Raw genomic sequence first — 57671 nt, forward strand, 5'->3', positions numbered from 1 at the left:
GTGCCCTAGGCCAGGGCCACGCGCAGCGCAGCCAGCAATGCATCGGGCGCCTCGGCCATCAACGAGTGGCCGCAGGGCAGGCGGCTCACCTTGGCCTTGAGGGCTTCGGCCAAAACCTGGCTTTGCTTGGGCGCCGTCATCTGGTCGCGCTCACCGAGGATGAAGCTGACGGGGCATTGCACCTTGGCCGCGGCCTCCAGGCCACCCGCGTAGGCGTCGCACAAGCGGAAGTCGTGTTCGAACAGATTCACACCGGTCTGCTTGCCCTGGATGCGGCGCTTGAGCGCGATCTCACCGCCTTGTAACCAGCTGCCCGGGCCGGGATAGGACGGCTTGGCGGCCCAGCTGGCAAATGAAAAGGCGTTGACCATTTGAATGGCGCGATCGGGCGTGTCGCGGGCGGTGTTCAGCAGGGCTTCCGACACCTTCATCGGGTAGGCCGTGCCCAACATGGACAGCTGGCTGCAGCGCTCGGGCGCTTGGGCGGCGGCTTCGAGTGCGATCAGCGAGCCCATGCTGTGCCCCACCAGGGCTGCTTGGCTCAGTCCTGCTGCGTCCAGCAACTGCCAGACCCACGCGCCCAGGGCGGGGATATCGTTCAGCACCGCGCCCTCGCTGCGCCCATGGCCGGGCAGGTCCACCGCCAGCACGCTGTAGCCGTGATGGGCGAACCAGCGCGCCAGCAGCGTCCACACGCTGTGGTCGTTCAAAGCGCCGTGGATGAAGACGACGCAGGGCAGGCTGGGGTCCAAGGGCTTACCGCCCGTGTAGGCATAGGCTTGATTGCCGTTAACGCTCAATTTCATCGTGCTGTTCTCGATTCACTGGCTTTGTTACTTCGAGGCGAGCTTGAGGGCTCGCTTCAAATCGTCAATCAAGTCGTCGGCATCTTCCAGGCCGATCGACAGGCGAATGGTGCCGGGCGTGATGCCGGCTTGCGCTAGCGCCACATCGTCCATGCGGAAATGCGTGGTGGACGCCGGGTGGATGACCAGCGAGCGGCAGTCGCCCACATTGGCCAGGTGGGAAAAAATCTTCAGCGCTTCGATGAAGGTTTTGCCCTGCGCCCGGGTGCCTTTCAAATCAAAGCTGAACACCGAGCCGCAGCCGCGCGGCAGCAACTGCTGGGCCAGCGCGTAGTCGGGGTGGCTGCTCAGGCCGGGGTAGCCCACACGGGCGACGCCAAGTTGGCCGGCCAAAAACTCGGCCACCTTCTGCGCGTTCTGCACATGGCGCTGCATGCGCAGGGACAGGGTCTCTATGCCTTGCAGAATCAGCCAAGCGGTATGCGGGCTCATGCAAGCGCCGAAGTCGCGCAAGCCCTCGCGGCGGGCGCGCAGCAAGAAGGCGCCCACCGTGCTTTCCTCGGTGAACACCATGCCGTGGAATCCAGCATAGGGCTCGCACAGTTCGGGGAAGAGGCCGTGGCGGGCATGCGCCGCCTCCCAATCAAAGTTGCCGCTGTCCACCAGCACGCCGCCCACCACGGTGCCATGGCCGCTGAGGAATTTGGTGGCCGAGTGGTAGACCAGGTCGGCGCCATGCTCGAAGGGGCGCTGCAGATAAGGCGTGGTCAAGGTGGCATCCACCAGCAAGGGCAGGCCGGCGGCGTGGGCGATGTCGGCAATGCGCGGGATGTCCAGCACGTCCAGGCCAGGGTTGCCCAAGGTCTCACCGAACAGCAGCTTGGTGTTGGGTCGAATCGCGGCCTTCCAGCCATCGATATCGCCGGGGCGCACAAAGCTGGTGGCGATGCCGAAGCGGCTCAGGGTGTAGTGCAGCAAATTGTGCGAGCCACCGTAAAGCGCGCTGCTGGCGACGATGTGGGAGCCGGCCCCCGCCAGCGTGGCGATGGCCAGGTGCAAGGCCGCCTGGCCGCTGCTGGTGGCAATGGCGCCAACGCCGCCTTCCAGGGCCGCAACGCGTTCTTCGAACACTGCGGTGGTGGGGTTGGAGATGCGGCTGTAGACGTGACCGGCGCGCTCCAAGTTGAATAGCGAGGCGGCGTGCTCGGCGCTGTCGAAGACGAAAGAGGTCGTCAGGTGCAAGGGCGTGGCGCGTGCGCCCGTTGTCGGATCGGGGGCAGCCCCGGCGTGTAGCGCCAAGGTGTCAAAAGCGGGGTCCGCATAGCCGGCCATGGTGTCTCCATCCTGTTTGATGCGCAGATTGTGTGCTATGTTTCTCACCAGTATTTGACTTGCAGGGCTGAGGCCCGATTCAGAGGAGTAAACAAGCCATGAAAGTCGTCGACATCCTGCGCGTCAAAGGCGGCACGCTGTTCACCGTGACCCCCGATGAGAGCCTGGCCCAGGCCGTGGCCACCATGTCCGAACGTGACATCGGCTCGCTGGTGGTGATGGAGCATGGCGATCTGGTCGGCATGCTGACCTTCCGCGAAGTGATTGCCGCGATCGCCCGCAGCGGTGGCTCGGTCGGAACCAGCCTGGTGCGCAGCGTGATGGACGACCACCCGCTGACCTGCACGCCCGAAACCGAAATCGACGAAGTGCGCCGCATGATGCTGGGCCGCCACGCCCGCTATATGCCGGTGCTGAACGGCCGCACCTTGATGGGCGTCATTTCTTTCTACGACGTGGCCAAGGCCGTGGTGGACGGCCAAGATTTTGAGAACCGCATGCTCAAGGCCTATATCCGCGACTGGCCGGTGGAAGATGCCCCCGAAACGGCGGGCGAATCCAAGCTGTGAGGTTCGGTAATTGACCTGAAACAGCCTGAATTGGCCTGAATTGGATAGACGCAAAAGCGGCCCGCGAGGGCCGTTTTTTTATGCCCCGATAGAATGAATCCTTGAGTCTCAGCAGGCAAATAGGTTCCCCATGTCAGGCAGCACTTTCGGCGAGTTGTTTCGTGTCACCAATTTCGGCGAAAGCCATGGCCCGGCCATCGGCTGTGTGATCGACGGTTGCCCTCCCGGCTTGGCCTTGAGCGAGGCCGATATCCAGCCCGAACTTGACCGCCGCCGCCCCGGCACCTCGCGCCACGTCACCCAGCGCAACGAGCCCGATGCGGTGGAAATTCTGTCCGGCGTCTATGAAGGCATGACCACCGGCACGCCGATCTGCTTGCTGATCAAGAACACCGATCAGCGCAGCAAGGACTACGGCAATATCCTCGACACCTTCCGCCCCGGCCATGCCGACTACAGCTACTGGCGCAAATATGGCCTGCGCGACCCGCGCGGTGGTGGCCGCAGCTCGGCGCGGCTGACTGCACCGATGGTGGGTGCCGGCGCGGTGGCGCGCAAATGGCTGAAGCAGCAGCATGGCGTGGAGTTCCGCGGCTGCATGACTCAGCTGGGCGAGATTGAGATCCCCTTCGAGGGCTGGGAGCATGTGGGCAACAACCCCTTCTTCGCCGCCAACGCCAGCAAGGTTGCCGAGCTGGAAAGCTATATGGACGCGCTGCGCAAGAGCGGCGATTCCGTTGGCGCGCGCATCCGCGTCGAAGCCACCGGCGTGCCGGTGGGCCTGGGCGAGCCGCTGTTTGACAAGCTCGACGCCGATATTGCCTACGCGTTGATGGGCATCAACGCCGTCAAGGGCGTGGAGATCGGCGAGGGCTTTGGCGTCGTAGCCCAGCGCGGCAGCGCCCACGGCGACGAGCTGACCCCGCTGGGATTTGCCAGCAATAACTCGGGCGGCGTGCTGGGCGGTATCTCCACCGGCCAGGACATCGTGGCTTCGATTGCCATCAAGCCGACCAGCTCCATCCGCACGCCCAAGGCCTCCATCAACCGCGCCGGTGAGCCGGCCATGGTCGAGACCTTTGGCCGCCATGACCCCTGCGTCGGCATTCGCGCCACGCCCATTGCCGAGGCCATGCTGGCCCTGGTGCTGATGGACCATGTGCTGCGCCACCGTGCCCAGTGCGGTGATGTGCAGTTGCCCATCGAGGCGATTGCCGCGCTGGCACCCAAGGCTTGAGCCAGCCCCTGGCGCCGTCTGAGCGCACGCTGCGCGCCTGCGCAGCCCTGTCTTTCGCTTACTTCGCGGCCATCGGCGGCTTCAATCCTTTTGCACCGCTTTGGTACAAGGAGCTGGGCCTGCCGGTGTTTGCCATCGGCGTGCTCGTGTCCTTGCAGAGCTGGACCCGGCTGTTTGCGCCTTATGCCTGGGGCGCGCTGGCAGATCGCAGCGGCAAGCGCGTAGCCATCATCCGCTGGGCGGCCTTGGCCAGCTTTGTGGCGGCACTGGGCTTTGTGCTGCTGCCGCCGCATTTCGCCAGCCTGAGCGTGGCCATCTTCCTGATGTTCAGCTTCAACGCCGCCATCGTGCCTTTGAGCGAGACGGTGGTGGCCGCGCAGCTGAGCGATGGCCAGGGCGGCATGGATGCGCGCCGCTATGGCCGCGTGCGGGTGTGGGGCTCGGTGGGCTTTTTGCTGACCGTGGTGCTGGCGGGCTGGCTCTTCCAGGTCTACGGCATGCAGGTGTTTGGTGCCGTGACCTTGGTCCTGCTCGGCGTGGTGGTGCTGATGGCTTGGCGCATGCCCGAGCAGGCCGCCACGCCGCACGCGCATTCGGAAGTCGCCGCCGATCTGCCCATTCGCCAGGTGCTGGCGCAGCCGCGGGTGGCCTGGTTCTTCGCCGGCGTGTTCCTGACGGTGCTGGCGCATTCGGCGCTGTATGCCTTTTTCAGCCTCTATCTTGACTCCCTGGCCTATGGCAAGCAGACGGTGGGCTTGCTCTGGGCCGTGTCGGTGCTGGTGGAGATTGCCTGGTTCGCCCTGCAGGGCCGCATGCTGGAGCGCGGCACCTTGCACCACTGGTTGATTGGCGCGGCCTTGCTGACTGCCTTGCGCTTTGCCCTGACCGCCGGCTTTGGTGGCAGCTTGACGGTTTTGCTGCTGGCGCAATGCACCCATGCGATAACCTTCGCGGCTCAGCACACGGCCTGCATCGGGCTGGTGTCGCGCTATTTTCCGGGGCGCCTGCGCGGGCGCGGCCAGGCCCTGTATTCGGTGCTGGGCTATGGCTTTTCTGGCGTGCTGGGCGGCGTCGGTGGTGCCTGGCTGATCGCCCATCAAGGTTATGCGGCCGTGTTCTGGGCCGCAAGTGCGGCGGCCTTGGGCGGCGCCTGGTGCTGTTGGCGTAGCTTGAAGCTCGACGCTGCTTCCTGATTGATCCCGAGCCGGCGCAGATCATCCCCGGCTTTCAGCAGTTCATCGCAGTGGCCCTGGCAATGCCAAGGCCCGTCCCTACACTCCGGCCCATTCAGACTGCGCTGGCTGCCCGATAGATCAATCGTTTCGGTGGGCCGGTGCCAATTGCACAGGGGACGGACATGACAAGTATTCGCTTGGGATCAAAGCGCAAGGTGTGGATCGTGGGGGCATCACTGGCTGCCGTGTTGGCAGCGGGCTCTGGCCTGGCGGTCTACGCCAGCAAAGGCGGGGAGGCCAAGTCCAAGGCACCAGCCGACAAGCAGGGTGCCGTGGCGGTGCTGGAGTTCACGCCCGCCGAGGTCACGCAGCCCGGCCGCTTCAGCATGCCCGGCATGATTGAGTTCTCCGGCCCGTTGGTGGCGCCTGGCACGGTGATCGTGCGAGCCAAGGCCGGCGGCAGCCTGCTGAATCTGGCCGTGGCCGAAGGCAGTCGGGTCAAGGCCGGCCAGACCCTGGGCCTGATCGACCTAGAAGAGCTGCGCTTGCGCATTGCCGAGCGCAGCGCGGCGGTGGAGTCGGCCAAGGCCCAGCTGGATCAGGCCGAACGTCATTTCAAGGCCAGCCAAGGCTTGGCGGCGCAGAACTTCATTGCCTCCACCGCGCTGGACACCTCGCGTGCCGCGCAGGAAGCCGCCAAGGCGCAAGTACTGTCGGCCAAAGCCCAGCTCGATACCGCGCAGTCGCTGTACAAGCAAGCGGCGTTGGTGGCGCCCATCAGCGGCATCGTGGCCAAGCGCTACGCGGTTGCGGGTGAGAAGCTGGCGGCTGAGCAGCAAGTGCTCAGCATCGTTGATTTGAGCAAGCTGGAGCTGGCCGGCTTGGTGGGCACGCATGAGGTCAGCCGCCTCAAGCCCGGCATGGCGGTGCAAGTCAAGGTGGAAGGGGTGGAGCAAACGGTGGAGGCGCGCATCAGCCGCATCGCCCCGGCGGCAGAAGCCGGTACCCGCTCGATCGGCGTGACGCTGGAACTGGCCAACCCGGGCGAAACCCTGCGCGCTGGCCAATACGCCATGGCCCGTGTGGCCCTGCCGGACGACACGCAACGCCTGACCCTGCCCGAAACCGCGCTGAGCAGCAGCGGCGGCCAGGATCAGGTCTGGATGATCGAGGGCGGCAGCTTGGTGCGCCGCATTGTCACTACCGGTAGGCGCGATACCCGCGAGGGTCGTGTCGAGGTGCTGCAAGGCCTGGACGCCAAGGCTCAGGTGCTGGCAACGCGCTTTGACAACCTCAAAGAGGGTGCCAAGGTGGCCGTGGTGGCCAGCAAGACCAAGGTGGCCAGCTCGGCCGCCGTTCGCTAAGGGGCGCCGCCATGTGGATGACCCGCATCTCGATTCAAAACCCGGTCTTCGCCACCATGGTGATGGTGGCCTTGTGTGTGCTGGGCCTGTTTTCCTACGCCAAGCTGGGCGTGGAAAACATGCCGGACATTTCCATCCCGGTGGCCTCGGTGGATGTGCGCTACCCCGGCGCTTCGCCCGAGGCGGTGGAGCGCGAAGTGGCCAAGCCGCTGGAAGAAGCCCTCAACACCGTGGCCGGCGTCGAACGCGTGATGTCGCGCAGCTATGAAGGCCGCGTGCAAGCGCAGGTGGAATTCGGCCTCAACGCCGATATGAACCGCGCCATGCAGGAGGTGCGTGACCGCGTCGCCGCCGTGCAGTCGGTGTTCCCCAAGGACGTCAAACCGGCAGCCGTCTCACGCGAGCAGATGGACAACGCCCAGCCCGTGGTCGTGCTGGCCTTGATGAGCAAGACTCGCCCGGCCCGCGAACTCTCGATGATGAGTGAGCTGATCGTGGCCAAGCGGCTCTCGCGCGTCGAGGGCGTGGCCCGCGTGGATGTGGGCGGCATGGTCAGCCGCGAGGTGCGCATCGACCTCGACCCGCTGCGCCTGCGCGCTTATGGTGTGACGCCGGCGGAGATCTCCGCGGCACTGAAAGAAGCCAATGCCGATCAGCCGGTGGGCTTGTTGTCCGACCGTAATGCGGATGCGATTTTGCGTGTGGAGGGCCGCGTCAAAGACCCCAAGCAGTTCGCCAATATCGTGGTGGCGCGGCGCGGCAACCTGGTGCTGACCCTGGGCGACCTGGGCCAGTTGGTGGAGCGCGAGCGTGAGCCCGACAGCATTGCCCGCATCAACGGCGCGCAAGCCGTCACCTTCAACGTCTTCAAGCAGCAAGACGCCAATGTGGTGAAGAGCGGCGAGGCCGTCAAGGAGGCGATGGCAGAGCTGAAGAAGACCCTGCCGAGCGATGTGCAGTTGGAACTGATTTACGCCAACTCCGACTTCGTCAAGAGCTCGCTCGACGGCCTGCAGCACACGTTGATTGAAGGCGCGTTGCTGACCGTGGCCATCGTGTTCTTGTTCCTGCACAGCTGGCGCTCCACCATCATCACGGGGCTGACCTTGCCTATCTCGGTGATCTCCAGCTTCATCGCCGTGCATGCTTTTGGCTTCACGCTCAACTTCATGACCATGATGGCCTTGAGCTTGTGCATTGGCTTGTTGATTGACGACGCCATCGTGGTGCGCGAGAACATCGTGCGACATGTGGGCCTGGGCAAGAGCCACCGCCAGGCGGCCTTCGACGGCACCAACGAGATTGGCCTGGCCGTGATGGCCACCACCTTCGCGATTTGCGCCGTGTTCGTGCCCGTGGCCTTTATGGGCGGCATCATCGGCAAGTTCTTCTACCCCTTCGGCATCACGGTGGCGGTGGCGGTATTGGTGAGCTTGTTCGTCAGCTTCACCCTGGACCCGATGCTGTCCTCGATCTGGAAGGATCCACCGAGCGCGCAGCTGCAACGTGTGCCGGTGCTGGGCGCCATGATTCGTGCCACTGACAAAGGCATGGACAAGCTGCACAGCACCTACGAGCGTCTGCTGCGCTGGGCGTTCTCCGGCCGCCGCTACCGTGTCTTCGTGCCGCCGGTCCCTGTGTTTGCGCGTCCTTTTGATGCCCAAGGCCAACGCGATAAATCCTTGCCACGGCGCTTGCGCCTGGCCACGCTGACCCCGCGCGGTGTGGTGTTGTGGGCCGGTGTCATGAGCTTTGTGGTGGCGCTGGGCCTGGTGCCCCTGGTGGGCAGCGAGTTTGCGCCTCAAACCGATCAGGGCTTCACCCAAGTGACGCTGCGCATGCCGGTGGCCTCCAGCCTGGAGCGCTCCAATGCCAAGGTGGCACAGGTGGAAGAGGTGCTGAGCAAGTACCCTGAGATCCGCATGCTCTCCACCGTGGTGGGCAGCACTGGCGAGGGCATGGCCACGGGTCGTAATCAGGCTTCGCTGAATATTGCGCTGACGCCGCGCAAAGAGCGCAAGCGCACGCAAAAGCAGATCGAGGACGCCATCCGCGCCGACATTGCCAAGATCCCCGGCATCGAAACCAGCGTGGGCTTTAACCGCCCGGTCTGGGTCACCATTCTGGGCAGCGACCCGGTGGTGCTGACCCGCGTGGCGCAAGAATTTGCCGAAAAGCTGAAGAAGATTCCTGGCACGGTGGACGTGGACCTGACAGTCAAGCCCGGCCTGCCGGCTTATGCGGTGCGCTTGAAGGACTCCGCCATCCGCGAATTGGGCCTGACCGCGCCGCAGATCGCCGCATCGCTGCGGGCTTACGTCAACGGTGAGGTTGCCACTTACTGGACCACACCGGACGGCAATCAGGTGGAAGTGCTGCTGCGCCTGCCGGTGGAACAACGCCAGCGCATCGAGCAAATGAGCAAGCTGCCGGTGGCCTTCGCCAAAGACGGCTCGCCCATCGCGCTGGACCAGGTGGCCACGATCGAAAGCGTGTTCAACCCCGAGGTGATTCGCCGCCAGAATCTGCAGCGCCGCGAGGCGGTGTTCGCCGGCGTGGAAGGGCGGCCTTCCGGTGATGTGAATGCCGATGTGCAAAAGCTCATCAAGGCCACCGAACTGCCCCCGGGCATCAGCTTCAATGTGGACGGTGCGGGCAAGCAGCAGGCCGAGGCCTTCAACGGCTTGTTGGCGGCCATGGGCCTGGCGGTGATCTTCATCTACATCGTGCTGGCCAGTCAGTTCGGCAGCTTTGTGCAGCCTCTGGCCATCATGGCCTCACTGCCCCTGGCCTTGATCGGCGTGATGCTGGCCTTGCTGCTGTGGAACAGCACGCTCAATGTGTTCTCCATGATCGGCCTGGTGATGTTGATGGGCTTGGTGACCAAGAACGCCATCTTGTTGGTGGACTTTGCCAACCAGGCGCGCAAGGAGGGTGCCAGCATTCCGGACGCCTTGCTGCAAGCCGGCCTGATCCGTATGCGCCCCATCATCATGACCACGGCGGCCATGGTCTTCGGCATGCTGCCCATGGCGATTGCGCTCAACGACGGTGGCGAGATCCAGGCGCCCATGGGCCGAGCCATCATCGGCGGTGTCATCACCTCGACCCTGCTGACCCTGGTGGTTGTGCCGGTGCTGTATTCCTATCTGGTGCGGGAGCGCAAGCCTAAGGCGGCACCAACGCCCGCGCCGGAAACGAATGTGGCGGCGGGTCTTGAGCACGGACTCGTGGCCAAAGGCGCCAAGTAAAGACGGCGCTTAAGTTAAGCTAAGCCAAGCCCTGCGGCCTCCCGACCGCAGGGCTTTTTTCTTGTGGCCTCAGGGCTTCTCAGCCACTTCCTTGATCTGCTTGAGGCCTTTTTCAAAGTCCTTTCCGACCATCGTGTCCATGCTGACAAAGACGCCCATCAGTTTGGTCACGAAATTGGCCGGGCCGTACATGGCCCAAGTCATTTTGGTGGCCTCGCCCTGGCGGCTGAGGGTGTACTCAGCCGTGTTGTGGGCCTCGAAGGGGCTGAAGAAATCGAGCTTGACGACGACTTTGTCGGCGCTGACCGAGAGGATTTCCATGCGGCCCTTGCCGACTTCGTCATTGCCTTTCCAGGCGTAGACCGCGCCGACGCCACTGGCCGGGCCGCTGAAGTCCCGCTGCATGGCGGGGTCCAGATGTTCCCAGGGCGACCAGAGCCCAAATTTTTGGAAGTCGGTCAGCAAGGGCATGAGCTTTTCCGGCGTCGCTTGAATCACGATTTCCCGCTCCACCCGAAAGTCATCGGGCCGGGTGAGGGTGAACACCAGCAGGCCGGCGATCAGTGCCACGAGGGCGAGGCCAATTTTCTTGAGCATTTCGGCGTCCTTTCAAGTCCTGTAGCAGCGGGCATTGGCCACTTGCCTACGATGACCAGTGTGTGAGAAGCCGCATGCTAAGGCTTGGCGCTCGGCCTGGCGGGTCGTTCAGGGCAACTCCCTAGTGGCCTGGCATTCGCGCACGCAAGCAGGAAAGCAGCTTCGGTTTGCTTGGGCGATGAGTTCAGGAAGTGGCGAACGAATTGCGGGGTATTGCGGCGAATTTGGCAATGGCCCGAACTTTGCCTTGTCCCGCTTACAGCCCATGGTTATTGAATCGACCTAAGATGCCAGAGACTGCTCCTCGGGTGTTTCATGCACTGGCTTCTCTTGTTGTTTTGCTTTTGGCTTGGCCTGAGTGCTTCGGCCCAAACCGCGCCCCAGACGGCGACTTTGAGGCTGCTGAGCGAGGAGTTTCCTCCCATCACCTTCACCCAAAACGGCGTTTCCAAAGGCTTGGCCGTCGAACTGGTCGAAGAGATTCAACGTCGGCTTGGGCAGCAGCAACAGACCATCGAGTTCATGCCCTGGAGCCGGGCCTACCGAGAGGTTCAAGGGCCGGGCCAGATTGCCTTGTTCACCATGGCGCGTACGCCGGTGAGGGAGCCACTCTTCAAGTGGGTAGGGCCGGTGGTGACCTTTTACAGCGCGATCTACGCGCCTGCCCAAGGGGGCTTGCGTTTGCGAAGCTTGGAGGATGCCAAGCGTTTCGAATCGGTGCTGGTGGTGCGGGATTGGTTCACCGCCGAAGAGCTAACAACCCTCGGCTTCAAGAATTTGGTGCCGGTCAGCGACCCCGTCACTGCGCTGCGCATGCTGCTGGCCAAACGCGCGCCGCTGTTTGCCACCGAGCGACAGTCCATGCCGGGCATCATGGCGCAGGCGGGCCTGCCCGAAAGTTCGCTGGAAGCGGTCTACACCTATGCCAGTTCGCAAGGCTATATCGCCTTCTCCAAAGACACCCCTGATGCTTTGGTGAAGGCCTGGGCCCAACAGCTTGAGGCCATGAAGCGGGACGGCAGCTTTGCTGCCATCTACAAGCGCTGGTTGCCGAACGATCAACCGCCCATGGGGCGCTAGGCCACCTGGGTTATTGGTTCCGGCCCGGCCGTTCAGCGCCCTCAGCGAGCGCCAAACGAGCAGCCGCCATCAGCACTCAACGATATTCACCGCCAGCCCGCCGCGGGCGGTTTCCTTGTACTTGGTCATCATGTCGGCGCCGGTGTCGCGCATTGTTTTGATGACCTTGTCCAGGCTCACAAAATGGGTGCCGTCTCCGCGCAAAGCCATGCGCGCGGCGTTGATGGCTTTCACCGAGGCAATCGCATTGCGTTCGATGCAGGGGATTTGCACCAGGCCGCCAACGGGGTCGCAGGTCAGGCCAAGGTGATGTTCCATGCCGATCTCGGCGGCGTTCTCCACCTGCTCGGGCGTGCCGCCCATCACCTGGCAGAGCGCGCCTGCCGCCATCGAGCAGGCCACGCCCACCTCGCCTTGGCAGCCCACTTCGGCGCCCGAGATGGAGGCGTTTTCTTTGTAAAGGATGCCGATGGCCGCGGCGGTCAGCAAGAAGTCGATCACGCCCTCATCGCTGGCATGGTGGACGAAGCGGGTGTAGTAATGCAGCACGGCCGGAATGATGCCGGCGGCGCCGTTGGTGGGCGCCGTCACCACCCGACCACCCGCGGCGTTTTCTTCATTCACCGCCAGGGCGTAGAGGTTGACCCAGTCCATCACCTGCAGCGGGTCGCGGAGGGCGGCCTCGGGATTGCGGGTCAGGTCGGCGTGCAATTGGGCGGCGCGGCGTTTGACCTTGAAGCCGCCGGGCAAGATGCCCTCGGTCTTGCAGCCGCGCGTCACGCAGTCCTGCATCACCTGCCAGATCTTCAGCAGGCCGGCGCGGGTTTCTTCGTCGCTGCGCCAGTGGCGCTCATTGCGGCGCATGATCTCGGCGATGCTGATGCCGAGGGTCTTGCAGATCTGCAGCAAATCGTCGCCGCTCTTGAAGGGGTAGGGCAGCACGGTGGCATCGGGGGCGATGACTTTTTGCTTGCTGCCGTCGGCCGCGATTTCGTCGCTGACCACAAAGCCGCCACCCACCGAGTAGTAGGTGCGCTCGGCAATTTGCTGATCCAACTCATCGAAGGCGATGAAGCGCATGCCGTTGGCGTGGAAGGGCAGGCTTTGGCGGCGGAACATCACCAGGTCCTTGGCCTCGTTGAAGGCGACCTCATGTTCGCCCAGCAGCTTGATGCGGCTACCCGCGCGAATCGCCTCCAGCAGCGCGGGCACTTGCTCCACATCTACCGTGTCGGGCTCATGGCCGGCCAGGCCCAGCAGCACGGCCTTGTCGGTGCCGTGGCCCTTGCCGGTGGCACCCAGCGAGCCATACATCTGCGAGACCACGCGGTGGGTTTGGGCCAGCAGGCCATCAGCCTTCAGGCGCAGCGAAAACAAGCGAGCGGCGCGCATCGGGCCCACGGTGTGGGAGCTGGACGGGCCGATGCCGATCTTGAATAGGTCGAAAACTGATACGGCCATGAGGCCTCCTCGGATGGATGTATGAGGTTCAAAAAAAGCCGGCGGCGCAGTGGATCACACAGGGCGCGGCCGGCTAGTCAATGAGCAAAAATTGCGCAGTGCTTGAACTCAAGCCTGCTCAGCGATTTACTCGTAGTCGCTCATCGGAGGGCAAGTGCAGACCAGATTGCGGTCACCATAGACGTTGTCCACGCGACCCACCGGCACCCAGTACTTCTGGCGGCGCAGGCTGGCCACCGGATAGGCGGCCACTTCGCGGCTGTAGCCATGCGTCCACTCGGCAGCCAGCAGGCTTTCGGCGGTGTGCGGGGCATTGACCAGCGGGTTGTCGGTGGCCGTCCAGTTGCCCTTGGCGACTTGGTCGATCTCGGCGCGGATGGCCAGCATGGCGTCGCAGAAGCGGTCCAGCTCAAACTTGGATTCGCTCTCGGTGGGCTCCACCATCAGCGTGCCGGCCACCGGGAAGGACAGGGTGGGGGCGTGGAAGCCGTAGTCGATCAGGCGCTTGGCCACGTCTTCGGCGCCGACACCGGTGGCGTCCTTCAGTGGGCGGATGTCCAAGATGCACTCATGCGCCACACCGCCGCCCTTCACGCCAGCGATATTGCCGCTGAAGTGAATGTCGTAGGCATCGGCCAGACGTGCGGCCACGTAGTTGGCGGACAGAATCGCCACTTCAGTGGCGGCTTGCAGGCCGTCCGGGCCCATCATGCGCACATACATCCAGCTGATCGGCAGCACGGCCGCATTGCCCAGCGGTGCGGCAGACACGGCACCAATGGCCGTGGCGCTCTCGTAGCCGGCCGAGCGGTGCGCCGGCAGGTAGGGCACCAAATCGGCCACCACGCAAACCGGGCCAACGCCCGGGCCGCCACCGCCGTGCGGGATGCAGAAGGTCTTGTGCAAGTTCAGGTGCGAGACATCGCCACCGAACTCGCCCGGTGCGGCCACGCCCACCAGGGCGTTCATGTTCGCGCCGTCCACATAGACACGGCCGCCGTGGCTCTTGACCAGGGCGCAGATTTCCTTAACCTGGGTGTCGAAGACGCCGTAGGTCGAGGGGTAGGTGATCATGATGGCGGCCAGGTTGGCGCTGTGCAGTTCGCACTTGGCCTTCAGGTCGGCCAAGTCGATATTGCCTTCCTTATCGCACTTGGTCACCACCACGCTCATGCCCACCATTTGCGCCGAGGCTGGGTTGGTGCCGTGCGCCGATTCGGGGATCAGGCAGATCTTGCGATGGCCTTCGCCGCGGGCATCGTGGAAGGCCTTGATGGCCAGCAGGCCGGCGTACTCGCCTTGCGAGCCAGCATTGGGCTGCAGGCTGATACCGGCATAGCCGGTGGCTTGGCACAGCCAGCCGGTGAGTTGCTCGTTCAGCAGCTCATAGCCCTTGAGCTGGTCGCGCGGCGCGAAGGGGTGGATGGCGGCGAACTCGGGCCAGGTGATGGGGATCATCTCGCTGGTAGCGTTCAGCTTCATGGTGCAAGAGCCCAGCGGGATCATGCTGCGGTCCAGCGCCAGATCCTTGTCCGACAGGGCGCGCAGGTAGCGCAGCATTTCGGTCTCAGAGTGATAGCGGTTGAACACCGGATGGCTTAGATAGCCGCTGCTGCGCTGCAGCTCAGCCGGGATCAAGGAAGCGATGCCCTTCTCGAAGGCATCAAAGCCTGCCACTGCCTTGCCGCCAGCGAACAGGCCCAGCAGGGTCTGCACATCGGCGCGGGTCGTGGTCTCGTCCAGCGAGACACCCAGCGTGGTGGTGGAAGCGCGGCGCAGATTGATGCCAGCGGCCAGGGCGGCAGCCAGGATCTCGGCCGTCTTGCCATCGGTCTGCACATTCAGGGTGTCGAAAGCGCTGGCATTGTTGATGACAAAGCCCAGGGACTTCAGGCCTTGGGCCAGCAGTGCGGTGAATGCCGCCACGCGCTGAGCAATGCGCTTCAAGCCTTGCGGGCCGTGATAGACCGCGTACATGCTGGCCACGACGGCCGGCAGCACCTGGGCGGTGCAAATGTTCGAGGTGGCCTTCTCGCGGCGAATGTGCTGCTCGCGCGTCTGCAGGGCCAGGCGGTAGGCCGGGTTGCCATGCGAGTCGATGCTCACGCCGACCAGGCGGCCGGGCAGATTGCGCTTGTACTCGTCCTTGCAGGCCATGTAGGCAGCGTGTGGGCCGCCGTTGCACAGCGGCATGCCGAAGCGCTGGGTGGTGCCGATGGCGATGTCGGCACCCATCTCGGCCGGAGCCTTGATCAGGGTCAGGGCCAGCAGGTCGGCCGCGGCAATCAGCAGCGCGCCTTGGGCATGCAGGGCGTCAGCGGCGGCTTGCAAGCTGCGCACATCACCGTTCACGCCGGGGTATTGCAGCAAGGCGGCGAAGCACTCGCTCTTGCCCGCTTCAGCAGCCGGGCCCACCACCACGTTGAAGCCGATGGGTGCGGCGCGGGTGCGGATCACTTCCAGCGTTTGCGGCAGCACATCGTCGGCGACGAAGAAGGTCTGGCTCTTGCTCTTGCCCACGCGGGCGGCCAGGGTCATGGCCTCGGCGGCGGCGGTGGCTTCATCCAGCATCGAGGCATTGGCGATGGCCATGCCGGTCAGGTCGGTGACCATGGTCTGGAAGTTCACCAGCGCTTCCATGCGGCCTTGCGAGATTTCGGCTTGGTAAGGCGTGTAGGCGGTGTACCAGGCGGGGTTCTCGAGGATGTTTCGCAGGATGACGCCGGGCGTCAGGGTGTCGTAATAGCCCTGGCCGATGTAGTTCTTCAGCACCTTGTTCTGGCTGGCAACGGCCTTCAAGTCGGCCAAGGCTTGGGCCTCGGTCAAGGCGGCAGGCAATTGCATGCCGGCGCTGCGTTTGATGCTGTCTGGCACGATCGCTTCGATCAGGGCGCGGCGCGATGCGGCGCCAATCACCGACAACATGCCGGCTTCGTCAGCGGCATCGGGGCCGATGTGGCGGGCGTGGAACTCGTTGGCGTTCTCGAGCGAAGCGAGCGTGGGCAGGGCAGACATCAACATGGCAAATCCTTGGGGACGGCCCGCGCTTGTGGCGGCGGCCGACCATTCATTCGGGAGGTGGGCATTCGCGTTGCCGCGAATGCCGACAATGAGCGCTGAGGCTTGGCTGGCGCGTGGCTGCGCTGCGTGGCAGCGCGCCGGCCCGCCAAGAAGCTACATCAGCTGTTCTTGACCAATTCGTCGTAAGCGGTGCCGTCCATCAGGCCGTCCAGCTCGGCGGCGTTGCTGAGCTTGACCTTGAAGAACCAGCCGGCCTTGAGCGGGTCGGTGTTGGCCAGGGCCGGGTCGTCGCGCAGGGCTTCGTTGACCTCGGTGATCTCGCCCGACACAGGCATGTACACGTCAGCAGCGGCCTTGACCGACTCGACCACACCGGCCACGTCGTGTGCAGCGAAAGTGGTGCCCACTGTGGGCAGATCCACAAACACCACATCGCCCAGCGCATCTTGCGCGTGCACGGTGATGCCGACGGTGACGATGTTGTCGGCTTCGATCTGGACCCACTCGTGGTCGTTGGTGTACTTGATGTTGCTCATGCTGGCTCCGTTAATTTGTGAAATGGAATTCTCGTTGAACGTGGCTGAAAAGGCGGCTGAAATTGGGGGCCGCGAATCGTCAGCGTTGCTTTGGGCTTTGCCGCGATTAAGCGCGATCAACCGCGGTAGTAACCGTTGGGCGTGAAAGGCGTGTTGCTGACGGTCATCGGCGTGCGCTTATCACGCACGATGGCGTAGACCTGCGTGCCCAGGGCACTGTGGCTCTTGGCCAAGTAGCCCAAAGCGACCGGCTTGCCCACCGTGGGGCCCAAGGTGCCGCTGGTGACCACGCCGATTTCCACGCCGGCTTCGTCCACCAGCTTGGCGCCTTCACGCACCGGCATGCGCTCGCTGCTGACCAGGCCAACGCGCTTCTTCGCCGCACCTTCAGCCAATTGCTGGTCGACCACGGCAGCGCCGGGGTAACCGCCGGCACGCGCGCCGCCGGCACGGCGAACCTTCTGGATCGCCCAGGTCAGCGAAGCCTCAACCGGCGTGATTTCGGTGTTGATGTCATGGCCGTACAGGCACAGGCCAGCTTCCAGGCGCAGCGAGTCGCGCGCGCCCAGGCCAATGGGCTTGACTTCGGGCTGAGCCAGCAGCTTGCGGGCCAGGGCTTCGGCTTGGTCGCCGCGCACCGAGATCTCGAAACCGTCTTCGCCGGTGTAGCCCGAGCGGGTCAGGAAGGTGTCGATGCCGTCCAAATTGAAGAAGCCGCCGGTCATGAAGGTCAGCTTGGCCACTTCAGGGTTCAGGCGAGCCAGTGCGGTCACGGCTTGCGGGCCTTGCAAGGCCAGCAGGGCTTGCTCGGGCAGCGGGATCACTTCGCACTGGCCGCCGATCTTGGCTTGCATGTGCGCGATGTCTTGCACCTTGCAGCCGGCGTTGACGACCACGAACAGGTCGTCGGGGCGACGGGCAATCATCAAATCGTCCAGGATGCCACCCGCCTCATTGGTGAAGAGGGCGTAGCGCTGCTTGAAGAGGTCGAGGTCGATCACGTCGACCGGCACCAGGCTTTCAAGTGCAGCAGCGGCATTGGCGCCCTTGAGCAGCACCTGGCCCATGTGGGAGACGTCAAACAAACCGGCGGCAGCGCGGGTGTGTTTGTGTTCGGCCATCACGCCGGCCGGGTATTGCACGGGCATGTCGTAGCCACCGAAGGGCACCATCTTGGCGCCGAGTTCGATATGCAAAGCGTGCAGGGGGGTCTTGAGGAGGTCGGCGGACATGGGCGGTACTCGGTCGAGGGCGATAAATGGCCCACCCATCTTGGGTGGGGTTATGCCCTCGCTGTCCGCTTTACTTGAGAGATTGGCCGCCGGCATATCGCCCGCAGCTTGCCCCTTCAGTGGATGGGCTCAAAGACCCATCTCTCTCCAGTGAGGAACGCCCGGTTTTGAGCGTTTTGTCAGTCCTTTTGCCTGAGCGTTCGCAGCGTGGGATCACCAGTGCCACTGCGCCTTCGGCGGCTTTCGCTAGAAAGCTCTCTCCTGACGGGGCGGATTGTAGCCATGCTTTTGCGACGCGGGCGTCAGTTTTTGCGCGTTTTCAAGGTCTGGCTGCCGACCGACTGGGCGCGAATGGGCATTTAGGGTGGGCGAACGCCCAGCGAGTGCATGGCGCTTTGCTTGGCATCTTGTGCTGTCTGGCTTGGCGCCAAGACCTGACCTGAGACAGAGCGGCCCAGCTGCGCAATGGGCCACTCTGCACCCACATCAATCCGGCTTGCCAACCGCGACGTTGAAGAACGCCGAGGACGGTGTCAGCACGGTAGACAGGCTCAGGTTGATGCCCATGCCTTGCAGTGGCATGCCGACGACTTCGGCGCAATTGCCGGGTACGCCCGCAAAGGTGCAGCTATTGGGCGCCCGATAGCGCAGACCGTCGCGGGGCTTGTCGTAGACATAGCTTTCGCCGCGCTGATCGCTGGCTCGCAAACGGGACAAGCTTCGGCTGCCGACATCAATGGCGGTGACGGTGTTGCTGTCTTCACGCAAAGCACTGATGCTGCCGTTGCCCGACAGGCTGACTTCGCGGTAGTGGTTCACCGTGCCTACGGCGGGCAAGGCCGCGGGCAGCGCTTGCTTGCGGGTGCCGACGCCCCAATTTCCCTCATCGCTGACGAAGATGAAAACGGCTTGGCCGCCCAGCGATTTGTAGAGGAAGGCCCGGCCGACCTTGCTACCGCCTTGGTTCAAATCGAAGCCGCCGGTGCTATTGCTGGTCAATGTGGCCGAGGGACCGGCAACAGCCGTGCAGGCTTGAATGCCGAGGCAGTCCTTGTCGCTGATGATTGCACCTTTGGCGTCGAGTTCGATCTCGCCAAGCACGGCCACCTGGCCATTGGCGGTGGCATTTGAGTATTGATTGTCCCAGACCGCAATCGACCATGTGCCTGCCAACTCCGCCAGTGGCAAGTTCTGTTCAGGCAAACCAACAGCGAGTGATCGCGGGTCATTGGCCGTGGGCTGGTTGTGCGCAAGCAAAACGCCGCCGCTGGCTACCATCACCTGGGCGCCAGTGGCGCTGCCGTCTGAACTGCCGGTTACGCTAAACAGGCATTTGCCTTTGTCTTCAAAGTTCAGTTTGACACCATCTTGATCGGTGGCTTGCAGGGCCTTCGCATCGATGCTCAGCACATGGTGGCGCCATTTGGGGTCGGGCTCGGCCGGGTTGATCATGCGGAACTTGCCGCTCTTGAGCCAGGCGCATGTGCCGGCTGCGGGCGCCAGCGGGGTCGTGAGTACGGCCGGGGCGGCGGGGTTGCTGGCGATATTGTTGGTGACGTCTTGCAGTGTCAACTTGGCGCTTGTCAGGGCGCTCATCACCGCGTCGATCTTCTGATCCAAGGGGTTGCCGACCACCAGCGCGTCGCTGAGCGGGTTCATAGTGCCGAGGTCGGTGATGCTGGCCACTGCCGTCTTGATGTAGTCGAGCGCTTGAGTCACCGCGGCAGGGCTAACTGCGGTGTTGCTGCCAAAGTCAGCAAAGTAGTTGGCCGGCGAAGCGCCAGCCAGTTGGGCCACCATCATGGTGGTCAAGGGCGTGATGTTGGCGGTGTAGCTGCCGCTGCCACCACTGCCCGGTACGACCGAGTGAAAGACGCTGCCTTCGGTGCCCGTCACTTCAAGGGCGCAGGGCAGGGTGGCGCCGGTAAGTGTCAGGCTGTAGCTGCCGTCTGCCTTGGTTTCGGTTTTGTCAGCGCCAGTGGCGCATTTGACTTTGACCGTGGCCGCGGCTAGGGCAGCGCCCTTGGCCGCAGTACCGGCCAGGGTGAATGTGCCGGGCGTGGCCGCCGGTGCGGGCGTCTCGGACACCACCGGGTCTGAGACGTCTGAGCCGCTGCCGCCGCAAGCCGCGAGGGCGGCAGCGGCGAGCAGGCCGATGGTGAGGGAATGCTGCTTGCGCATGGAACTCTCCTGGGCTTCATCAAGCGAATTGCTTGGTGGCTGAAGCTTAGAAAGCAGCCCTGCGCTTGCCGTCACCAACTGTGACGAGTGCGTGGAATCAATTCAGAACATGCTCCAGCATCTCGTCGCCTAAGCCATCACGCTGGCCGGTGGAGCGCCAGCCCAGGTGGCGGTAGAAGCCGTAAGAGCGTGAGGCGGGATCGTCCGAGCAGCCCAGAAAAAGGCGCTGATGGCCATGGCTGCGCAGTTCCGCCATGACCTTGTGCAGCAGCAGCTTGCCGAGGCCCAGGCCCTCAAACGCGGGCAAGAGGGCCAGCACCACCACCTCGCCGCTGCCAACGTCGCCGAAGCAGTAGCCGACCAGCTGGCCTTGGTGCAAGGCCAGATGACCGGGCAGCTGGCCCGAGCGAATCTGTTCACCCCAGGACGCCACGGTGACACCCAGCTCCGCCAGCCGTTCCGCGGACGCAGCGTTCTCACGCGTCAAGCCGCGAACGCGTATGCACTCTGCCGCGTCTTCGGCTTGAGCTGGGCGAAAGTCGATGTCAGTGTTGCTCATGCCTATGTTCGTCCCCAAGCTTGTTTGTTCAATCGCCATGACCATGGCCGTGGCCGATCAGCTCTTCGTCGATCGGCACATTGGCGTTGCTGCCTTCGAAGAAGAAGGGCTTGCGGGCCTTGCTGCGCGACACCACCTCATTCATTGTTGGCACCTCAAACAAGCGGCCGTTTTGCATCACATGGCTGATCTTGTCGCTGTTGCGGATGTCGGCCAGCACGTCGCCACTGATGATGACCATATCGGCCAGCTTGCCCACTTCCAGCGAGCCCAAGTCTTTGTCCAAGCCCAGGTAATGCGCCGGGTTGGCGGTGGCGGTGCGAATGGCCTCCAGCGGCTTCATGCCACCCAGGCCAAACATCCACATTTCCCAATGGGCGCCCAGGCCTTCGCGCTGGCCGTGGGCGCCGATATTGGCGCGCACCCCGGCGCGCTGCAAGGCGGTGGCCGTCTTGGCCACGCGCAGCACGTTGAAGTCTTCCTCAGGCGCGGTGGGGCGGCGCACGCTGCGCGCTTCAAGCACCGTGCGCGGCACGAACTGGCTCAGGATGGGGTGCTTCCACACTTCCGTGCGGGCGTACCAGTAGTGCTCGCCGTCCAGGCCGCCGTAAGCGACGTTGAGCGTGGGGGTGTAGCCAACTTGGGTTTGCGTCCACAGCTGGGTCACGTCGTCGTAAACCTCGGCCAGCGGCAGGGCATGCTCGATGCCGGTGTGGCCATCAACAATCATGCCCATATTGTGTTGAAACAGCGAGCCGCCTTCGGGTACGACCATCATGCTGGTCTGGCGCGCGGCCTCGATCACTTGCTGGCGTTGCTCGCGGCGCGGCTGCTGGTAGCTCTTGACGCTGATGGCGCCGGCGGCTTGCTGGCGCTTCAGGTGCGTCAGTGCGTCGTCGAGGTTATTCACCACCGCCGTCACACCGGCCTTGGCACCGTAAAGGATGGAGCCGGTCGAGTAGATGCGCGGCCCCACCACCCGGCCGGCGCGTTGCAGCTCGGCTTGGCTGAAGATGTCGCTATTGCGGTTGGAGGGGTCGTGGATGGTGGTCAGGCCGAAGGCCAGCGAGGCGTAGTTGATCCAGCTTTGCTGCGGGATGATTTCGCTCTCGGCCATGCCGCCATGCCAGTGGGCATCGATCAGGCCAGGGATGATGGTCTTGCCGCTGGCGTCCACGCGCTTGGCGTCCGCCGGGATCTGCACCTGCGCTGCCGTGCCGATTGCGCTGATGCGGTTGCCGTCCACCAGGATCACGCCTTGCTCGATGACCTCGTCGCCCTTCATCGTGGCGATGCGGGCGCCGGTGATGGCGATTCTGCCGCTGGGTTTGTCGCTGGGCTGCTTGAAGCCGATCTTTTGGCCGGTGGCCACCGGCTTGTCAGTGCCGGCCAGCGCGGTGGTGAACAGCTCGTCGCCGTAGGCAAAGTGCACGCGCTGGCTGTCGCCGCTCCAGTGCATCATTTCGCCCGCGTTGACATCGAGCTTGCGCACCGGCAAGCCGTCCATCTTGGGGCCGACGTTGAAGGACTTGCCGACCATGGGCAGCGGCGTGACGAATGCATGAGCGCGCTCGACGAAGCCCAGCCATCGTCCGTCCGGCGACACGCTGAATTGGCTGACGAACTCGCCCTTGGCCACTTCGGTTTCGCTGCGGTCGTCCAAGTTGATGCGGATCAGCTTTTGCTGCGAATCCACCTCGCTGCTCATGCTCGAGCGGGTGATGAACACCGCATCGCTGCTGGCGCCGAATTGCGGCGTCTCACCGCTCTTGCTGATGCGCTTGGGCGCGCTCTTGCCGTCGCTGGCGACGATGAACACGCCGTTCTCCAGGCCGTGCCAGGGGCTGGTCAGGTAGCCGCCTTTTTCCTTGACGAAGACTACGGTCTTGCCATCGGGCGAGAAGCGCGGCGCCAGGTACTTGCCGGGCGCGGGCGTCAACACGGTCTCGCGGCCGCTGGCCAGATCGCGCTTGCGCACACTGCCGAGCTTTTCGTCGTTCCAGCTCACATAGACCAACTCGCGGCCATCGCGCGAGAAGCTGGGGAAGAACTCGAAGGCCTCGTTCTGCGCGGTGATGCGCTTAGGCGTGCCCTCGGGCAGGTCCTTGAGATAGAGCTGGCCCAGCGCGGAATAGACCACACGCTTGCCGTCCGGCGCCACATTGACCCAACGCAGCTGCTTGACGCCGAACTGATCCGGGGCCACCTCTTGCGCGAAGCGCAGGGCCTCGCGCACTTCACGCGTGTCTTTCACATGGAAGGGAATCTCGACGGCTTGCTTGCCATCGGCCTTATCGGCATTCGAGGCCTTCTCGCCATTCACAGCCTTGAAGGGATCGACGCGCCAGAGCTTGCCTTGCGCCCAGACGACGATCTGCTTGGCGTCCGGCGTCCAGGCGAAGCTGGGGTAGACGCCGTAAACCGACCAGGCCTCCTGCAGATCGCGCTCTAGCCCGCCCCAGGCGGCGCGTTCCACGCCGGTCTGCAGGTCCTTCAGGAACAAGGTGCTTTGGTTGCGCACACGGCGCACAAAGGCCAGGTACTTGCCGTCCGGCGAGGGCGTGGGGCGAATGGCGCCACCAGCACCTTGCACAAATGCCTCCACCGAGCCGTCGCTCAGGTCCTGGCGGAAGATTTTGAATATCTCTTTATTGCTGTCTTTGTTGTACTCAAAAGTCTTGCCCGGCGTGGTGTCGTGCGAGTAGTAGAGGTATTTGCCGTCGGGTGAGAGGGCGGGCTCGCCCAGGTCTTTTTGCCAGTTCGGCTTCTCGTTGAGTTGCACGCCCTTGTTGGACGCGGCCGGCGCATCCACGTGGTAGAGCCAAATCTCGCCCGAGCCGGCCGAGCGCGTGCCGGTGTAATGCTTGCGCGCGGCAATGTATTTGCCGTTCGGATGCCAGACCGGGTTGTTGAGCAAGCGGTAGTCTTCCTTGCTGATGGCGTGCGGATTGCTGCCGTCGGCATTCATGACCCAGACGTTGTCGCCACCGCCGGCATCGCTGATGAAGGCAATCTGCTTGCCATCGGGTGAGAAGCGGGCCTGGTGTTCCCAGGCGATGGAATGCGTCAGCGGCTTGGCCTCGCCGCCGCTGATGGGCAGGCTATAGAGGTCGCCCAGCAGGTCAAACACCAGGGTCTTGCCGTCGGGGCTGACGTCCACGCTCATCCAGGTGCCGCTGCGGGTGTCGATGTTGATGGTCTTGGCCGCACCGGGCGGCTTGTTGACGTCCCAGGCTTTGGCTGCGGACGCGGCAGGCTCGGCGGCCTTGATGTCGGTAGCGGAGTTTTGCGTGGTGGCTTCGGCAGCCTGGCTGAGGCCGCTGGCCAGGGCCAAGCTCAGGGTCGCCAAGGCGATGGCGCTGGGGGCAAAGAATTGGGTTTTCATGGGCTCGCAGCTTAGCGCCTGAACGCAGCGCTTTCGCTCGGTGTTTGCACGCGACAGCGCCTATCCATGCACGTTCACGAGCTTTCAGTCACCGATTCTTCGGGCGCTGCGGGTGCCAAAAGTCATGCTGGCGTGATCTGCCACCAGCTCGGCAGCAAGGCCTGCACCTCGCGGCGCAAATAGCGGTCATCCAGCAAATGGATCACACCTTGGTCGTGCACGGTGCGTATCACCCGCCCGGCGGCCTGCACCACTTTTTGCATACCCGGGTAGACATAGGTGTAGTCATAGCCTTGGCCTAACAATTCATCTAAGCGGCGTTTGAATTGCTCGTTTACCGGGTTGACCTGGGGCAGGCCCAGGGTGGCGATGAAGGCGCCGATCAAGCGGGCGCCGGGCAGGTCGATGCCCTCGGAAAAGCTGCCGCCCAATACCGCGAAGGCGATGCCGCAGGACTCGGGCGTGAAGCGGGCCAAAAAGCTTTGCTGCTCGGCTTCCGACATGCGCCGCCCCTGTGCCCAGCAGGGCAGGTCGGGGTAGTGCGTCTGCAAGCATTGCAGGGCTTCTTGCAGATAGCTGTGGCTGCTGAAAAAGGCCAGGTAGTTGCCCGGCTTGTCGGCGTAGGCCTGTGCCATCACATCCACCAAGGCGCGCAGCGAGGTCTGGCGGTGCTGATAGCGGGTGGAGATGTGGCCCGCGATGTGGACTTGCAATTGCTCGGCTTGAAAAGGCGAGGCCACCTCCACCCAAGGCGTGCCATCTGGCAGGCCCAGCAGATCGGTGTAGAACTGCGCCGGCTGCAAGGTGGCCGAGAACAGCGTGACGGTGTGTGCGCTCAAGAAGCGCTGGCGCAAAAAAGGTGCGGGCACCACATTGCGCAGGTTCAAGCTCAGCCTGGGTTTGGCGCGGCTGTTGCCGCCCATGCGGAAGCTGCTGGCAGCGGCCCCGCCACCAGGCAAGCCCTGACCTTCGGTGAGATCCTCGCGCTCGATATCGCACAGCGAGTTGGCGTCAAAGGCCTCGGCCATGCGGGTGAACTGCAGGGCTTCGAAGTAAAAGCGCTGCAACGTCTCATCCTGCTGCGCGGGGTGGTCTTGAAAGTATTCGCCCAGCGCGCTGACGGCCTGATGCATCGCTTGCAGCAGCTTGTCCGGCAGCTGCGTTTGCAGCTCAAAGGGCTGATCATGGCTTTTGCCCAGCTCGGTCCAGCAACGCTTGAGCCGGTCCAGCGGCTTTTTGAGCTGAGCCGGCGCGCTGTGCCGCAGCGCCGTCAGGCTGTCTTGCCGCGCGCTGGCCGAGTACATGGCACGCGCTCGGCTCACTAGGTTGTGGGCTTCATCCACCAACACGGCGACCCGCCAGCCATAGGCCTCGGTCATGCTGTGCAGCATGGCGCTTTGGTCGAAGTAGTAGTTGTAGTCGCCCACCAGCACATCGGCCCAGCGCGCCATTTCCTGGCCCAGGTAGTAGGGGCAGACGCTGTACTGCTGGCCGAGGCGGCGCAAGGTGTCGCGGTCCAGCGTGCCGTGTTGGATGGCGGCCTGGCGGGCCTGCGGCAGGCGCTCGTAAAAGCCTTCGGCCAGCGGGCAGGACTCACCGTGGCAGGCTTTGTCGGGGTGTTCGCAGGCCTTTTCTTTGGCCACCAGTTCCAGGCTGCGCAGCGGCAACTCCGGTGCATGCTTGTGCACGGTGGCCAGGCTGTCCAGCGCCAAGGCGCGGCCCGAGGTTTTGGCGGTGAGGAAGAAGATCTTGTCCAGGCGCTGGCCCGGTGCAGCCTTGAGCAGCGGGAACAGCGTCGCCAAGGTCTTGCCCAAGCCGGTGGGGGCTTGCGCCATCAGGCAGCGGCCGGCCACGGCGGCGCGGTAGACCTCGGCGGCCAGCTCGCGCTGGCCGCTGCGGAACTGGGCGTGCGGGAAGGTCAGCGCCGTCAGCGCGGCATCCCGGCTGCGGAGGTGTTGCGCTTCCTGCTCGGCCCAAGCCAGGAACTGATCGCAGTGGTGGCTGAAGAAGGCCTGCAAATCGGCCCGGCTATGGGTCTCGACCAGCGCGGTTTCGGTTTGCTTATTGACGTCGAAATAGATCAACGCCAGTTCCAACTCGTCTAGGCCCAGCTTGGCGCAGAGCAAGGCGCCGTAGATCTTCAGCTGCGCCCAGTGCAGGGCGCGGTGGTTGGCCGGCATGGCTTCGAGCCGGCCTTTGAAGGTTTTGATCTCTTCCAGGCGCTGGCGTTTGGCGTCAAAGCCGTCGGCGCGGCCGCGCACTTGCAAGGCGCCATGGCAGCCGCTGAGGCTCACTTCGGTTTGATAGTCCGCCCCGCGACGCTCGGCCACCAGGGCATGGCCAGCCATGCCTTCTTGCGCCGTTGGGCTGGGGGTAAAGCGCAGGTCCAGGTCGCCGCGCTTGGCGGTGAACTCGCACAAGCTGCGCACGGCCACCGTGCTGGTGCTTTCGCTACTCGTGCTCAAGGGCTGTCGTCCGGTGCGCCCAGTTCGGTTTGGGCGGCGGGTGCGTCATCGCTGCGCAGGGGCGTTGCCTTGGCCAGGGCCAGCCAGACGGGGAAGGGCAATTCATGGGCTTGGCTGTTGCTTGGCTTTGCTCGGTTCACTGGACGGGCCGGGCGGACTAGTTCCAGCCTCGTGCCCGCTGCTGTGTCGCCAGTGCTGCCCGCGCTGTGCAACAGCCACACGCCGAACTCGGGCGGCAACTCTTCAGGTTCGGCGATGCCCACCGGAAAGACGTAGAACACTTCGCTGCTCAGCCACTGGTAGCACTCACGCTTGGCTTCGTGGCGCAGGTCTGAGAGCAGATCGGCGCGGCTGACCTTGATCTCATGGACCTGGGGCTGCAGATACTTGGCCTGTGAGGTGTTTCGCACCGAAAACAGGTCGGGCCTAGCGACGCGCCAAGTGTGCCGCCCTGGTGCAATGTCGGCGTTCTCGTCCGGTGCGGCGGATTTCTGCGTCAGCCAGCATTGCTGCGGGCCCGGCGCCGCCTCCTCCTTACTGCTGAGCTGCGCGCGCAAGGACAACTCGTGCCACACGATGCGGCCGTCTTGCTGCAAGCGCCGGGCCATTTGCTCTGCCAATTGATCATGGGCGCTGGCGGCGCGCTGATTTTGCTGCCGCGAGCTGGCCAGCAGTTGGATGCCGGCGGGGCTCAGGCGCAGCAGTGGCGCGCCATTAGCCTGCGGTTCCAACGTGACCCATTGCGCGGCCAGCAGATCGATCTCAATGGCGTCGTGGCTGGGCCAGCCCGCCGAGCGCCAGATTCTCATCAAGCGACTCAGATGGGCGCGGCTGGGTTTGAGGGGCAGGGCTGGCAGCATGGCTGTACAAGTGTACAGTGGTGTGCAGCCTTGGCTGCTACGTCATCGGCTCGGTTGGCCGAGCGACCGCCGCCACTAGATCCGGTGATGGCCGGACTTCAGATACCACTCATGAATGCCCGTGCCGTCCCAGCGCAGGGTGACATGTTCGGCCTGGCGTGCCGGTGGCGTCGCCGCTTGCGGATTGAACAGGCCCAGGCATTGGCCGCCCGGCTTGCGCACGCTGTCGTAGACCAGGCCGAGGCTGCCAGCAACGCGCAGCTGGGCGCCAAGCGCTTGGCTGGCCGCGTAAGACAGCGGGTCGTATACGGCGCGAAGAGCGCGATGCTTGAGGCTACTCCCCAGGCCGCGCAGATCGTGCAGGGTGGCGCTGACGGTGACACGGTAGCAGCGCATGTCCACATCAATCGCCGCTTCCTGTGTGCAGGCGAGAAAGCGCGCTTGGTGATAGCTGACCTCGGCCACGGCGGTGTCCAGATCGGCGGCGGCGTAGTAGACGCCGTAGCTGCCGTCCGAGAAACGACTGCCGTCCGGGTTCAGATGGGTGAAGGCGGCCATGATTGCGCTGCAACCCGGGCCGCTCAGGCGCTGCTCGGCCGGCACCAGGCTTAGCTCACCAACCTCGTCCCGCAAGCGCGGGTTGCCGATGGCTTCAATCGCAAACACCAGATCCAGATCGGCCGCCTGGCAGACCCGTTCAAACAAGGAGATGGGCGGGAAGCGGCTGGGGATCAGGCGGCAACTGTCAGGCCAGTGCAGCTGCGTGGTGGGATAGGCCAAGTTGCTGTTCATCCCGCGATCATTCGCCACTCAGCCGCCGCGTTGCGCATCCAGATACTGGCGCACCACGAACAAATCAGACACCTGGCCGGCCAACATGCGGCTCAGCGCGCTGCCGCCGCCAAACAGAGGCGCCGTATTGGGCTTTTTGATCCAGGCATCGGCCCGTTCGGGAATGGGCAGCAGGATTTGCAAGCTGGCGTAGATGCCAAACACATGAGAGAGCCGCTCCAGCGTGGCGGCGTCCAGCCCACTTTTGACGCGACCGGCCTTCCAGTCGAAAAAGGTCGTGCGGCCGCAGCCCAGCAAGCGCTGCTGCTCCTCATTGCTCAGACCCCAGGCCGCGGCGATATTGAAAAAAGTACGCAGCGCGCCCTCAGCAGTGGCCTTGGACTGCAGATCAGGCCCGGCAGTTCCGGTCGCACGGGCAGTGGTCTTGGCGCTGGACTTACGGGCGGCGGTGGCGAGGGTCATGAGGGTCTCCTGAACCTTAATATCGCCAGTTTACGTTCGCTAGCGGATTTAATCAAATATTTAGTCCGGTAATGAATTCGAGTGCCGAACGCCGTGATCTCCTCCGCCAGGGCATTGGCTCTGCCAAGGGTCAGGTCTTGCCCATGATTTCGCCCGGCGTGGCCGCCAGGTCGCCGTCCTGAGCGGAGCTGCGTGCCAAGCGGGCGCGGCCACGGACAGGAGTAGACTGCGCCCCTTTTGCCCATTTTTTGTGCTGATTTCGCCCGTTTTCAGCCCCACTTTTCTTCTGCGACATTGACTGGCAGCATGACGCCCGAATCGCGGCCCACCCCTCAAACCGGATCGAGTTTTGTTCGCGCGCTCGCGGCACTCGCGGTGCTCGGTGACGCCGGCAGCCCGGCTTCCACGGACGCTTTCGCCCAAAGGCTGAGCCAGTGGCTGGACTGGACCCACGCCATTGAGCTTTCAGCGGCTTTGGCTGAGGCACCCCCACGCGTGGGGCGGCCGGCTGTGGCGAGCAGCAAGGCCTTGGCGATGCTGGAGGCTGATTGCGCACATACCCGGGCGGCCCTGCAAAAGCTCGTCAGTCAAGCTGCTGCCGGGGTCACCGATGGCGCTGTGGCCGGTGAAGCCGAGCCCGATTTCGCCGCGCAAAGACAGGCATACGCGAGCTGCCAGCAGGCTTTTGCCTCGCAAATTGGCCCCTTGCGCCAGCGCCTGCGTGATGCCTTGGCCAAACAGTCGCCTGGCCTGGCCAAGCTGGCCGAGCTGGATGGTTTGATGGAGCGTGCACTCGGCGCGCGCGAGCGCGAATTGCTGGCCGGTGTGCCCGGCCGCTTGGCGCCGCGCTATGCCCAACTGCGGCGCACCCATCTGGAGGCAGTTGCAGTCCTGGCAGAGTCAAGCGCGGCGGCCAACGAAAATTCCCCCTGGCTGACGCAGTTCCACCGCGAAATGCGCGCCTTGCTGCAAGCGGAGCTGGACTTCCGCCTGCAAGCAGTCGATGGCTTGCTGGAAGCCTTCCGACAATCCCAAGTTGCCCAAAGTTCCTGATCATGATGAAACGTTTTCTATTCCTTCGCTGGGCCACGCTGTTGGCCGGCTTGGCCGTGATCGGCTGGGTGGCTTTTGGTTATTGGGGCAGCCATCCTTTGGCCTTGATGTTGACGGCGCTGATTGCTGCCTTCTATCTGATGGGTGTGTTCGAGTTGCGCCGTTTTCAGCAAACGACCCAAGCTTTGGCGCAAGCGCTTGAGGGCCTGAGTGCAGCACCCGCTAGCCTCAACACTTGGCTGGAAGCCGTGCCCGTGACGCTGCGCCATGCCGTGCGCCGCCGGGTGGAAGGCGCACCGGTGGCTTTGCCCGGCCCGGCCCTGGCGCCAACGCTGGCGGGTCTGGTGGTTCTGCTGGGCATGTTGGGCACCTTCGTCGGCATGGTGCTGACCCTGCGCGGCACTGGCGCGGCGCTGGAAAGTGCGTCGGACTTGGTGGCTGTGCGCAATTCGCTGGTCGGCCCGGTCAAGGGTTTGGGCCTGGCATTCGGCACTTCGGTGGCTGGGGTGGCGGCGTCGGCGGCTCTGGGCCTTTTTGCGGCTTTGTGCCGGCGTGAGCGTGTGCAGATCGCGCAGCGCCTGGATGCAAGCATTGCCAGCCATTTGCGTGGCTTCTCCGCCGTGCATCAGCGCGAGGAATCACTTTCCCTGATGCAGCAGCAAGCCACCCAGATGCCCGCCTTGGTGGATGGTTTGCAAGCGCTGATGGCTAGCATCGAGCGCCAAGCCGAACTCGCTAACGAACGCCTGCTGGCCAGCCAGGAGCGTTTCCACGCCAAGGCCGATGCGGCTTACACCGGCTTGGCTCAGGCACTGGATCAAACCCTGCAAAGCAGCGTCAAGGCCAGCGCCCAAAGTGCTGGTGAAACCCTGCATGCCGTGGCCAGCAGCACTTTGGGCAGCATCGCCAGCGAAACCAAGGCGCTGCAGCAAAGCCTGACGGCCACCATGCAGGCGCAGCAGATGGAACTGTCCGCGCGCTTCGACACCAGCGCGCAAACCATCAGCGCGGCCTGCCAAACCTTGCTGGCACGCCAGGAGAGCAGCAACCTGGCGGTGGTGGATGCGGTGCGCGCCAGCCATGAAGGCTTTGCCACTACCTTTGCCCAAGGCAGCAGCGCCTTGCTGGCAGAAGTGGCCCAGCGCTACGCCGGCTGGCAAGCTGAAATGGCCGCAGCCTTGCGCACCATGGGTGCCGAGAACCAGGCCGTGCAGGAGAAGATCAGTGCGGCGGCCAGCCAGCACCTGTCCGAATTGGACCACCGCCATGCCAGCTGGCAGGGTGAAATGGCAGCGACCATGGGCGCCATGAGCGCCGAGAACCAGGCTCTGCGAGCGGAAGTTGTTGATGCGACCAGCCAACATCTGACTGAGCTGGACCAGCGCCACGCCAGCTGGCAGGCGGAAACCGCCGCCACGCTCAGCAGCCTGGGCCGCGAGACGCAAGCCCTGCACAGCGCCATGGGTGGTGCGCTCAGCCAGCACCTCGATGCCGTGGCCCAGCGCCATGGTGCTTGGCAGGGCGAGGTCGCCGGCATGCTGAGTGGCATGGCCAGCGAGACCCAAGTTCTGCAAGCCAGCATCAAGGCGGCTGCGGCCGCTCATCTGGATGAAGTGGCCCGGCGTCACCTGGCTTGGCAGACCGAGATGGCCGAGGCGTTGAGCCGGATGAACGGTCAGGCGCAAGCTACTCAGGATTTGATGAGCCGCTCGGTGAGTGGCCATCTGGAGCAGGTGGCGGAGCGCCTGGATCGCACGGTTCAGCAACTTACTCAAGGTTGGCAGCAGGCCTTGAGCCAGCACGAGCAAGTCAGCAGCCAGCTGAGCCAGCAAAACCAGCAGGCCCTGGCGGGTGCTGCCAGCCAGTTCGAACAGCATGGCCAGGCCTTGCTGGGCCGGATGCAAGCGGGTCAGGCCGAACTGCAAAACAGCGTCGGCCAGCATGAGCAGCAGCGCGTGCAAGCCATGACCCAGGCGCTGGAAGCCATGGCCGCATCCATGCGCCAGGAATGGCAGGCGGCTGGCGCCGACACACTGGCCCAGCAGCAACGTGTTTGCGAAACCTTGGAGCGCACCGCGCTTGAGATCACCGCCCAGGCGGAGACACAAGCCCGCAGCACCAGCCACGAAATTGCCCGCCTGATGCAGTCGGCCTCCGAGGCCCCGCGCGCCGCCGCCGATATGGTGGGCGCGCTGCGCCAGCAGCTGTCCGACAGCCTGGCGCGCGACAACCAGATGCTGGAGGAACGCGCCCGCGTGCTGGCAACACTGGGCGGCCTGGTGGACGGCATGAACCAATCGGCGCTAGAGCAGCGCAGCGCCATCGACGCGCTGGTGGCGTCTTCGGCCAAGATGCTTGAGCATGTGGGCGGCCAGTTCAATGCGCAGCTGGATGCGCAAACCGGCAAATTGGCCGATGTGGCCGCGCAAGTCACCAGCAGCGCGGTTGAGGTGGCCAGCCTGGGCGAGAGCTTTGGCTTTGCGGTGCAGCTCTTCTGTGAATCGAATGACAAGCTCAGTGCGCATCTGCAGCGCATTGACACCGCACTCGGCGCGGCCATGGGCCGCAGCGATGAGCAGCTGAGCTATTACGTTAGCCAGGCGCGCGAGGTGATTGACCTCAGCCTGCTGTCGCAAAAGCAAATCATTGAAGACTTGCAGCGTCTGGCTGCACCTTCCGGCCGCGCCGATGCGCGACCCGCTCAAACTGCCTCAGCAACATGAGTGAAGGTCTGGACATCGACGCCAGCGAAGACGCTGGCCTGGAAGCCACCACCCCGGTGTGGGCCGTTTTTGGCGACCTGATGGCCGGTCTGCTGGGCGCGTTTGTGCTGATTCTCTTGATGGCGATTGCCTCGCAGCTGGAACTCGCCACCAAGCTGCAAGAAGAAATCAGCAAGCACCAGCAGGAAGAGCAGCGGCGCCAGGCCCTGGAGCGCGCACTGGCCATTCCCCTGGCTGCCGGGCGGGTGACCTTGGAGCATGGCCGCATCGGTATCAGCGGTAGCGTGCTGTTTGCCTTCAATTCCGCCGAGCTGCAGCCCGAAGGCCGGGCGCTGCTCAAGACCTTGGCCGGACCGCTAACGACTTATCTGCAAGCGCGGGATGAGATCTTGATGGTCAGCGGCTTCACTGACGACAGGCAGATGCGCGGCAGCAATCAGCAGTTCGCCGACAACTGGGAGCTCTCGGCCCAGCGGGCGCTGACGGTCACCCGCGCGCTGATTGAGGCCTCGGTGCCGTCCTCCGATATCTTCGCCGCCGCCTTTGGCGCGGAGCAACCGGTGGCGCCCAACGAAGATGCGCAAGGCCGCTCACGCAACCGCCGGGTGGAGATGGCGCCGATCGCCAGACCTTCTCGTAACAAGCCGGATGCGCCACATGGCTGATGAAGCCGCTCGGCTCAATCCAGCGCCCGCTCAGGCCAGTTCGGCGCGGGTGCGGCAACGCCTGGTTGAGGTGATGGCCCGGCGGGCCAGCGCGCTCGATGGCAGCGCGCGAGAGCGGCTGGAAGCCAGGTTGAGCACGCTGCGTTTGGAGACGCAGAGCGGCAGCGTGGAAGAGCAGGGCGCCGCGTCGCTGAAGAGCGACGCGAGCCCAGTACCGCCCCAGCCCAAACCAAGCCCATTGGCCGAACTCTTGCGGCATATTCAAGGCCAAAAAGCGCTGGCCGGTGGCGCTCCACTGGGTCAAGCTGTTGGTCCAGTGGCTGGCCCAGCATCTAGCCAAAAGGCTGCGGCCACTTCGCGTCCGCCAGCTGAACCCCAGGAGCTGCAGTTTTTCCGGCGCACCTGGGCGCGGCTCAGCGTGGACCGGCAATTGGCCCAGTCGCGCAAAGCCTTGCCGCGAAACGCCGGGCCGCTGAACTCGCACCACATCGTGCATCGCACCCTGAGCCTGATGCAGCAGATCTCACCCGCCTACCTCGAGCATTTCGTCGGCTACGTGGACAACTTGCTGTGGCTGGATCAGTTCAACGAGCAGCAGTTCGCGCAGGATCCGGCACCCAAAGCCCGCCCGCCACAGGCGAAGAAAGCGGCCGCCTCCAAGCTACGCGGCTAAGCACAAGCCACTAGCACCGCAGTGCGTAGTGCTGATGCATACTGGCCCCGCCAAGCCCAGGAGCGTGCCTTGTCCAACACCGAACTCTTGACGGCTGCCACCGCTCGCTTTGCCGAGTTGCTTTCGCACCCTGAGGGTGTGGTGGCGGTCATTTCGGCCTTGCTGGCCGGCGCCCTGATCATCGCCAGCACCATGGTCAAGACCATCATTCCGCTGCGCTGGCTGGCAGTGGGCAGCAATGTGGGCTTCGTCATCTACGGCGCACTCGGCCAGGCCTGGATGGTGCTGGCTCTGCATGCGGTGCTGTTGCCGGTGAATCTGGTGCGGGCGTGGCAGATGCACAGGCTCACCCGACGGGTGCGCGCCTCGGCGGAGGCGGCAGATCTGTCTGGCGTGTGGCTACGCCCCTATATGAAGCGGCGCAAGCTGAAGGCGGGCAGCGTGCTGTTTCGAGCGGGCGATCAGGCTGACCGGCTCTATTTTTTGGTGGAGGGGCAGGTGGAGATCGTTGAAGGCGGCTATCAAATCAAGCCCGGCCAAATCTTTGGCGAAATCGCCTTTTTCGCGCCCGACCGCATGCGGACTGGCACCGCACGTTGCGTGCGTGCCAGCACCGTGATGTCGATGGATGAGACCACCTTCAAGCAGCTGTACTTTCAAAACCCCCAGTTTGGCTTCGAGGTGGTGCGCATGATCGCCGGACGGCTGAGCAATGACGTTAGGCGCTTGCAGCAGCGCTTGCAGCCGGCTGTCGACGAGCCCAAAGCGCCGGCTTGAAAGCCCGCGTCATTGCGCAGACGGCTTCAGTAGCTTTGGCTTTTTCGCAACCGGCACGGCTTTCGCACGTGGGGGAAACGGAACAGAATCCGCTCGGCTGATCGCTGGATCGGCGGCCCAAACTCAAGGAGATTGACGATGTTGAATCGATGGGTATTGCTGGCTGGACTCTCCCTGATGGCGCATGCGGCAATCGCCCAAGGCGCCGACAGAAAGGTGGACGTTCAAGTTGCCTCAGGCGCGATCAAGGTGGCTCCCGACCCCGTGAATATGGCGCGGAACCAGAATCGGATCGAATGGACGTTGAACAGCGATGGCTACACCTTTGCAGCCAACGGCATCGTCATCAAAGACGCGAATGGTGACTACGGCGACTGTGGACCGGTTGGCAATAAGGGCAAGAAATTCGCCTGCAAGAAGCTGCGGCACATCGATCACAAGGACTTCAAATACGACGTCAACTTAAAGGATGGCCAGGGGCAGCCGCTGTCTTTGGATCCCATCATTCACAACGAATAGGGTCGCACTTTTTAATTCGGCCGGCCCAGCATTAGCTCCGTGCGTTGCAGGGTCGCGCCGAATTCCGAATGCGCCTCAATTTGAAGCCTGTGGGCAAGCGCTTTTGCATCGCTCACCAAGCGTACGGCGTCGTCCGTACGCCCCTCCAGATGCGCACATTGCGCCTGCGTGCAAAGCAAAACGCCAAGGCCGGCTTGGTCTTCGGCAGCTTGCAATAAGGGCTGGCTGAGTGCCAGGCTGTTGCGAGCCAAGTCGAACTGCGCCAGTTGCAACTGAGCCGCGGCCAGATAGCAAAGCACCTGACCCTCCAGATGTCGATCTGCCAGGTCTTTGGCCATGCTCATCGCGTCGTTTAGCTTGGCAATGGCATCTCTTGGGTGCTCTAGATGGGTCAAGAAGATGCCTAGGTTGCACAGCACAACGCACTCCAGGCGTGCATGGCCCAGTTCTTTGGCTATCGCCAGGGCTTGCTGGCTGAGTCGGATGGCGTCCTCGACGCGTTGCCGCATGTGATGGAGAAAGCCTAGATTGCACAGGGCATTGCCTTCGCACTTGCGATCACCCAACTGCTTCGCCACATTGATCGTCGCCTCGAAATACTCTTGAGCTTGTGCCAAATGCCCCTGCGCAAGATCCAAGGCGCCCAGATTGCCAAGCGCGCTGGCTTGCCAATGGAGGTCGCCGCTGCGCCGTGCTAAGTCCAATGAGGCGAGGTAGCTCGCTTTGGACTCGTCTACCTGGCCTGCGTTGGAGGCCAGTATGCCGAGGGTATTGAGCGCGGAACACTCCAGGCGTGAGTCCCGGATGGCTTGGGCATGCTGCAAAGCCTGGCGGGCCGAAACAGTGGCGCGCTCGAACCGGCCCTCCCTTAGCAGCAACACGGCGAGCAAGATCGAGGCTGCAGCGATGCTTGGCGTATGCGCGATGGACTCGGCGCGAATGAGTGCGGCCTCGGCATGGAGGCGGGCGTCGGTCAATCGTCCATTGGCATTCCAGGCCTGAGCCATGACCAACTCGACCCGCGCCGTCAATTCGTCGTCCAAGCTCTGCATCTGCGATACCGACTGCGCCAAGCTCACGCCTACTTTGAATGGCCCATGCAAGCTCAAGGCCGACCATGTGCCTTCCAGGGCGCCGGTGGCTACTCTGCCGTCGCCCCAATGAACAGCCCTGCGGCAGGCGACGATCAGATTGTCCAGGTCGCTGCAATTGCCGTCCTTGGCGTGATCCGGGCCCAACGCCGCAAACCACGCCGCGTGCCTGGCCTGTGCCGCCCGCAAAGCGGCCGGCCCGCTGCCTGCAAAGCGCCCGGGGGTACGCAGGTGTTCATCGGCATAGGCTTGCACGCTGACCAGCAAGTCGAATCGCTCACTGGAGATGGCTCGGACAAAGGACTTGTCGACCAGCGAATGCAGCGCGTCCACGCTCCAGGGCGCGTCCGCAAACGCGCTCAGATCGATCACGCTCTCGGCCGCGGCGAGATTGAAGCCGTTCTCAAACACCGATAGCTGGGCCAGGGTCGCGCGCTCCGCGGGGCTAAGCAGATCCCATGACCAGTCAAAGGCTGCCCGCAGCGTGGACTGCCTGTCGTGCCGCCCACCGGTGCTGGCCAGCAGCTTGAAGCGCTCGCTCATCCGCGCCAGCATGGCCCGGGGCGGCAGGATGCGTACTCTGGAAGCCGCCAATTCGATGGCCAGCGGCAGGCCGTCGAGCAGGCGCACCAGAGCGCCGACGGCTGCGCGGTCTTCCTCGCTGGGGTGAAAGTCGATGCGCGCGGCATGCGCGCGCAGCCAAAACAAGTTTTCGGCGTCCGGCCAGGGCAGGGGGGCTAAGGCCAAAGTTTCTTCGCCGGGAATGCCCAGCACTTCGCGAGTGGTCACCAGGAAGTGAGCGTCCGGCGCACGGTCTAGCCATTGGCCCAAGGTGTCTTCCGCGTGGCGTGCCACTTGTTCGAAGTTGTCGAGGATGAGCAGGCAGCGGCCACGCCCCGCAATGGCACGGCACAACTGCTCGACCGGATCGAGCTTGTCCAGCCGCATGCCCAGCCCCTGCGCTACGGCGGAAGCAAGTCCGTCTACGCTGCGTGCGGCCGCCAAGTCACAAAACCAGACGCCGCCAGGGTAGTTGCCACGCCAAGTCCAACCGAAGTGCGTGACCAGGCGGGTCTTGCCCGCGCCGCCAATGCCTAATACTGAAACAAGACGGGCATCAAGGGCAAAGCGCCGGGCCAATTCCTGCAGGGGCGCGCGCCGGCCGACAAAAGCGTCGCGCTCGGCCGGCAAGCTATGGCGAATGTCCCGCACCGGCTGCCAATGGCCGGCCTGCTGGACCACCCGATAGGCCTTGTCGGAATCAGGCGGCGGGAGGAATGGGGCATCTGCCGTGCCCGCCTCGAACAATTCAAGAGGCTCCGGCAGCCCTTTGAGTCGCCAATGACCGTGCGAGACCAGTCCTTGCTCGTTTTGCCCCAGCAGTTCTCGCGCCGCCTTGCTCAGCAAGGTTTGCCCACCGCGTGCGGCCGCCATCACTCGCGCCGCCACCGGCTTGGCCAAGCCGTCCACTTCCAGTGGCTTGGCGCCTATGGCCACGTCGTGAGGGCTGTTTTCTCGCAGCGTCACAGGCCCGGCATGCAGGCCGACGCGCGCCAGCAGGGGCTCGGGCAGTGCCGCCAAGGCCTGGTGATAGGCCAAGGCAAAGCCAAGAGCGTCACCGGCCCGCTCGAAGAACAATAAGAAGCCATCGGCCTTGTCGATTTCCCGGCCGTGCCATGCGTGAAGCAGGCTGCGGGCCAGCTTGTCATGGGCCAGCCACAGCTGGGCCATTTGCTGGTCGCCAAGGCGCTCAGAGAGCGCAGCGCTATCGACGATGTCGATCAAAAGCAGGCAAGCAAGATCGAGTTTTGCCAATTGAAGAGCGGCCTTGCCCTTGGTGGCTAGGGCGCAGAGCGATGGTATGCGATGCGAGTGAGCTGCGGCGTGGCCGGCTTGCACATCTGCTTCGGCATCGCCGCTGTGATGCCTCGCCGCTGGCAGGGCTTTGCAATCCTCGAGCCGCCATGGGCTTTTGAACACCTTTATGGCTAAGTTCTCGGTGGACTATTTCGGCCGGCCTTCGCGCGACCTTGCCGCGGAGCTGCGGCCCTGCATCGAGCGCACCTTTCCGCAACTGCGTGGCATGGCGATCGACTACCAGTGGAGTTGCAATATGGGCATCGTGATCAATCGCATTCCGCAGCTCGGCAAACTGGCCCCCAATGTGTGGTTCGCGCAGGGCTATTCAGGCCACGGCCTGGCCACTTCCCATATCGTCGGTGAAGTGATGGCGGCCGCCGTCATGGCCCAGACCGAGAGCTTCGACGTCTTCCAGCGCTTCAACCATGTCCGCGCCCCGGTGGGTGATTGGCTGGGACGCAAGATGCTGGCTTTGGGGATGTGGTACTACCTGCAGCTGGAAAAATTTCGCTGAGCTTTGCTATTGCTTAGTCGGCGCAGTGTTCGGTCTGGCGCAATGCCTGCTGCCCGCCATGGCCGGGGCCGGATTGATCCAGCGGCAGATCATCAAGGCGCCATACGGCAAGGCTCTTGTCGCCATAGGCACCCCCGCCCTCGGTGCATTGCTCGTTGAGGACCAGCAGCGGCGGCGCAAAGGCAAACGGCGCCAGTTGCAGGTTCAAGGTGCGCCATTCGCCGTCGGCGGTGTCACGGTTCGGCCTTGCGCCCGTGAAGGTGGTGGTCAGCAAGAAGGTGGCGCCGCTGACTTGGAAGTTCCGCAAGACCGCCCGGCTCTCGGCATAGGACAGGTGCGGCAGCAGGTCGCGGCAGAAGATCGCGTCGGCCCGTGGCAGTTCGGAATCCAGCAGGTCCAGGCGCCGGAAGTTCCGTCGCAAGCCGGCATGGCGCCACTGAAGGCCGGCGATCACCTCGCCCAGCACATCCACGCCAATGTACTGTTCGACGCCCAGATTCACGGTGCGCATCCAATTGAAATCGCCACAAGGCGCATCCAGCAGTGAACGGATGCCCAAGTGCGCCAGCAGAAGTGGCAAGCCAGCACGCAGCCGCTGAGTCTGCTGCAAGTTGGAGCCGGGGCCGGAGATCGACTCGTCGCGGTGCCGCCGGTAGAGCTGGGCATGCTGACTAAAGACGCGCTCGTGCAGCGAGGCCGAGGCAGCGCCGCCGGTGGGTAGCCCGATGCGGTCCAGCAGATAGGCAAAGAAGGTGCCGGGTTTCAGCAAATCGGCGCCCGGCCGCGCCGCCAGCATCGGGCCGATCCGCGAGTTGGACAGCATGTAGCACAACGCATCGGGGTCGAAGGCCTGCGCGTGTTCGGCCTCACTGCGCTCGGTCAGAAAGGTCTCAGGCTCGCTCCAGCACACCGGCTGGACACGCTGGCATGGCAGCTCGTGCCAGGCAGAAGGCAGGCTGGCGACGGCAGCGCCCAAGGGCTCCGAGCCCAGCGAGGTCCAGCCCAGCGGCCGCTGCGAACGCAGCAGCGCGCAGACTCGCGCGTAGCTCGCCTCGATGATCCGGCTGCCAGGCCGAGCCGCCAGGAAGCCATTCGAGACCAGGCCGCTGCGCTCACGGTGGCCGACGGTTTCATGCTCGACCAGCAAGTCCAGCACCGATTGCAGCGGCTGCATGGCCAGGCAGTCGGCATCCACCCAGAGGCCGCCGAAGCGGCGCAGCAGGTATAGGCGTATGTAGTCGGCACGGTGGGCGATACGCAGGCGGTCGAGACTGATGTCGCGGTCGCCTTCGGGATCCTGCGCGCGCATCCGCTCGAAAGCCTCGCGGTCCAGCACTTGCAATGTTGCTGGGGCAGCCGCGCGCAGCGTGGCGAGGCAGGCTTGGATCCAAGCCGGGCAGGGGCCTTCCCAGTAAGCCCAGACGGCAAGCCCTGGCCTCGGTGCGGCAGCCCCAACGGCCTCATCGGCCACATCGAAGCGACTCAGCAATCCTGGCGTCGGCACCGGTGCGGGGAAGCGCGCCTTGAAGGCCTCAGCCTGGCGCAGGGCGCCAACCTGACCCAGCAACTCGACATTGGCCGCATAGTGCGGATTGGCCGCGCTGGCAGCGCCCGGCGTCGGGCCGCCAGAGCAGGCATGGTGCAGATGGTGCATCTGCTGTCCGGGCCGGCGCGAATGGCCGCTGCGGCCCAGCAGGCCGATCTTGTGATTCCAGGCGTTGTCCTCGCCACCCCAACCGCGGAAGCCCTCGATCAGGCCGCCGTGCTGGGCAAGAAAGCTTCGCCGCACCAAGCCCGCGCCGCCTGAGGCGCCCGAACCTGAGGCCAGCACCCGCACCGGCTTGCAGCCTGCCGCTGCCTTCAGGCCCTGCATGACCGCCTGCGAATCCGCCGGTGACAGGTAGCACACGCCCGAATAAGGCGTTAGGTAGTCAAGCCGGCGCTCGCGCAGCTCCTGCACTGCGGCAGCGATGAAGCCGGGATCGGCGATCAGATCGTTGTCGTGCCACAGCAGCAGCTCGCCGGCCGCCACCGGCTGCGCGGCGTTCAGCGCGCGGGCGCGCTCAAAAGCGCCGCCATGCTCGATGAACAGGTGCAGGCAGGACCAGCGCCGCGCACAGTCCAGCGCCACCGGCGCCGGCCCCATTTCGACGACCACGATCTCCAGCCGCACGCCTTGCTGCTGGCGCAAGCTGGCCAACGTGCCCATCAGCTGCGGCAGCCGCTCGGCGCCGCCGTGCGGAACGACGACGGAGATCAGCGGGTCGACCGACAGCGGCGGCTGCGAGGAATGGGGCTGAGGTGACATGGCGGGAGGCTCCGTGATCGAAGGCGGGGCGGGCCGTGCCGGCGTGGCCCCGTCGCCGCAGGCCGCCGCCCAAAAGGCCGGCCATTGCCGCTCGAAGGCCCAATGCGCTTCCATCCATTGGCGATTGGCGCGGCCCTGGGCAGCCAGCGCTTGCGGGCCCTGTTCGAGCAGCCGCAGCAGCGTCGCCTCTAGCCCGTCCAGCGTGCTGAAAACAAAGGGCAGGGGGCCAACGGCCCCGGGCGCGCAGCGGCGCAGCGCCTGCTCCACGCCGTCCAGCAAGCCGACGCCATTGACGACGACCGCGCCAGCGGCCAGTCCTTCGAGGCTGTTGCGGTGGTAGCTGCCGGTCACGCACTCATCGATCACGATGTGGGCGCGCCGCTTCATCGCCAGCGCCTCGGCATGGCTCAGTTGGCCCTGGCCGGTGCTCTCGACACACACCCAGTCGGGATGGCGCCGCGCCAGCCGCGCCAACACCGCCATCGTGGTCTGCCAGCCCTTGCCGTGCCAGTACAGTCGATGGCCGGCCGGGTAGCGCTCGTGGCGGCCCGAGGGCGTGTAGGCGATGTGGATCCGGCTTGCGTCCTTGGGCTCCGGGCTGTGATCGGCCCGCCACAGCGGGATAGGGTTGGGCACCAGCCCCCAGCCCGCGAACTCGGGCAGCGTGGCCTGGTACTGCCCGACCACCAGGCCCGGCATGCCGCCGGTCCGGACATGGCTCATGTCGACGTTCCAGCCGTAGTTGTGAGCCAGCGTGACGAGTCGCTTGCCGCGCAACACGCTCGCATGTGCCGGATCGATCTTGCCGTTATGGACGATCACGATGTCGGCTGCGGCCAAGGTTTCAAGCACTTGTTGCGGGTTCCGGCCCCAGCTGCGCCCGCCTTCAAAGCCCACGCCGTTGCCATAGCTGCCGCTCGGCCAAAGGCACTGCGCGTGATGACCGGTGGCGTGGGCGATGCAGTCGGCCAACAAGGCCGGCACGCCGGCCACCGGTGAGGTCGCGTAGGAAACGATGTTGAGGCGGCGCGTTGGCCTTGCGATGGGCCCTGCGAGTGCCTCTGCTGCTGGCATTGCCGTTGCTGTTGCCGCTTGCGCCGCCGTTGAAGCCGGCGCGTCCAGCGCCGCCAGCGAGGTCTTGCGCAAGCTCACCAGCCGGCTTTGCGAGCTCAGATTGATCAGTTCGATACCGCGCCGCGCCAGCGCTTCGGCCAGCGCACCGTACTCGGCGTCGATTTGCGCCAGCCGGCCGCTCAGCGGGTGCTTGCCGCTGCGGGCGAAGAAATGATGTTCGGTGAAATCCACGCCGATCAGCGCGATCCGTGCCGCGCCCATGTACGCCGCCAGGCAGACCGCCACATAGGGCGAGTTCTGTGTGAAGTGCAGGCGTTCGCCAGTGGTGTCGGTGCCGCCGCGCTGGCCCAGTTCGACGCGCACTTGCGGTGCCTGCATGGTCCGGCCCAGGTCGAGCTGGGTGAAAATCGCCTTGGCGCGGGATTCAGCCACGTGGCGGAACCGGTCGCCGGCGAACTGACGCGGCGGATTGACGACGACCAGGTAGTCGGGGTCGAAGAGCCGGCCCACGTCGTTCACCCCAATCGTTGTGAAGCGCGCGGCCTGCCCGGTCAGCTCGGGCAGCGACGGGCCGCAGCCGCAGACGATGAGGGTTTCGCCGGCATGGATGCCGCGGAAGGCGGCCAGCCGTGGTGCGTCACGGATATCCATAGACCTTGCCGGCGCTGACGATCTTGTTCGGGATGAGCTTGTTGCGGATCACCAGTGGCTTCTCTTTTGCCGGCTTCTTGACCCATTTGCCGTCGCTGCTCTTCTTCAGTTCCTGGACATTGCAGACGAAGCCCTGTGTCAAGGTGGAGAGCGCCTTCAGCGAGTCGATCTCGGCGACTTCGTCGGTGTTCGCCTTGCCCATCTTGGCCTTATCCTCCAACTCGCTCAGGCGCGGGATGGTGAGGGTCCCCCAGGCCGGCTGAACGGTGACCTTGTATTCAAGCACCTTGCCGACCTCGATGGCGGCTTTGACGTCGGTCTCCACCCAGTTTTTGTGGTCGTTATTGGCCTGCTTGCCCCAGGGCGTCAGGTTGAAGCGCTTGCCGGGGCCGCCGACGTTGTGGTTGAGCAGGTGGCCCTGCACATACCAGGTGCCGCGCACCTTGACCCCGAGGCCGGCACCAAGGCCGGCGAGCTTGTTCCAGATCGGCGGGAAGTCGCCGGGCTCGCTGCCTGGCGGATGCTTGTTGCTGAGGATGCTGGCCTCCATGCCCCCGCCGCCGTCATCGCTTCCGGTGCCGTTGTAGCTGATCACGGAGGTCGGTGTGTCCGCATCGCCGACCATATTGAGCGCCTTGATCAGCGGCACCAGCGCATTGATATCGTCCTGTAGCAGCTTTGAGCGGGCGGACTTCAGTGCATCGCGCTTGGCCTCGTCCTTTTCCATCACGCGTGGCTGCTTGGTCTGGATCTTCTTCACCAGCGCCAGCGCCGTTTGGTATTCGGGCAGGGCCTTGGCCTCGTCGGGCAAGGAGGCGATGTAGTCGTTCCATGACTTGGCCGGTGAGGCGGCGACCGCGACCTGCACCTCTTCCTCGCTGCCGTCGGTTATCAGCGTTAGCCTCTTCGTGCCGGCGGTGATCGGCGTCTTGGTCTTCCACCATTCCAACAGTTTGCCCGCCAGCGATTTTGCGCCGGCCATGATGCTGGCGAACATTCCCTTGACCGCATCGATGACGGCGAGGATCGCGTTGTCGACCTTCTGGCGCAGCTTGTCGATCAGACCCTTGATCGTCTCGGCCACGCCCGACAGGCCCACCTGGTCGCCCAGGAAGCCGATGACGGCGGGCGTGGCCTTCTTCATCGCCTGGTTGAAGATCTCGGCCGGCCCGGCCAGCGAGCCGGCGGCGATGTCGAGCACGCTGTCCAGCGTCTTGTTGACCATGTCGACGATCTGGCGCGCCCAGCGCACGGCGGTCTTGATCGCACGGTAGATGCGCCGCACCGCATTCACCACTTCCGAGAGGCCGGCGCTGGCCGCAGCCGCCGTGGCCATCAGCGTCAGCTCAATCGCGACCTGCTCCATGATCCAGCTGACGATGCCCTCCAGCACCGACTTGCCGAACTCCTTGCCCGCCTGCACGATCTCCTTGGCCACCTCGCCGGGCTTCTTGGCCTTCATGTCCATGATCCAGTCCCAGGCGCCTGTGATCATCCGCCAAGCCCTGCGCAGCTTGTCGACGGTCTCTTTCTCGAAGCGCTTTTCCAGCAGCTCGAAGAAATGCGGCATCGACAGGCCCAGCACGTCGAGCGCGAGCTTGACCAGGTCCCAGGGGTCGGTCCAACTCTTCGGTTTGGCGACGCCCTTGTCCGCCAACTCGCCGAACAGCCAGCCTTCCAGCCCGGTCAGCAGGTTGTCCTTGAGCTTGGCACCGTAGAGCTGCAGGCCCAAGCCCAGCGCCTTGACCGCGTTCTTGATGAAGGCGATCGGCGCCTTGGAGACCACGTCCCAGGCCGCCAAGGCCTTGTTCTTGACCTGCACCAATAGCTCGATCGGCAGGTTGAAGACCTGCAGCAGCAGCTCAAATGTGGCGCGGATCGCGCCCTTCAGGTCACGGGTGACGAAGACCGCGCGCACGATGCGCATCACCGTCGCCTTGGTCTTGGCCCAGGCCTCGTCGTTCTTGACAAGCTCCTTGAAGATATCGATCTGGCGCAGGATCAGCGGCACGATCCAGTCGACGAAGGGGTCACGGATGCAGGCGGGAATCTTCTTCCATAGCGCGCCGGCGAGCAGCAGCGGCAGCTGCGTCACGTCGACGATCAGGGCGCCGACCTTGGCCAGAAAGTCCAGCAAGGGCTGGAGGAAAGCGATCAGCCGGTTCATCGCGCGCTGCACCCAGTCGGCCAGCGAGGTCAGCTTGGTCGTGGCCCAGGCCGCCAGCTCGCTCGCTTTGTCAGCCACCCACTGTGCGGCGCTGACGAGGAAGTTCAGCGCCGAGCCGGCCGCCGCGCCCACCATCGCGCCCAGGCCCGCGGCGAACTCGCCCAGCCTACCGGTCACCGTGCCGGCCATCTTCATTACCGCAGCCGTCATGCGATTGATGGCCGCGATCATTTGCGGGATCAGCACCGTCTGCGCATGGGCGCGGGCGCGCACCAGCGCATTGCCGCCGGCCAGATTGGCCCGGATCCACTTGACGCCCTGGATCGCACCGTAGATGGCGATGCCGGCGAGCACAAAGGGTCCAGCCGGCGAGACCAGCACAGCCACCGCAGCCACGGTGGCGAGCACCGCCTGGATCTTCTTTTTGTAGGGCTCGATCTTGGCCTGCACCCAGTCCCAGGCGCTCTTGGCCTTGGCCTGCACCCATTGCAAGATACCGTTTTGGCCCTCGGGCCCGTCGCCAATGCCGATCTTGTTCTTGACCCAGTTCCAGGCCTTGGCGCTCAGGTCTCGCACCGGTTTGGCCAGGTCCCAGACCCAATCGATCAGCTGCTGTACCTGGCGCCATTTCTCGCCGGCGTATTTCTTCAGGAAGTCCCAGACCGGGGTGCCGAAGCGGTCCCAGACACCCGAGAGGAAATCGCCCACCTTGCCGACCACGGCCTGAATCTTCTCGATCACCGGCGTGATCAGCCGGGTCGCCATGTCCTCGATTTTGGCGGCCGCGTCGGTGATGGGCTTGCAGTCGTTCTGCGCGATCCTTGCGGCCGCCTCCTGCATGGACGAGAGCAGCGGTGCGATATGTGAATGCAGGAACTTGGCCGAGTCCGTGACCGTCTTGACCGGCGCCATCGCTGTGTCAACCACCGTCTGCAGCGCGCCGCTGACCTTGTCCTTGATCCAGTCCAGCACGCCCTCGGAACCGCGCCTCATGATGGGCACGAGCTGCGGTGCCACCGCATTGGCCGTGCGCCAGACCAGGCCGCTCAAGATGCCTTCATCCTCGCCCTCGTACTGCGGCGTCGCGGCAGCCAACTGGCCGCTGACCGCAAAAGTCCCGCCGCTGCTGATGCTGCTGGCGGCGGCCGATGCCTCGCCTTCCAGTGCGCCGCCGCCACCACCACCGCCGCCGCAAGCGCAGCAGCCGCCGTCGCAGCGCTGTAGCGCTGGCGGAGCACCACGCTGCTGCAGCACATGGGCCACCTCGTGCGCCATCAGGCCGATGTCGCGCGAACTCTCGCCCGGCCCAAGCACCACGTGCTGGCCAATGGCAAAGGCCCGCGCGCCCTGCGCCTGGGCCAGCCTTGCGGCGTCCCCGCCCTCGTGCACGCGCACGGCCGACAGATCGGCGCCGAAGCCGCGCTCGAGCCGGTCCAGCACCGGCGGCGCCAGCGCACTGCCGCCACTCAGGGCGCGCTGGCGCCCACCGCCGAGCTGCAGCACGGGTGCCGGCCCGCTGTTGGCGTTGGCGGCCCGGGACGCTCGGGGTGACGCGTCCCGGGTCCCCGCGCGGAAAGACGGCTGCGGCACCTTGGCGGCTGAGGGTGCTGCCGCGAGGCGGCTGGCGGTGCTTGCGCCCATGCTTGCGTCAGTGCTGGACGCTCAAGGACGGGCAGTGCTGGCCCGCGCGCCGGTACTCGCGCTGCAGCGCGCTCAGCAGCTCGCCGTTGCCGACACTGCCCTCGTGCTGCAGGCCCAGCAGGGCGGCATGCAGCGCCGCATTGCGGATCTGGCCGCCGCTGAGCGGGCATCGGCGGGCGATCTCGTCCAGCGCGGCGCTGCTGACCACATGGCGGGGCGGCAGGTGGGCTTGCCACAGGCCGTGGCGCAGCAGCGCGTCGGGCAGGGCGAAGTCCAGGGTCAGGTCCATGCGGCGGGCAAACGCGCTGTCGATGCGCTCGGCCGCATTGGTCGTCACCACCAGCACACCGTCGAAGCTTTCTAGCCGCTGCAGCAGGTAGTTGGTCTCCAGATTGGCGTAGCGGTCGTTGGCATTGTTGACGCTGGTGCGGCCGGCCATCAGCGCATCGCCCTCGTCCAGCAGCAGCACGATGTCCAGTGCCTCGGCGGCTTCGAACACCCGTTCCAGGTTGCGCTCGGTCTCGCCGATGTATTTACTGACGGTGGCGGCCAAGTCCACCCGGTAGAGCGGCCGGCCCAGCGTCGCGGCCAAGTGGCGTGCGGCCAATGTCTTGCCGGTGCCGCTGGGTCCTTTGAATAGCGCACGCACGCCGTCACCGCCGCCGTGTCCGAAGGCGGCCGGCAGCACGCCGCGCAGCCGCTCGCGGTGGCGGCAGCGGGCCAGCAGCGCATCGAATTCCTGCTGCAACTCGTCGCCCAGGGCAAGCGTCTCGGCCTCGCCCAGCGGCGGCATGCGGCGGGCCGTGCCGTCCAGCATGAAGCGGCCGGCGGCCTCCAGTTCCGCCATCAGCGCGCCGGGGCGACGATCGATGTCGGGCACCTGGGCCGCCAGCGTGTGAATGCGGCCACGCGGCAGACGCAGCTCGGCCAGCGCTGGCATGGCCGGTGCCCGGCCAAGCGCGGCCCGCCAGTGCAGCTCGCGCTCGGCGGCATCGGGTGGCGTTAGCTCCAGCCAGCGCAGGTGGCGGTGCTCGGCGTCGAGTCCGCCGTGGCGGGGCAGCTTCACGGCAATCGGGCCGGCGTATCCCGGCCAGTCGGGCAGGGTCTGGCGCTGGCCCGGTGCCGGGTCGGTGCTCAGCAGTGGCATGGCGCCGAGCAGCGTGGCAAGAGCCGGCAAGGCCGGGTCGTCCATAGGGCCTTCGAGCAGGCCGAGGCCGCTGGCGCGGGCAATCGCGCCGGCCAGGGCCCGCCGCCCACTGCCGGGCACGCCGCGCAGCGCCCAGCAGGCCCCGTTCGCCGGCCGCATGGCGGCCTCGCGCAGCGCCTCGGGCAGGATCAACTGGGCCCAGTCAGGCAGCGCTTCGCTAGGCGTGTGGCGCCAGGGGCTCAGCGCCTGGCCGCGCAGCGCGGTCCAAATGGCGGGGGGCATTTCCAGCACGCGGCGGCGCCCTTGCATCAGCTCCTGCAGATAGCCGCCTTCAATCAGCCGGTCCAGCGCCGCGTCCAAACCCGGCAGCAGGGCGCGGGTGCAGCGGCCCTCGTGGCCGCCGAGCGCCTCGGCCAGCGGCGCCAGCTCGGGCTCGTCGGCGATCCAGGCGCAGAGCAGGAAACCGCTCAATGCCGGGGCGTCGAGCGCCAAGGCGCTGCGCAGCCGCTCCAGCGGCAGACCTGGCGGCGCTTGCGGAGGCATGCTCAGCAGTTGCGCATCGAGCTGTGCCAGCGCCTCGTGCAGCTCCAGGCCCTCAAAGCCGGCTCGCGCCGCCTGGTTGACGTAAAGATGCAGCACCGGATGGCGCTCCATCAGTTCCTCCGGCGAAGCGAGCCGCGGGCTGGCGTCGAGGATCAGCGCCAGTGCGCTGCGCAGTTGCCAGAGCGCCAGATGGCTTGTTGCAGTCATGGCCTGGGCGTCCATCTGGGCTCCTCGTCAATCGAAGTGGAAGCGGATGTCGCAGCCGGCGGCGGGGATCCAGCCGGGGTCGCGGTCGAGGCCGGCCAGGCGCACGGCAAGCGGCAGCCGGGCCAGCGGGTAAAAGATGTCCATTCGTTCACTCCGGTCCAGAAGCCTAGCGGGCAGGGAGAGCATGTGCCGGATCTGGGCGCGCGCGGGCAGTTCGGCGGCATCGCCGAGCGCCTCGGCCAGCCGCGCATGCAGGCGCGGCCACAGCGGCAAGGGCAGCGGCTCGTGCGAGCCGGCACTGCGCTCGATGAGCCGGCGTCGCAGCGGATCGTGCCGCCAGCCTGGCCCTGCCCAAGCCTGGCCGGCCAACAGCAACAGGCGCCAGGGCGGGCAGGCCAGGCCGCGGTGGCGTGGCTGCGTGAAGTCGCCGTAAAGGCCCAAGGCCAGCGCGGCGTTGAGCAAGAAGAACAGACCGCCGTGGCGGGTGTCTGTCGACCGCGGGAACGCCGCGTGGATGTCGGTCTGCCGGGCTTGCGGCCCGGTATCGGCCTGGACAGTCGTCCGGGCGGGTGGTTGCAGGGCTTGGCTGCGGTCTGACGCGGGCCAGGATGCCGATGCCGACGTGCTGTTGCCTTGGCTCGCGTCAGCGCCAGTGACATTGCAGTCGGTATCGGCATTGCTATCGACATCGGGTGCCACCGATGGGGCGTCGGCGGCCGGCCCGGGCGCAGCCTTTGCTGGGGTTAAGCACGGCAGTGGATGAGCCTGCTTGGCGCTCGCAAGTTCGCCGCTCTTCGCCCGCTTCTGAGGCTTCGCTGTACCGCGTCCGAGTGGCGGTGTTCGCAAGCCGGTAGAAGGCTGGCCAGTGGGCGAGTCCCTTTCCTCCCGCCTGGCCAGCGGCCAAAGGCCGGCCGTGTTGGCAAGCGCGCTCGCATCGGACAGCAGCGCGGTGCAAATTCGCAGCAGCCGCTCGGCCACGACGGCGTCTGTCGTCGCGGCGTCCCTCATCACCGGCGGTAGCTGCAGGCCCTGCCTGTCGGGGAAGGCCGCATCCTGGCCATCAAGCACCCATGCGTCGATCGGGTCCGGCAGCGCATAGGCCTGGGCCAGCGCGGTGAGGAGACGACTCATCCCCTCCCTGCCCAGGCTGGCTAGCCAGGCTTGCGCGCGCAGCGGTCCCAGCCTTTGCAGCGCGCGTGGCATCAGCTGCGGTGCCTGCAGCCAGCGAGTCAATGCTGCATGCTCCTGCCGCGACGAAGCGCCCCATCGGCCGCTGCGATGCGGCTGCAGGACGGCCCGCCACCACCAACGCTGATCCAGCAAGCCCGCCTGGCCGTCGCGGGCCAGGCAGGCGAGCATCTCGGCCTCGTCGGCGAACCAAACCGCCTCGGCATCGCTATCGGCCGAGGTGGCTCGGCGCGCGCTGGCCAGCAGGGCCGCCAGCGGCGCGTAGCGGGTGGCGCTGTCGCCGGCCTGTAGCGCGCTCCAACGCATGGCCAGACGCCTCACCAGCACGATGGCATCGCCCGGCAGCCCGTGCCGGGCCGGGTCGGCCTCAGCCAGCAAGCGCTCCAGGCCCTGGCGCAGTCGCTGCTCGCCGGCCAGGCGCGCCGGCACGCGGACTGTGCGGATCGCGTGCGGCGGCGTACCGTTCATGGGCCCGGCCCCTGCGCCTGCAAAGGATTCGGGGGCGGGCGGTGAAAGCCCGCCCCCACGTGCGCGAGATTCGAACTCGCTAAGCCGATCGCAGCACCAGACGTGAGTCCGCGTACACGATCGGCCTTACCTACCATGGCTTGCACGTTGAAACTTGATGTTGGCCGAGCCATGGCTGTCATAGCGCCAGGTTCGACACATGGGTGATCAGGTCTAGCACCGCCGCGTCGACCTTGATGACCTTGGTCGCCTTTTCGGCCAGATTCCCCTCGAACAGCCACAGGCAGGCGCTCGGGTTTTCTCGAAGCTTGTTCGCGTCACGCACCGGCAACGGCGCGAGTGGCGTGAAGTTGATGCCGGTGCGGGTGCCACTCATGTGGTTGCCGCGCACATAGAGCATCAGGCCGTAGACACCGCTGAGCCGGATCGCCTCCATCGAGACTTGGTCCAGCAACGCCGCGTCGGCTTGCGTCACGCGGTTGCCTTCGATGGCCACCGAGCGCGCATTGCCGACGAAGATGCCGAAGCGGTTTTGCGTCAAGTCACGCTCGCCCAGGCCGATCTGCACCTGATTGTCGAGCACGCTGGCCCGCTCGACCGACAAGGGCGCGCTGTTAGGCGGGTCGCCGCGCGACAGGCCGATCGCGATGCCCTGCGCCACATGAGCGACGCGGTTGTGCGCAATCGTCACGACTACCGCCGCGCTGCCGGCCACGACGATGCCGCGTTCCGGCGGCAGCCGCTGGTAGCGGGCACGCAGGCGGTTGTGGCGGATCTCGGTCAGCGCGTTGTCGGTACACAGGATGCCGATCTGCGCTGCGCCTATTTGCAAGTCGCAGTCGACGATGCTGACATGGCTGGCCTCGGGCAACTCGGGCTTCTTGTCCGCGCCGTCCTTATGCTTGGCCCGCTTGAGCAGTCGCAGCAGGCGGCGTCGATCGGTCTCGTCGCCAGACGCATCGCCCGCCTTTTCAGCGCCGGTGGGCCCGAAAGCGCTCAGGCGGTTGACGAAGGTGTCTGAGGCGTCGACGGCCGCAGCAGCAGCCACGGGCTCCGCCACGCTTTGCCGCACGACGATGCAGGCGGCGCCGGCCGCGGCCGCATCGTCGCAACTGGCGTTCAGCCGTTCAATGTAGACGCTGGGCACGTCGATGACGGTCAGCGCACCCAGCAGGCCGACGCCCAAATCGCCCTTGTCCTTGTCTTTGCCCTCGTCCTTGCCCTTGCCCTTGCCAGTCCCGATACGGCCGCCCTCAAGGGCCAGATCACTGATGGTCAGCGAGTCACAGTCGCTGACCACCAGTGCCGCCTCGCCACTGCGGCAGCTGAGCAGGGAGGCGGCGCCGTTGCCTCGGATGACGAGGTGGCCCAGGCCCGCCAGCCGCAGGGGGGCGGCCAGGGCGTAGTGGCCGGCCTCGAAGCACAGCGTCAGGTCCGCGCCCTTGTCCTGGCCGTCGATCAGCGCCTGCGCATCCATGCCCGGCCAGACGCTGCGCTCGCCGCAGACCCGTGCGCGCAGCTCATCGATGGCTGCCTGCACGTCGTTGACACCGGGCAGCCGTGCGCGCTGGCCGTCCAGCCAGACCTCCTCGGCATGCGGCGCATTGGGTGCCTCGCGAACGAAGAACTGTGGCCCGCCGTCGACCGCATAGAGCCTGAAGCGCGGCCGGTCGCCAGCGAGGCCCAGCTTGACCGCATCACGGTGCAGCGCTTGGCCCAACAGCGCACGCACGTCGCCGGCTGCCAGCGGCACCGTGCGGGACGGCTTGTGGGCATCGAGGAAGTTCATGCCGTCGACGTGGCGCGTGCCGCTCGCATCGAGAAAGCCAGCCGGCGGCAGCCAGGCGAACCAGTCGGCCGCTTTCAGCCCTGCCAGCGAGGCGGTCGGGACTTCCGACAGCTGCTGCTGAAACTGTGCCAGCTGCGCTTCGCCCAGCGCGTCCAGCCCAGGCCCGAACCAGGCACTCCAGGCCTGCGAAGCCGGCTCACCCGCGACGCGGCGGCGGACTGCCCAGGCGTCGATGAAGCCGATGCCGGCGCTGGCGCTCAGGTAGACAAGGCCAAGCGGCAGTTCGCAGTCGCTCAGCGAACTCGCGCGCAGTTGCTCCAGCAACCCGCCGCCGCTCGGCGCCACGCCGGGCTGCGCATGGGCTGCAGCCAGTGCTGGGTAGCCGAAGCAGGCATGGGCGACGGCGCTGCGCCATTTCGAGATCGCCGCCGCGCCGATCGGGTTGGCTGCCAAACCCAGAGCCGCCAGCAGGGTGTTTTCGATCCGCAGCAGGCGCAGTTGGACCGCCTCGACGATGGCGTCGCTGTTGCAAGCGGCATGACCCGGGTCCAGCGCCAGTACCGGCGCCTTGCCCGCCTTGATGCTCAGGGGCGCCAGCGTCAGCAGGTAGAGGCCGTTGCCGGCCACATAGCCGCCGCCGGACAGCGTGCCGCAGCGGCCGAAGCCACCGGTCGTCGCGATGCTGCCCGACTCGGGCGTTGGGGCCAAGGCCAGCAGTTGCTCCGTGCCCAGGCACAGCGTCTGGCCGGCCGTGCTGATGCCCAGGCCGGCCGTCACACGCAGCTGGCGTTGTGCTGCGTCGGCGATTGAGATCTCCAGCCCGTGCACGACGCCAGGGCCGATGCCTTGGCCGAGCCGCGCGTCCGCCTCATGCTGCGCCTCCTGTGTGCGCGCCATATCGCCCTGCGTGACGAGGCGGCCGTTGAAGAAGTTGACGTGGCGTATGGCCTGTTCGGTGAGCGGCGTGCCCAGGTGGGTCGTGGTCGTGGTCATGACTAGCTCCTGTCCGCGAAGCGGCTGACCTCAACCTGGAAGGCGAGTTGGAACTCGCCGTCACCGATCTGTTGCGCGGCCAATAGCAACACCGTGAAGTCGATCCGTTTGCCTTCAGCCTTGACCTGCTCGAGCAGATAGGGTGCGAAGCCGAACTGCGTGCTCTCCTGCCAGATCGGCGTGAGCTTGACGATGTAGTTGGGAAGCTTCTCGGCGTTTTCCACAGCGGCCCGCAGTGGGATGAGTACCTGGGTCGGCTGGCGTTTGTTGACGCGCGGCGTCAGCGAACGCAGCCCACCGTAACCGCCCGCGGCCGGCACCGTCTGCGCTTGGCCCTGCCCATTGGCTAGCGTGACGCGTACTTCGCCGGCGGCGACGATCTCGAAGTCCTCGGCGCTGCCGCGGCCAACGAACTGTCCGCTTGGCGCCGGCGCCGGCCCGGCGGCCGGCAGATCGACGGCGACCCAACTGCCGTTGATGAAGCGCAGGATCTGGTCGGGCGCCGGGTCGGGCGCATTCAGCGGCACGCCCTGCAGCGCGGTCAAGCGGTTGCCGGTGACCGGGCCGGTGAGGTCGCCGGCGAGGTCTGGGACGGGCGCTTCGGGCAGCGAGCGCGGCTGCCATTGGCCCTCGCTGAAGGTCAGCACTTCGCCTTCGCCGATAGGGAGGGGCGCTGCCAGTGGCACGCCTTGCAGGGCGGCCAAGCGGTTGTTGTCGAGCGCTCCGCCGAGGTCGCCGGCGAGGTTGGTGACAGGCGCCTCAGGCAAGGAACGCGGCTGCCATTGGCCCGCGCTGAAGGTCAGCACTTCGCCCTCGCCGATGGGCAGGGGCGCTGCCAGCGGCACGCCTTGCAGGGCGGCCAAGCGGTTGTTGTCGAGCGCCCCGCCCAGGTCGCCGACCAGATCAGTGACCTGTGCGGCAGGCAGTGGGCGGGGCTGCCACTGGCCGGCGCTGAAGGTCAACACCTGGCCTTCAGCGATTGGTGTTGGCGCCGCCAGCGGCACGCCTTGCAGGCTGTCGATCAGCACATTGTCAAGCGTGCCCGACAGGTCGCCGCCCAGGACTGGCAGCGCCGGGCTGCCATGTGTGTGGTCGGCGCGTGCATAGTCGAGCGAGCTGCCCGGCGAGGAAGGCAGGCCGAAGCTGGTCTCGGCAACAACGCTATTGCCGGGTTCAGTGTCGCGGTCCTCGCGCCAGCGCAGCAGCAGCTCTTGCAGCATGCGCAGCGTCATGAGCACGGGCCGGCGGCTCTCGTCGACCGTGACCGGATCGGCCAGCTTGTCGCTGAGCTGCCAGCCGTCGGCCGTGGCGACCAGGGCCAGCTCCAAGCGCGCCAGCAGCACGGCATCGTCTTGCGGCGGGATCGGCGTCGCATTGCAGCTGCAGTCGGGTCTGGCCATCCACAGCGGCCGCAGCTCGGTCGCCCACAGCCGCAGTGCCGTGCGGAACAGCGCTTCGTCGGCATTGGCTGGGATGCTGCCTTCCATATAGTCCGCCGGCGGCAGCCAGGGGGGTGATAGCGGCGGGGAGGAGGGATTGAGCCAGTCCTGCGCGGCGGCGCGCAGCGCGGCAACGAAGCCGGCCTCGTCCAGCGCCGGTGAGGTGGCGACCAGTTCGGTGCCAAGCAGCCATTCGACGAAGTCGCGCAGGGCATCTTCCTCGCGCTGCGCCGGCGGCATGGTGCGCAGGTCGAGCCGGAAACTGTCGGCGATGCGAGAGGGCTGCATCAACTCGCTGTCGCTGCGGCAAGGCTCGCCAGGGATGGGCACCTTGTCGGTCAGGCATTGCAGATGGGACAACACCAGGTAGACGTTGAAGTGGGCGGGGCTGCCGCTCAGCCCCGCATCGACCAATGCGCGGGAGTCCAGCAGCCAGTCATTGAGATTGGCGCATTGGTCGCTCTCCACGCAGACCGGCGTGCCCGATGGCAGCCAAGCCATGCCTGGCGTGACGCGCACGCGCAGGCCCTTGTCGCCATCCGCCTCGATGACGACGGCCAAGCCGTGCACCGTGCCGTAGCCGAGAACCTCGCGCGCCAGCTCGCGGCGGCGCGAGCCGCCGTAGAGCTGCTCCTGGACGAAGTCGTCCACGCCCATCAGCATGCCCAGCGTGTAGTTGACGCGTTTGCAGGTGTCGGTCGCGGCGGCGCCGGGACCGAGCGGGTTGGAAGGGGTGCAGCATGCCATGGTGTTTCTCCTGTTCGTTCAGCAGGCCAACAGCAGCCGCCCGTGTGGGGGCTGCGGCGGACTGGCAACACGGCTGGCGCCAATCTGGCCCGTGCCGATCACCCAGTGCGGCGCCAGGGCGGGATCGCGGCTGCCTATGCCCAAAAGCGTGTCCAGGCCGACGCGCGCCTGGCCGATGCGGAACATCGCCCAATAGGGCTTGACGTCGAAGGCCGTGTGCGCCGGCTTGGCCAAGGTGACGACGCGCCGTGCGAAGTCGATTTGCTGCGCCAGCGCCGCCGCATCGGCCAGCGGCCCGTTGCTGGGCAGCAGCACGCTGAATCGGTGGGCGTTGGCGTTCATGGGCTCCAGACGTGTCTCGAACAGCAACCAATCCGCCAGCGCCGCGCTGCTCGCCGGCAGTCGGTCAGGCGGCGGCAGGACATCGAAAGCCGGCCATGCGCCCCAGGCCGCCACCATCGGCGGCGCATCGCTGCGTTGGTATCGCCGTGCGATGAAGCGCTGCCAGCGCGCCAGCGCGCGCTTGAGCTCGGGCGAAAGGCCGGCGGCCAGGAAGTCACGCCAGGCCGTTTGCTGCGCGGCCTCGGCCGGCCAGCTGGCGGGCAGATCCGGGCCAAGCGCGGCCGGCACCTCCGGCCGGGCGGTCCAGGCTTGCCAAGCGCTGCCCAGCTGAGCGGCCAGCCGTGGCACACCGCCCAGCTCGCTGGCGCAGAAGGCGGCCCAGTGGCGCGCGCCATCGGCATCGGCGGGCGGGATAGGGCGAAACTGCGGGCTGATGGACGGACTGACGGGCGGACTGATGGGCGCGCTGGGGGGCGGGCTCGTGTCCAGCCCTGCGGCCAGGCGGGCCGCCGCATAGCGCCGCTGCAGGCCTTCCGCACCTTCGCTCGGACTCCAGCGTGCGGCCGGCTCGACCCAACGAGGACCGGCGTCGATGACCGTCTCGCCCAGCAGCGGTACCGGCAGGCGCCGCGTCAGGAAGCGCTCGATGATGCGGATGCCGTAGGGCTGGTCCTGCGAGCGGGCAGGCAAGGCGAAATCCTCGGGCCGCACACATTGGGACAACACCAACTCGGTCGCCAGGCGCAGCCCCTGCGTCGTGCCGCGGTAGGCAAACAAGGGCACGGCAAAGCGGATCAGCAGGCGCTTGCGCGCCGGTGTCACCGCCGGGTCCAGCACCAGACCCAGCCAGGACGCGAGCCAGTCCAGCGTCGCGTCTGGCGCGCTACGCACGTCGAACAGCGCGGTGGCGCTGACGATGCGGTCCTCCAGAGCCGTGAACATACCTTCGAAGTTGGCCAGGAAGCGCTCGATGAAGTCGGCCGAGGCCTCGTCCTCGCGGTACAGCGCCGGCAGGTATTCGCGCAGATAGGAGAAGCGCGGGTTCCAGGCGCGCAGCGCCATCAGGCGCGGTGTCGCCAGCTCCTCGCCTGCCAGCGTCAGACGCAGTTGCAAGAAGCGGCCGCGCGCCTGCTGGAACAGCAACTCCCACGAGCCCTTGCCGGCCGCCACATCGGTGCGCGGCGCGGCATCAAGCAGCCAGGGCAGCTCGGGCCCTTCGGCGCGCAGCGTCGGCGCCGGCTCGCGGCGCCAGCGCTGGTCGGGCAGGGCGGCGAGGCTGTCGGCGGCGCGGCTTTCGATGCTGAGCGTGCAGCCGGGCGGGATGCTGGCGTCGATGATCAGCCGGTGCCAGGGGCAATCCGGCACATCGCCGTCCAGCGCCGGCGTGTTGAAGGCCGCCTCGGGCGCGTAGCGGGGGCGCGACTGCGCGACCAAGGGCAGCCAGGCGTCCTGCGTGCCGACGGCGCTGGCATACATCAGGCCGCTGTCCTGCGACACGGTGATGTCGGCAAACGTCGCGGCGCGGCGCACCAGTCCCGTGCCGCCAAAGCGCCGCATAGGCAAAAACAGCTCGACCGGATCCAGCAACAGCGAGGGGCTTTGGCCCACCCACAGATCGAAGGCGAAGCACTGGTTGCCGTCGGCAGCGGCGATGAGCAGACGCTCGCCCTTTTCGCGTGGCGCCATCGCACAGTCGAAGCCGCGCAGGGTGAAGCCAGCGCGGTCAGCTTCAGGGATCAGGTCCCGCACGACAGCGGTCGAACAGCGGGCGGCCATCAGGCCGTCCACGTAGAGCGTTATGAGCGCGAAGCCGTCGCTGCCGACGGCGTCCATCACCAGTACCGAGTCATCGGCCAGCACTTCGATGGCCACTGGGTCGCCGCCACCCAACGCATCGACCGTGAGCGCGAACCAGGGTTGCGTCGCGGCGGGTGCCGGCACGTCAGGCGCGAAGGCGGAAGGCGCCTCCACCTGGTCCACCGGGAATTGAGCCTGCATGCCCAGGCGCCGGTCCAGCAGCCAGACGCGGCCCTGCTCGCGGTCCAGCACGGCCAGTCCTCCGCAAGGGCGCGGCGCTAGGTCAAGCGGCGAGAAATGCCAAGCAGCGGGCCAGGCCAGCTCCAACGCCGGGCCGCCGGCGACGAGATCGAAGACCTGCAGTCCGCCGGGCCGCCCCGGTGCCGGCAGCAGGCCTGCCACCAGGTATTGCTCTCCGGTGATGGCCAGGCCGCGCAAGCGCCGCTCAAGCGGCACGGCTGGCGCCAGCGGCGCGAAGCCCCCCCTGACGCGAGGCCGGTCCTCAGCCGCCGGCGTGGCCGTGGCGAAGACCGACACGCTGCGGGAGCCGCCTGACAGCACCTCGATGCGCGCGCCACCATCGGCGATCCAATAGACGCTGCCGTAACGGTCCATGGCCGCGCCGAGGCGCCTGGCCGGGTCGGGCGCTGTGTCACTGGCGGCGGCGCGGAAGTGCTTGATGCGCTTGGCCAGGCCGATGCCGCCGGCTTCGAAGGCCAGCGGCAGGCGGTCGCGCCCGGCCGGCGTCGCCCAGCCCACGGCGAGTGCGCGCTCGACCCCGTCGTCGGCATCTACATGCGTGCAGCGACCCCAGTCGGCCTGGCCGAGCAGGAGTTCGAAGTGGCTGCCGTTGGCGTCTTTCATGGCGTGGCTCGCATCAGCATTCGGACGGCACGACCGGCACCGGCACGATCCGCTTGCCGGCCGGTG

At 65.7% G+C, this 57671-nt stretch carries 37 protein-coding genes and 2 riboswitches (1 of these 39 only partly in view); of the genes, 13 read left to right on the forward strand and 24 right to left on the reverse strand.

Features of this window, described 5'->3' with window-relative positions:
- Positions 1 to 5: 5 nt before the first annotated feature.
- Positions 6 to 806: an alpha/beta fold hydrolase gene (locus tag AABB87_RS05610; RefSeq protein ID WP_341970356.1), complete on the reverse strand. Its 801-nt coding sequence runs from the start codon at positions 804 to 806 to the stop codon at positions 6 to 8.
- A 27-nt stretch (positions 807 to 833) separates the two neighbouring features.
- Entirely contained in the window at positions 834 to 2138 is a 1305-nt protein-coding gene (locus AABB87_RS05615) for an O-acetylhomoserine aminocarboxypropyltransferase (protein ID WP_341970357.1), read from the reverse strand.
- A gap of 98 nt (positions 2139 to 2236) precedes the next feature.
- Here AABB87_RS05615 and AABB87_RS05620 point away from each other — a divergent pair, with 98 nt between their 5' ends.
- The 5 genes from AABB87_RS05620 (at position 2237) to AABB87_RS05640 (ending at position 9734) form a co-directional block, all read left to right on the forward strand.
- The gene (locus AABB87_RS05620; protein WP_341970358.1) at positions 2237 to 2707 is read left to right on the forward strand and encodes a CBS domain-containing protein; all 471 of its coding nucleotides are present in this window, start codon (positions 2237 to 2239) and stop codon (positions 2705 to 2707) included.
- A 130-nt stretch (positions 2708 to 2837) separates the two neighbouring features.
- Positions 2838 to 3944 carry a chorismate synthase gene (gene aroC, locus AABB87_RS05625; RefSeq protein ID WP_341970359.1) on the forward strand — a complete coding sequence of 369 codons (1107 nt, stop codon included), beginning with the start codon at positions 2838 to 2840 and terminating at the stop codon, positions 3942 to 3944.
- Complete coding sequence (locus AABB87_RS05630; RefSeq protein ID WP_341970360.1) at positions 3941 to 5137, forward strand: MFS transporter; 1197 nt, start codon at positions 3941 to 3943, stop codon at positions 5135 to 5137. The genes aroC and AABB87_RS05630 overlap by 4 nt, the downstream gene beginning before the upstream one ends.
- A 164-nt stretch (positions 5138 to 5301) precedes the next feature.
- Positions 5302 to 6483 carry an efflux RND transporter periplasmic adaptor subunit gene (locus AABB87_RS05635; RefSeq protein WP_341970361.1) on the forward strand — a complete coding sequence of 394 codons (1182 nt, stop codon included), beginning with the start codon at positions 5302 to 5304 and terminating at the stop codon, positions 6481 to 6483.
- Between the two features lie 11 nt (positions 6484 to 6494).
- Positions 6495 to 9734 carry an efflux RND transporter permease subunit gene (locus AABB87_RS05640; protein WP_341970362.1) on the forward strand — a complete coding sequence of 1080 codons (3240 nt, stop codon included), beginning with the start codon at positions 6495 to 6497 and terminating at the stop codon, positions 9732 to 9734.
- Between the two features lie 69 nt (positions 9735 to 9803).
- Here AABB87_RS05640 and AABB87_RS05645 read toward each other — a convergent pair whose 3' ends face one another.
- On the reverse strand, positions 9804 to 10331 hold the full coding sequence (locus tag AABB87_RS05645) for an SRPBCC family protein (RefSeq protein ID WP_341970363.1): 528 nt from the start codon (positions 10329 to 10331) through the stop codon (positions 9804 to 9806).
- A 393-nt stretch (positions 10332 to 10724) separates the two neighbouring features.
- Here AABB87_RS05645 and AABB87_RS05650 point away from each other — a divergent pair, with 393 nt between their 5' ends.
- Positions 10725 to 11411 (forward strand): substrate-binding periplasmic protein, encoded by a 687-nt coding sequence (locus tag AABB87_RS05650; protein WP_341970364.1) that lies wholly within the window; start codon positions 10725 to 10727, stop codon positions 11409 to 11411.
- Positions 11412 to 11480: 69 nt separating this feature from the next.
- Here the strand turns inward: AABB87_RS05650 and AABB87_RS05655 are convergent, their stop codons facing one another.
- The 12 genes from AABB87_RS05655 to AABB87_RS05710 all read right to left on the reverse strand — a co-directional run bounded on the left by AABB87_RS05655 (position 11481) and on the right by AABB87_RS05710 (position 28660).
- A complete protein-coding gene (locus AABB87_RS05655; RefSeq protein WP_341970365.1) occupies positions 11481 to 12872 on the reverse strand; it encodes an L-serine ammonia-lyase in 1392 nt (463 codons plus the stop codon).
- Between the two features lie 126 nt (positions 12873 to 12998).
- Positions 12999 to 15893, reverse strand: coding sequence for an aminomethyl-transferring glycine dehydrogenase (gene gcvP, locus AABB87_RS05660; RefSeq protein WP_341970366.1), 2895 nt, complete (start codon positions 15891 to 15893; stop codon positions 12999 to 13001).
- Positions 15894 to 16051: 158 nt separating this feature from the next.
- Positions 16052 to 16429: a glycine cleavage system protein GcvH gene (gene gcvH / locus AABB87_RS05665; RefSeq protein ID WP_058719622.1), complete on the reverse strand. Its 378-nt coding sequence runs from the start codon at positions 16427 to 16429 to the stop codon at positions 16052 to 16054.
- A 116-nt stretch (positions 16430 to 16545) separates the two neighbouring features.
- Positions 16546 to 17661, reverse strand: coding sequence for a glycine cleavage system aminomethyltransferase GcvT (gcvT, locus tag AABB87_RS05670; protein WP_341970367.1), 1116 nt, complete (start codon positions 17659 to 17661; stop codon positions 16546 to 16548).
- A gap of 51 nt (positions 17662 to 17712) precedes the next feature.
- Positions 17713 to 17822, reverse strand: a riboswitch (glycine riboswitch).
- 9 nt (positions 17823 to 17831) lie between these two features.
- A riboswitch (glycine riboswitch) is annotated at positions 17832 to 17935 on the reverse strand.
- Between the two features lie 212 nt (positions 17936 to 18147).
- On the reverse strand, positions 18148 to 19842 hold the full coding sequence (locus AABB87_RS05675) for a hypothetical protein (RefSeq protein ID WP_341970368.1): 1695 nt from the start codon (positions 19840 to 19842) through the stop codon (positions 18148 to 18150).
- Positions 19843 to 19939: 97 nt separating this feature from the next.
- On the reverse strand, positions 19940 to 20401 hold the full coding sequence (locus AABB87_RS05680; protein ID WP_341970369.1) for a GNAT family N-acetyltransferase: 462 nt from the start codon (positions 20399 to 20401) through the stop codon (positions 19940 to 19942).
- A 28-nt stretch (positions 20402 to 20429) separates the two neighbouring features.
- Positions 20430 to 23786, reverse strand: a complete 3357-nt coding sequence (locus tag AABB87_RS05685) for an amidohydrolase family protein (RefSeq protein ID WP_341970370.1) — start codon at positions 23784 to 23786, stop codon at positions 20430 to 20432.
- Between the two features lie 122 nt (positions 23787 to 23908).
- A complete protein-coding gene (locus AABB87_RS05690; protein WP_341970371.1) occupies positions 23909 to 26251 on the reverse strand; it encodes an ATP-dependent DNA helicase in 2343 nt (780 codons plus the stop codon).
- Entirely contained in the window at positions 26248 to 27111 is an 864-nt protein-coding gene (locus AABB87_RS05695) for a hypothetical protein (protein WP_341970372.1), read from the reverse strand. The genes AABB87_RS05690 and AABB87_RS05695 overlap by 4 nt, the downstream gene beginning before the upstream one ends.
- Before the next feature lie 75 nt (positions 27112 to 27186).
- Entirely contained in the window at positions 27187 to 27903 is a 717-nt protein-coding gene (locus AABB87_RS05700) for an RES family NAD+ phosphorylase (protein ID WP_341970373.1), read from the reverse strand.
- Positions 27904 to 27921: 18 nt separating this feature from the next.
- Positions 27922 to 28365, reverse strand: coding sequence for an MbcA/ParS/Xre antitoxin family protein (locus AABB87_RS05705; protein ID WP_341970374.1), 444 nt, complete (start codon positions 28363 to 28365; stop codon positions 27922 to 27924).
- A gap of 130 nt (positions 28366 to 28495) precedes the next feature.
- Positions 28496 to 28660 carry a hypothetical protein gene (locus tag AABB87_RS05710; RefSeq protein ID WP_341970375.1) on the reverse strand — a complete coding sequence of 55 codons (165 nt, stop codon included), beginning with the start codon at positions 28658 to 28660 and terminating at the stop codon, positions 28496 to 28498.
- An 11-nt stretch (positions 28661 to 28671) separates the two neighbouring features.
- On the opposite strand from AABB87_RS05710, the gene AABB87_RS05715 reads away from it, so the two are divergent.
- The 6 genes from AABB87_RS05715 (at position 28672) to AABB87_RS05740 (ending at position 34775) form a co-directional block, all read left to right on the forward strand.
- The gene (locus tag AABB87_RS05715) at positions 28672 to 29418 is read left to right on the forward strand and encodes a DUF3348 family protein (protein WP_341970376.1); all 747 of its coding nucleotides are present in this window, start codon (positions 28672 to 28674) and stop codon (positions 29416 to 29418) included.
- A 2-nt stretch (positions 29419 to 29420) separates the two neighbouring features.
- A complete protein-coding gene (locus AABB87_RS05720; protein WP_341970377.1) occupies positions 29421 to 32141 on the forward strand; it encodes a DUF802 domain-containing protein in 2721 nt (906 codons plus the stop codon).
- A complete protein-coding gene (locus AABB87_RS05725) occupies positions 32138 to 32806 on the forward strand; it encodes an OmpA family protein (RefSeq protein WP_341970378.1) in 669 nt (222 codons plus the stop codon). The genes AABB87_RS05720 and AABB87_RS05725 overlap by 4 nt, the downstream gene beginning before the upstream one ends.
- The gene (locus AABB87_RS05730; RefSeq protein ID WP_341970379.1) at positions 32799 to 33479 is read left to right on the forward strand and encodes a DUF2894 domain-containing protein; all 681 of its coding nucleotides are present in this window, start codon (positions 32799 to 32801) and stop codon (positions 33477 to 33479) included. Before AABB87_RS05725 ends, AABB87_RS05730 begins: the two co-directional genes overlap by 8 nt.
- Before the next feature lie 69 nt (positions 33480 to 33548).
- The gene (locus AABB87_RS05735; protein WP_341970380.1) at positions 33549 to 34256 is read left to right on the forward strand and encodes a Crp/Fnr family transcriptional regulator; all 708 of its coding nucleotides are present in this window, start codon (positions 33549 to 33551) and stop codon (positions 34254 to 34256) included.
- 138 nt (positions 34257 to 34394) lie between these two features.
- Positions 34395 to 34775, forward strand: a complete 381-nt coding sequence (locus AABB87_RS05740) for a hypothetical protein (RefSeq protein ID WP_341970381.1) — start codon at positions 34395 to 34397, stop codon at positions 34773 to 34775.
- An 11-nt stretch (positions 34776 to 34786) separates the two neighbouring features.
- Here AABB87_RS05740 and AABB87_RS05745 read toward each other — a convergent pair whose 3' ends face one another.
- Positions 34787 to 37681 carry a tetratricopeptide repeat protein gene (locus tag AABB87_RS05745; RefSeq protein ID WP_341970382.1) on the reverse strand — a complete coding sequence of 965 codons (2895 nt, stop codon included), beginning with the start codon at positions 37679 to 37681 and terminating at the stop codon, positions 34787 to 34789.
- A 169-nt stretch (positions 37682 to 37850) separates the two neighbouring features.
- On the opposite strand from AABB87_RS05745, the gene AABB87_RS05750 reads away from it, so the two are divergent.
- On the forward strand, positions 37851 to 38240 hold the full coding sequence (locus AABB87_RS05750) for an NAD(P)/FAD-dependent oxidoreductase (protein WP_341970383.1): 390 nt from the start codon (positions 37851 to 37853) through the stop codon (positions 38238 to 38240).
- Positions 38241 to 38253: 13 nt separating this feature from the next.
- Here the strand turns inward: AABB87_RS05750 and AABB87_RS05755 are convergent, their stop codons facing one another.
- The 8 genes from AABB87_RS05755 to AABB87_RS05790 form a co-directional block, all read right to left on the reverse strand.
- On the reverse strand, positions 38254 to 42273 hold the full coding sequence (locus AABB87_RS05755; protein WP_341970384.1) for a capsular polysaccharide synthesis protein: 4020 nt from the start codon (positions 42271 to 42273) through the stop codon (positions 38254 to 38256).
- The gene (locus AABB87_RS05760; RefSeq protein WP_341970385.1) at positions 42260 to 46081 is read right to left on the reverse strand and encodes an eCIS core domain-containing protein; all 3822 of its coding nucleotides are present in this window, start codon (positions 46079 to 46081) and stop codon (positions 42260 to 42262) included. The genes AABB87_RS05755 and AABB87_RS05760 overlap by 14 nt, the downstream gene beginning before the upstream one ends.
- Before the next feature lie 7 nt (positions 46082 to 46088).
- Positions 46089 to 47978 carry an ATP-binding protein gene (locus AABB87_RS05765; protein WP_341970386.1) on the reverse strand — a complete coding sequence of 630 codons (1890 nt, stop codon included), beginning with the start codon at positions 47976 to 47978 and terminating at the stop codon, positions 46089 to 46091.
- A 27-nt stretch (positions 47979 to 48005) separates the two neighbouring features.
- A complete protein-coding gene (locus AABB87_RS05770; protein WP_341970387.1) occupies positions 48006 to 49634 on the reverse strand; it encodes a hypothetical protein in 1629 nt (542 codons plus the stop codon).
- Positions 49635 to 49812: 178 nt separating this feature from the next.
- On the reverse strand, positions 49813 to 52416 hold the full coding sequence (locus tag AABB87_RS05775; protein ID WP_341970388.1) for a hypothetical protein: 2604 nt from the start codon (positions 52414 to 52416) through the stop codon (positions 49813 to 49815).
- A gap of 2 nt (positions 52417 to 52418) precedes the next feature.
- Complete coding sequence (locus AABB87_RS05780; protein ID WP_341970389.1) at positions 52419 to 54602, reverse strand: hypothetical protein; 2184 nt, start codon at positions 54600 to 54602, stop codon at positions 52419 to 52421.
- 18 nt (positions 54603 to 54620) lie between these two features.
- Positions 54621 to 57605 carry a phage tail protein gene (locus tag AABB87_RS05785; protein ID WP_341970390.1) on the reverse strand — a complete coding sequence of 995 codons (2985 nt, stop codon included), beginning with the start codon at positions 57603 to 57605 and terminating at the stop codon, positions 54621 to 54623.
- 13 nt (positions 57606 to 57618) lie between these two features.
- Positions 57619 to 57671, reverse strand: partial view of a baseplate J/gp47 family protein gene (locus AABB87_RS05790; protein WP_341970391.1) — the final stretch only. 2221 nt of this gene lie beyond the right edge of the window; only the last 53 of its 2274 coding nucleotides appear in the window; its start codon lies beyond the right edge, outside the window; it ends in the stop codon at positions 57619 to 57621.

The organism is Roseateles sp. PN1 (assembly GCF_038419725.1).
In the GTDB taxonomy this organism is placed as follows: domain Bacteria; phylum Pseudomonadota; class Gammaproteobacteria; order Burkholderiales; family Burkholderiaceae_C; genus Paucibacter_A.

What these genes read in the sequence shown, in the direction of transcription:
- aroC (WP_341970359.1), top strand. Translation starts at nt 2,838, where the DNA reads ATGTCAGGCAGCACTTTCGGCGAGTTGTTTCGTGTCACCAATTTCGGC.
- AABB87_RS05620 (WP_341970358.1), top strand. Translation starts at nt 2,237, where the DNA reads ATGAAAGTCGTCGACATCCTGCGCGTCAAAGGCGGCACGCTGTTCACC.
- AABB87_RS05680 (WP_341970369.1), bottom strand. Translation starts at nt 20,401, where the DNA reads ATGAGCAACACTGACATCGACTTTCGCCCAGCTCAAGCCGAAGACGCG.
- AABB87_RS05760 (WP_341970385.1), bottom strand. Translation starts at nt 46,081, where the DNA reads ATGGGCGCAAGCACCGCCAGCCGCCTCGCGGCAGCACCCTCAGCCGCC.
- AABB87_RS05775 (WP_341970388.1), bottom strand. Translation starts at nt 52,416, where the DNA reads ATGACCACGACCACGACCCACCTGGGCACGCCGCTCACCGAACAGGCC.
- AABB87_RS05635 (WP_341970361.1), top strand. Translation starts at nt 5,302, where the DNA reads ATGACAAGTATTCGCTTGGGATCAAAGCGCAAGGTGTGGATCGTGGGG.
- AABB87_RS05715 (WP_341970376.1), top strand. Translation starts at nt 28,672, where the DNA reads ATGACGCCCGAATCGCGGCCCACCCCTCAAACCGGATCGAGTTTTGTT.
- AABB87_RS05725 (WP_341970378.1), top strand. Translation starts at nt 32,138, where the DNA reads ATGAGTGAAGGTCTGGACATCGACGCCAGCGAAGACGCTGGCCTGGAA.
- AABB87_RS05730 (WP_341970379.1), top strand. Translation starts at nt 32,799, where the DNA reads ATGGCTGATGAAGCCGCTCGGCTCAATCCAGCGCCCGCTCAGGCCAGT.
- AABB87_RS05710 (WP_341970375.1), bottom strand. Translation starts at nt 28,660, where the DNA reads ATGTCGCAGAAGAAAAGTGGGGCTGAAAACGGGCGAAATCAGCACAAA.
- AABB87_RS05740 (WP_341970381.1), top strand. Translation starts at nt 34,395, where the DNA reads ATGTTGAATCGATGGGTATTGCTGGCTGGACTCTCCCTGATGGCGCAT.
- AABB87_RS05675 (WP_341970368.1), bottom strand. Translation starts at nt 19,842, where the DNA reads ATGCGCAAGCAGCATTCCCTCACCATCGGCCTGCTCGCCGCTGCCGCC.
- AABB87_RS05615 (WP_341970357.1), bottom strand. Translation starts at nt 2,138, where the DNA reads ATGGCCGGCTATGCGGACCCCGCTTTTGACACCTTGGCGCTACACGCC.
- AABB87_RS05720 (WP_341970377.1), top strand. Translation starts at nt 29,421, where the DNA reads ATGATGAAACGTTTTCTATTCCTTCGCTGGGCCACGCTGTTGGCCGGC.
- gcvP (WP_341970366.1), bottom strand. Translation starts at nt 15,893, where the DNA reads ATGTTGATGTCTGCCCTGCCCACGCTCGCTTCGCTCGAGAACGCCAAC.
- AABB87_RS05685 (WP_341970370.1), bottom strand. Translation starts at nt 23,786, where the DNA reads ATGAAAACCCAATTCTTTGCCCCCAGCGCCATCGCCTTGGCGACCCTG.
- AABB87_RS05705 (WP_341970374.1), bottom strand. Translation starts at nt 28,365, where the DNA reads ATGACCCTCGCCACCGCCGCCCGTAAGTCCAGCGCCAAGACCACTGCC.
- AABB87_RS05640 (WP_341970362.1), top strand. Translation starts at nt 6,495, where the DNA reads ATGTGGATGACCCGCATCTCGATTCAAAACCCGGTCTTCGCCACCATG.
- AABB87_RS05755 (WP_341970384.1), bottom strand. Translation starts at nt 42,273, where the DNA reads ATGGATATCCGTGACGCACCACGGCTGGCCGCCTTCCGCGGCATCCAT.
- AABB87_RS05700 (WP_341970373.1), bottom strand. Translation starts at nt 27,903, where the DNA reads ATGAACAGCAACTTGGCCTATCCCACCACGCAGCTGCACTGGCCTGAC.
- AABB87_RS05750 (WP_341970383.1), top strand. Translation starts at nt 37,851, where the DNA reads ATGGCTAAGTTCTCGGTGGACTATTTCGGCCGGCCTTCGCGCGACCTT.
- AABB87_RS05645 (WP_341970363.1), bottom strand. Translation starts at nt 10,331, where the DNA reads ATGCTCAAGAAAATTGGCCTCGCCCTCGTGGCACTGATCGCCGGCCTG.
- AABB87_RS05610 (WP_341970356.1), bottom strand. Translation starts at nt 806, where the DNA reads ATGAAATTGAGCGTTAACGGCAATCAAGCCTATGCCTACACGGGCGGT.
- AABB87_RS05770 (WP_341970387.1), bottom strand. Translation starts at nt 49,634, where the DNA reads ATGAACGGTACGCCGCCGCACGCGATCCGCACAGTCCGCGTGCCGGCG.
- gcvH (WP_058719622.1), bottom strand. Translation starts at nt 16,429, where the DNA reads ATGAGCAACATCAAGTACACCAACGACCACGAGTGGGTCCAGATCGAA.
- AABB87_RS05695 (WP_341970372.1), bottom strand. Translation starts at nt 27,111, where the DNA reads ATGCTGCCAGCCCTGCCCCTCAAACCCAGCCGCGCCCATCTGAGTCGC.
- gcvT (WP_341970367.1), bottom strand. Translation starts at nt 17,661, where the DNA reads ATGTCCGCCGACCTCCTCAAGACCCCCCTGCACGCTTTGCATATCGAA.
- AABB87_RS05765 (WP_341970386.1), bottom strand. Translation starts at nt 47,978, where the DNA reads ATGACTGCAACAAGCCATCTGGCGCTCTGGCAACTGCGCAGCGCACTG.
- AABB87_RS05785 (WP_341970390.1), bottom strand. Translation starts at nt 57,605, where the DNA reads ATGAAAGACGCCAACGGCAGCCACTTCGAACTCCTGCTCGGCCAGGCC.
- AABB87_RS05780 (WP_341970389.1), bottom strand. Translation starts at nt 54,602, where the DNA reads ATGGCATGCTGCACCCCTTCCAACCCGCTCGGTCCCGGCGCCGCCGCG.
- AABB87_RS05655 (WP_341970365.1), bottom strand. Translation starts at nt 12,872, where the DNA reads ATGGCCGTATCAGTTTTCGACCTATTCAAGATCGGCATCGGCCCGTCC.